This window comes from Dinoroseobacter sp. S375 (genome assembly GCF_049800775.1).
Lineage (GTDB): Bacteria > Pseudomonadota > Alphaproteobacteria > Rhodobacterales > Rhodobacteraceae > Dinoroseobacter.
The window spans coordinates 1-57,234 of record NZ_JBNAFR010000007.1; the positions used below are offsets into that span (position 1 = coordinate 1).

General features: G+C 65.4%; 49 protein-coding genes and 4 tRNA genes. 28 read left to right on the plus strand and 25 right to left on the minus strand.

Annotation, left to right across the window (positions count from 1 at the left end; genetic code table 11):
* Positions 1–39: 39 nt before the first annotated feature.
* The 4 genes from ACP150_RS15115 to ACP150_RS15130 form a co-directional block, all read right to left on the minus strand.
* Positions 40–1,193 (minus strand): IS3 family transposase gene (locus ACP150_RS15115; protein WP_424964469.1). Its coding sequence is split into 2 segments (ribosomal slippage): positions 40–932 and positions 932–1,193, totalling 1,155 coding nucleotides; the frame shifts between segments, so codons are not numbered across the junction.
* Positions 1,194–1,581: 388 nt separating this feature from the next.
* The gene (arsB, locus tag ACP150_RS15120) at positions 1,582–2,748 is read right to left on the minus strand and encodes an ACR3 family arsenite efflux transporter (protein WP_424967729.1); all 1,167 of its coding nucleotides are present in this window, start codon (positions 2,746–2,748) and stop codon (positions 1,582–1,584) included.
* Between the two features lie 29 nt (positions 2,749–2,777).
* Positions 2,778–4,004: a glycosyl transferase gene (locus ACP150_RS15125; protein WP_424967501.1), complete on the minus strand. Its 1,227-nt coding sequence runs from the start codon at positions 4,002–4,004 to the stop codon at positions 2,778–2,780.
* Positions 4,005–4,030: 26 nt separating this feature from the next.
* Positions 4,031–4,819 (minus strand): HAD-IIB family hydrolase, encoded by a 789-nt coding sequence (locus tag ACP150_RS15130; protein WP_424967502.1) that lies wholly within the window; start codon positions 4,817–4,819, stop codon positions 4,031–4,033.
* 163 nt (positions 4,820–4,982) lie between these two features.
* Between ACP150_RS15130 and ACP150_RS15135 the strand changes: the two genes are divergently transcribed.
* The 6 genes from ACP150_RS15135 (at position 4,983) to ACP150_RS15160 (ending at position 9,179) form a co-directional block, all read left to right on the plus strand.
* Positions 4,983–5,058: transfer RNA gene (locus ACP150_RS15135), tRNA-Val, on the plus strand.
* A 156-nt stretch (positions 5,059–5,214) separates the two neighbouring features.
* The gene (locus ACP150_RS15140; protein ID WP_424967503.1) at positions 5,215–5,943 is read left to right on the plus strand and encodes a helix-turn-helix transcriptional regulator; all 729 of its coding nucleotides are present in this window, start codon (positions 5,215–5,217) and stop codon (positions 5,941–5,943) included.
* A gap of 109 nt (positions 5,944–6,052) precedes the next feature.
* Positions 6,053–6,316: a hypothetical protein gene (locus ACP150_RS15145; RefSeq protein ID WP_424967504.1), complete on the plus strand. Its 264-nt coding sequence runs from the start codon at positions 6,053–6,055 to the stop codon at positions 6,314–6,316.
* Positions 6,317–6,491: 175 nt separating this feature from the next.
* Positions 6,492–7,430, plus strand: coding sequence for a pirin family protein (locus ACP150_RS15150; RefSeq protein ID WP_424967505.1), 939 nt, complete (start codon positions 6,492–6,494; stop codon positions 7,428–7,430).
* 169 nt (positions 7,431–7,599) lie between these two features.
* Positions 7,600–7,908, plus strand: coding sequence for an ArsR/SmtB family transcription factor (locus ACP150_RS15155; RefSeq protein WP_424967506.1), 309 nt, complete (start codon positions 7,600–7,602; stop codon positions 7,906–7,908).
* 68 nt (positions 7,909–7,976) lie between these two features.
* On the plus strand, positions 7,977–9,179 hold the full coding sequence (locus ACP150_RS15160; RefSeq protein ID WP_424967507.1) for an oxidoreductase: 1,203 nt from the start codon (positions 7,977–7,979) through the stop codon (positions 9,177–9,179).
* Positions 9,180–9,217: 38 nt separating this feature from the next.
* Here the strand turns inward: ACP150_RS15160 and ACP150_RS15165 are convergent, their stop codons facing one another.
* On the minus strand, positions 9,218–10,024 hold the full coding sequence (locus tag ACP150_RS15165; protein WP_424967508.1) for a LuxR C-terminal-related transcriptional regulator: 807 nt from the start codon (positions 10,022–10,024) through the stop codon (positions 9,218–9,220).
* 188 nt (positions 10,025–10,212) lie between these two features.
* Here ACP150_RS15165 and ACP150_RS15170 point away from each other — a divergent pair, with 188 nt between their 5' ends.
* The 9 genes from ACP150_RS15170 (at position 10,213) to ACP150_RS15210 (ending at position 20,418) form a co-directional block, all read left to right on the plus strand.
* Positions 10,213–10,395: a hypothetical protein gene (locus ACP150_RS15170; RefSeq protein ID WP_424967509.1), complete on the plus strand. Its 183-nt coding sequence runs from the start codon at positions 10,213–10,215 to the stop codon at positions 10,393–10,395.
* Positions 10,395–11,579 carry a CynX/NimT family MFS transporter gene (locus tag ACP150_RS15175; RefSeq protein WP_424967510.1) on the plus strand — a complete coding sequence of 395 codons (1,185 nt, stop codon included), beginning with the start codon at positions 10,395–10,397 and terminating at the stop codon, positions 11,577–11,579. Before ACP150_RS15170 ends, ACP150_RS15175 begins: the two co-directional genes overlap by 1 nt.
* 83 nt (positions 11,580–11,662) lie before the next feature.
* Positions 11,663–12,550 carry a LysR family transcriptional regulator gene (locus tag ACP150_RS15180; protein WP_424967511.1) on the plus strand — a complete coding sequence of 296 codons (888 nt, stop codon included), beginning with the start codon at positions 11,663–11,665 and terminating at the stop codon, positions 12,548–12,550.
* A gap of 87 nt (positions 12,551–12,637) precedes the next feature.
* Positions 12,638–13,450, plus strand: a complete 813-nt coding sequence (locus tag ACP150_RS15185) for a putative hydro-lyase (RefSeq protein WP_424967512.1) — start codon at positions 12,638–12,640, stop codon at positions 13,448–13,450.
* A gap of 37 nt (positions 13,451–13,487) precedes the next feature.
* Entirely contained in the window at positions 13,488–14,525 is a 1,038-nt protein-coding gene (locus ACP150_RS15190; protein WP_424967513.1) for a TRAP transporter substrate-binding protein, read from the plus strand.
* A 56-nt stretch (positions 14,526–14,581) separates the two neighbouring features.
* Positions 14,582–15,145: a TRAP transporter small permease subunit gene (locus ACP150_RS15195; RefSeq protein ID WP_424967514.1), complete on the plus strand. Its 564-nt coding sequence runs from the start codon at positions 14,582–14,584 to the stop codon at positions 15,143–15,145.
* Positions 15,146–15,148: 3 nt separating this feature from the next.
* Positions 15,149–16,432 carry a TRAP transporter large permease gene (locus ACP150_RS15200; RefSeq protein WP_424967515.1) on the plus strand — a complete coding sequence of 428 codons (1,284 nt, stop codon included), beginning with the start codon at positions 15,149–15,151 and terminating at the stop codon, positions 16,430–16,432.
* 72 nt (positions 16,433–16,504) lie between these two features.
* Positions 16,505–20,080, plus strand: coding sequence for a hydantoinase B/oxoprolinase family protein (locus ACP150_RS15205; protein WP_424967516.1), 3,576 nt, complete (start codon positions 16,505–16,507; stop codon positions 20,078–20,080).
* 261 nt (positions 20,081–20,341) lie between these two features.
* Positions 20,342–20,418 (plus strand) — tRNA-Asp (locus ACP150_RS15210).
* 62 nt (positions 20,419–20,480) lie between these two features.
* Here ACP150_RS15210 and ACP150_RS15215 read toward each other — a convergent pair.
* On the minus strand, positions 20,481–22,106 hold the full coding sequence (locus ACP150_RS15215; RefSeq protein WP_424967517.1) for a leucine-rich repeat domain-containing protein: 1,626 nt from the start codon (positions 22,104–22,106) through the stop codon (positions 20,481–20,483).
* A 240-nt stretch (positions 22,107–22,346) separates the two neighbouring features.
* Between ACP150_RS15215 and ACP150_RS15220 the strand changes: the two genes are divergently transcribed.
* The 7 genes from ACP150_RS15220 to uvrA all read left to right on the plus strand — a co-directional run bounded on the left by ACP150_RS15220 (position 22,347) and on the right by uvrA (position 31,080).
* Positions 22,347–22,423 (plus strand) — tRNA-Asp (locus ACP150_RS15220).
* A 171-nt stretch (positions 22,424–22,594) separates the two neighbouring features.
* The gene (locus ACP150_RS15225) at positions 22,595–23,878 is read left to right on the plus strand and encodes an MFS transporter (RefSeq protein ID WP_424967518.1); all 1,284 of its coding nucleotides are present in this window, start codon (positions 22,595–22,597) and stop codon (positions 23,876–23,878) included.
* 94 nt (positions 23,879–23,972) lie between these two features.
* Complete coding sequence (locus ACP150_RS15230; RefSeq protein ID WP_424967519.1) at positions 23,973–24,566, plus strand: DUF924 family protein; 594 nt, start codon at positions 23,973–23,975, stop codon at positions 24,564–24,566.
* A gap of 65 nt (positions 24,567–24,631) precedes the next feature.
* Complete coding sequence (gene lpdA / locus ACP150_RS15235; RefSeq protein WP_424967520.1) at positions 24,632–26,029, plus strand: dihydrolipoyl dehydrogenase; 1,398 nt, start codon at positions 24,632–24,634, stop codon at positions 26,027–26,029.
* A 147-nt stretch (positions 26,030–26,176) separates the two neighbouring features.
* On the plus strand, positions 26,177–26,806 hold the full coding sequence (locus ACP150_RS15240) for a DUF642 domain-containing protein (RefSeq protein ID WP_424967521.1): 630 nt from the start codon (positions 26,177–26,179) through the stop codon (positions 26,804–26,806).
* 118 nt (positions 26,807–26,924) lie between these two features.
* A complete protein-coding gene (locus ACP150_RS15245) occupies positions 26,925–28,103 on the plus strand; it encodes an MFS transporter (RefSeq protein WP_424967522.1) in 1,179 nt (392 codons plus the stop codon).
* A 100-nt stretch (positions 28,104–28,203) separates the two neighbouring features.
* On the plus strand, positions 28,204–31,080 hold the full coding sequence (uvrA, locus tag ACP150_RS15250; protein ID WP_424967523.1) for an excinuclease ABC subunit UvrA: 2,877 nt from the start codon (positions 28,204–28,206) through the stop codon (positions 31,078–31,080).
* 161 nt (positions 31,081–31,241) lie between these two features.
* On the opposite strand, the gene ACP150_RS15255 is transcribed toward uvrA, so the two are convergent.
* From ACP150_RS15255 to gltX, 4 genes are all read right to left on the minus strand, one after another.
* Positions 31,242–32,780, minus strand: a complete 1,539-nt coding sequence (locus ACP150_RS15255; RefSeq protein ID WP_424967524.1) for an alanine/glycine:cation symporter family protein — start codon at positions 32,778–32,780, stop codon at positions 31,242–31,244.
* Positions 32,781–32,791: 11 nt separating this feature from the next.
* Entirely contained in the window at positions 32,792–33,229 is a 438-nt protein-coding gene (locus ACP150_RS15260) for a universal stress protein (protein WP_424967525.1), read from the minus strand.
* 276 nt (positions 33,230–33,505) lie between these two features.
* Positions 33,506–34,798 (minus strand): citrate synthase, encoded by a 1,293-nt coding sequence (gene gltA, locus ACP150_RS15265; RefSeq protein WP_424967526.1) that lies wholly within the window; start codon positions 34,796–34,798, stop codon positions 33,506–33,508.
* Between the two features lie 114 nt (positions 34,799–34,912).
* On the minus strand, positions 34,913–36,325 hold the full coding sequence (gene gltX, locus ACP150_RS15270; protein WP_424967527.1) for a glutamate--tRNA ligase: 1,413 nt from the start codon (positions 36,323–36,325) through the stop codon (positions 34,913–34,915).
* Between the two features lie 115 nt (positions 36,326–36,440).
* Here gltX and ACP150_RS15275 point away from each other — a divergent pair, with 115 nt between their 5' ends.
* Positions 36,441–38,510, plus strand: a complete 2,070-nt coding sequence (locus ACP150_RS15275; RefSeq protein WP_424967528.1) for a ComEC/Rec2 family competence protein — start codon at positions 36,441–36,443, stop codon at positions 38,508–38,510.
* 72 nt (positions 38,511–38,582) lie between these two features.
* Here ACP150_RS15275 and lexA read toward each other — a convergent pair whose 3' ends face one another.
* The 6 genes from lexA to ACP150_RS15305 form a co-directional block, all read right to left on the minus strand.
* On the minus strand, positions 38,583–39,275 hold the full coding sequence (gene lexA / locus ACP150_RS15280) for a transcriptional repressor LexA (RefSeq protein ID WP_424967529.1): 693 nt from the start codon (positions 39,273–39,275) through the stop codon (positions 38,583–38,585).
* Between the two features lie 158 nt (positions 39,276–39,433).
* Positions 39,434–40,627 (minus strand): gephyrin-like molybdotransferase Glp, encoded by a 1,194-nt coding sequence (gene glp, locus ACP150_RS15285; RefSeq protein ID WP_424967530.1) that lies wholly within the window; start codon positions 40,625–40,627, stop codon positions 39,434–39,436.
* Positions 40,620–41,099: a cyclic pyranopterin monophosphate synthase MoaC gene (gene moaC / locus ACP150_RS15290; RefSeq protein ID WP_424967531.1), complete on the minus strand. Its 480-nt coding sequence runs from the start codon at positions 41,097–41,099 to the stop codon at positions 40,620–40,622. Before moaC ends, glp begins: the two co-directional genes overlap by 8 nt.
* Positions 41,096–41,911 carry an indole-3-glycerol phosphate synthase TrpC gene (gene trpC / locus ACP150_RS15295; protein WP_424967532.1) on the minus strand — a complete coding sequence of 272 codons (816 nt, stop codon included), beginning with the start codon at positions 41,909–41,911 and terminating at the stop codon, positions 41,096–41,098. The genes moaC and trpC overlap by 4 nt, the downstream gene beginning before the upstream one ends.
* The gene (trpD, locus tag ACP150_RS15300; protein ID WP_424967533.1) at positions 41,908–42,927 is read right to left on the minus strand and encodes an anthranilate phosphoribosyltransferase; all 1,020 of its coding nucleotides are present in this window, start codon (positions 42,925–42,927) and stop codon (positions 41,908–41,910) included. The genes trpC and trpD overlap by 4 nt, the downstream gene beginning before the upstream one ends.
* Positions 42,924–43,505 (minus strand): anthranilate synthase component II, encoded by a 582-nt coding sequence (locus ACP150_RS15305; protein ID WP_424967534.1) that lies wholly within the window; start codon positions 43,503–43,505, stop codon positions 42,924–42,926. Before ACP150_RS15305 ends, trpD begins: the two co-directional genes overlap by 4 nt.
* A 268-nt stretch (positions 43,506–43,773) precedes the next feature.
* On the opposite strand from ACP150_RS15305, the gene ACP150_RS15310 reads away from it, so the two are divergent.
* Positions 43,774–45,561 (plus strand): divergent polysaccharide deacetylase family protein, encoded by a 1,788-nt coding sequence (locus tag ACP150_RS15310; protein ID WP_424967535.1) that lies wholly within the window; start codon positions 43,774–43,776, stop codon positions 45,559–45,561.
* A 22-nt stretch (positions 45,562–45,583) separates the two neighbouring features.
* Here ACP150_RS15310 and trpE read toward each other — a convergent pair whose 3' ends face one another.
* From trpE to fabI, 8 genes are all read right to left on the minus strand, one after another.
* On the minus strand, positions 45,584–47,101 hold the full coding sequence (gene trpE, locus ACP150_RS15315; RefSeq protein WP_424967536.1) for an anthranilate synthase component I: 1,518 nt from the start codon (positions 47,099–47,101) through the stop codon (positions 45,584–45,586).
* 61 nt (positions 47,102–47,162) lie between these two features.
* Positions 47,163–49,007 carry a SurA N-terminal domain-containing protein gene (locus tag ACP150_RS15320; protein WP_424967537.1) on the minus strand — a complete coding sequence of 615 codons (1,845 nt, stop codon included), beginning with the start codon at positions 49,005–49,007 and terminating at the stop codon, positions 47,163–47,165.
* Positions 49,008–49,192: 185 nt separating this feature from the next.
* Positions 49,193–50,386, minus strand: coding sequence for an aminotransferase (locus ACP150_RS15325; protein ID WP_424967538.1), 1,194 nt, complete (start codon positions 50,384–50,386; stop codon positions 49,193–49,195).
* Positions 50,383–51,375, minus strand: a complete 993-nt coding sequence (locus tag ACP150_RS15330; protein ID WP_424967539.1) for a hypothetical protein — start codon at positions 51,373–51,375, stop codon at positions 50,383–50,385. The genes ACP150_RS15325 and ACP150_RS15330 overlap by 4 nt, the downstream gene beginning before the upstream one ends.
* A gap of 54 nt (positions 51,376–51,429) precedes the next feature.
* Positions 51,430–51,933 (minus strand): xanthine phosphoribosyltransferase, encoded by a 504-nt coding sequence (gpt, locus tag ACP150_RS15335; protein ID WP_424967540.1) that lies wholly within the window; start codon positions 51,931–51,933, stop codon positions 51,430–51,432.
* Positions 51,934–52,015: 82 nt separating this feature from the next.
* Positions 52,016–52,627, minus strand: coding sequence for a LysE family translocator (locus ACP150_RS15340; RefSeq protein WP_424967541.1), 612 nt, complete (start codon positions 52,625–52,627; stop codon positions 52,016–52,018).
* Positions 52,624–53,235 (minus strand): LysE family translocator, encoded by a 612-nt coding sequence (locus ACP150_RS15345; RefSeq protein ID WP_424967542.1) that lies wholly within the window; start codon positions 53,233–53,235, stop codon positions 52,624–52,626. Before ACP150_RS15345 ends, ACP150_RS15340 begins: the two co-directional genes overlap by 4 nt.
* A 3-nt stretch (positions 53,236–53,238) precedes the next feature.
* On the minus strand, positions 53,239–54,057 hold the full coding sequence (fabI, locus tag ACP150_RS15350; protein ID WP_424967543.1) for an enoyl-ACP reductase FabI: 819 nt from the start codon (positions 54,055–54,057) through the stop codon (positions 53,239–53,241).
* Between the two features lie 119 nt (positions 54,058–54,176).
* Between fabI and pdxH the strand changes: the two genes are divergently transcribed.
* From pdxH to ACP150_RS15370, 4 genes are all read left to right on the plus strand, one after another.
* Positions 54,177–54,782, plus strand: coding sequence for a pyridoxamine 5'-phosphate oxidase (gene pdxH, locus ACP150_RS15355; RefSeq protein ID WP_424967544.1), 606 nt, complete (start codon positions 54,177–54,179; stop codon positions 54,780–54,782).
* 140 nt (positions 54,783–54,922) lie between these two features.
* Positions 54,923–55,429, plus strand: coding sequence for a cold-shock protein (locus ACP150_RS15360; protein ID WP_424967545.1), 507 nt, complete (start codon positions 54,923–54,925; stop codon positions 55,427–55,429).
* Between the two features lie 14 nt (positions 55,430–55,443).
* Positions 55,444–55,941, plus strand: coding sequence for a DUF192 domain-containing protein (locus ACP150_RS15365; protein ID WP_424967546.1), 498 nt, complete (start codon positions 55,444–55,446; stop codon positions 55,939–55,941).
* A 65-nt stretch (positions 55,942–56,006) separates the two neighbouring features.
* Positions 56,007–56,083 (plus strand) — tRNA-Pro (locus ACP150_RS15370).
* A 150-nt stretch (positions 56,084–56,233) separates the two neighbouring features.
* On the opposite strand, the gene ACP150_RS15375 is transcribed toward ACP150_RS15370, so the two are convergent.
* Entirely contained in the window at positions 56,234–56,707 is a 474-nt protein-coding gene (locus ACP150_RS15375) for a hypothetical protein (RefSeq protein ID WP_424967547.1), read from the minus strand.
* Positions 56,708–57,234: the final 527 nt, after the last annotated feature.

Consider the following 57,234-nt stretch of genomic DNA (forward strand, 5'->3'; position numbering starts at 1 on the left):
TGAGCTACTCCCCAATGTTTGGACAGTTTCCGGCGTGATCTAAGCTACTCTCTGCTCCTGCTGATCGGGTTGGGTTTCGTCTTTTCTCAGCCAATAGACCATGGCTGGCGGTTGGCCGCCAAGGGCGGAATGGGGGCGCTTGCGGTTGTAGAACTCGATCCATTTTCCGACACCCGCCGTCGCCTCTGATCCGGTTTCCCAAGCGTGCAGGTAGACGCATTCGTATTTGAGGCTTCGCCAGAGCCGTTCCACGAAGATGTTGTCGAGGAAGCGTCCCTTGCCATCCATCGAGATGCGCACGCCGGATCGCCGCAGCCGGTCGGTCCAGGCAAACGACGTGAACTGGCTGCCCTGGTCGGTGTTCATGATCTCGGGCGGGCCGAAGCGGTGGATCGCCTCGTTCAGCGCCTCGACGCAGAAGTCTGCTTCCAGCGTGTTGGATATGCGCCAGGCCAGCACCTTGCGGGTGTACCAGTCCATGACCGCCACCAGATACAGGAACCCACGCCGCATCGGCAGATAGGTGATATCTGCGGCCCAGACCTGGTTGGGCCGGGTCACCCGCAAACCGCGCAACAGATAGGGATACGTCTTGTGCCCCTTCGCCGCCTTGCTGGTGTTGGGCTTCTGGTAGATCGGCATGAGCCCCATCAGCCGCATCAATCGGCGGATACGCTTCTCGTTGACCAGATGTCCCTCGTTGCGCAGGTGCCAAGTCATCTGCCGGACACCGAAGAACGGTGTTTCCAGGAACTGCTCGTCGATCTGACGCATCAGCATCAGGTTCATCGCCGTCTCGCCCTTGGGCGTGTAGTAGAATGATGACCGCGAGATCGACAGCAGCCTGCACTGTTTGCCAATCGACAGATCGGTATTGGCTGGTTCAACCATCTTCCGCCTCACTTGCCGGTCCACGGTTTGAGCTTTCGTGACAGAAAATCATTGGCCACAGCCAGCTCCCCGATCTTGGCGTGCAGGTCCTTGACCTGTTCTTCGTCCACTTCCGGCGTCTTTCGGCCACCACGCTCGAGCACGCCAGACGCGCCTTCAAGCAGCGCACGCTTCCAGCTGTGGATCATCGTCGGGTGAACGCCAAACTGGCTTGCCAACTCAGCAACCGTCCGCTCGCCCTTCAATGCCTCAAGCGCAACTTTGGCCTTGAACTCAGGCGAATGGTTCTTCCGTTTCGACATCTCTGATCTCCTCTTCGTCGAAGATCAGCAGACAGCAATTCGTAGCTTACGTCAGTGTCCGAATTTCGGGGGGTAGCTCATCCTACCGATCCAGCATGGGCCGATGGAACGCTGCAGATCTAAACAATATATGCCCTGAGGCGGACACTAAACTACGATCACTGCAGCCTTTTTCAGCTAGGAAAAATGAGATCTACGCTCGAATTAGAGATTTGTCTGCAAAGAAACACACTTCACTTGAACCTCAAGTAAGGCAGGAACAGAGGAGAGTGAGCGTTACTCGTGCAGGCTCAGGGAGTGTTTCATGGGGTGCTGGGGTGAGGTTTGGTGAAGGGGTGCGTGTATTGGGTGTTCCAATTAACCCAAGAACGCAGTTGCCTGCTCACAATCAGAGTATCGACGTGTCAGAAGAAGTCTGGGTAAGATTTAATTTAAAAGAAAGCGGTGAAGACGCTTGGGCACTTTGCAAACAAGCTCCGCCCGCTACAAGTCGAGTTTTAGAGGTGCTCTTTGGCTGAAAGTCCTGAACCCAGGACGTCTCCGGAAACCTGTCTCGTGTGTGGTTGGCGAAGGCGACCAGGGACAGCATCACTGGCACTTCCACCAGCACGCCGACCACTGTGGCGAGGGCGGCGCCTGAGCCGAGGCCGAAGACGCTGATCGCGACGGCGACGGCCAATTCGAAGAAGTTTGAGGTTCCGATCAGGGCGCAGGGGGCGGCGACCTTGTGGGGCACGCGCCAGGCCTTGGCGGCGTAATAGGCGATGAAGAAGACGCCATAGCTCTGGATCAGAAGCGGTGCGGCGATCATGGCGATGACCAGCGGGGTTTCGAGGATGACGCGCCCCTGAAACCCGAAGAGCAGCACCACGGTCAGCAGCAGACCTGCGACGGAGGCGGGCTTGATCCGCGCCTGAAACGCGGCGAGCGCGGGTTCTCCGCCTTGATCCAGCATCCGCTTGCGCACCAACACGCCCGCAGCCAGCGGGATCACCACATAGAGCGCGACCGACAGGAGCAGCGTCTCCCACGGCACGACGATATCCGTCATCCCCAGCAAAAGTGCGACGATAGGGGCGAAGGCAAAAACCAGCACCACGTCATTCACGCTCACTTGCACCAGCGTATAGGTCGGATCGCCCCGGGTCATGGTCGACCAGACAAAGACCATCGCCGTGCAGGGCGCAGCGCCCAGAAGGATCACGCCCGCCAGATAGGCCTGTGCATCCTCTGGCGGGATGAAGGGCGCGAAGATCACGTTGAAAAACAGCACCCCGAGGGCCGCCATGGAGAAGGGCTTGATCAGCCAGTTCACCACCAGCGTGATCACCAGCCCCTTGGGCCGCGTCGCCACGCCGCCCAGCGCGCTGAAATCCACGCCCAGCATCATGGGAAACACCATGGCCCAGATCAGCACCGCCACGGGCAGGTTGACCGAGGCCACCTCCAGCGCGGCAAGCGTGGCGAAGACACCGGGCATCACGCTGCCCAGCAGCAGTCCCGCCCCGATGGCCAGCGCGACCCAGACCGACAGGAACCGCTCGAACCGGCCCATGGGGTTGGGCGCCGCCGCGGCGGTCTCGCTCATGTCTCGCCGAATTCCGCCACATCCGCGGCCGCGGCCTTGCGGAAATCCTGCAGGAAGGCGGGGTCGGCGGCATGGACCCGGTTCCAGGTCGGGATGAAGGGCGTCTCCGAAGGGTTGTCCAGAAACGCCTGACCCGCCCGCATGATGTTCTCGGCAAAGAGCTCGATCGACTGCTCCTCCCGGTGGCGGTCGATGGTCAGCCCGTTCATCTTGGCGTCCGAGTAATAGGCCTCCAGCAGGTCGAGGGCCGAACGGTAATAGGTCGCCTTCAGGGTGCGGAAGACATGGGTCGTGAAGACCGTGCCATCGGCGGCCAGCTTGCGGAAGATCGACTTGCAGATATCCGTCGACATGCGGCTGAGCCCGGTGGAGGCGTCTTCTTCGCTCAGATCCTGATGCTTGTGGTCATAGGCATCCGAGATCTCGACCTGACAGACCGCCTTGGGCGCGAGGTTGCGCCAGGCCTCCGAGAGCACACCGATCTCGAGCCCCCAATCCGACGGGATCCGCAGGTCCGGCAGGATGCCCGTGCGCATGGCGAACTCCCCCGAGAGCGGGTAGCGGAAGCTGCGCAGGTAATCGAGGTAATCACGATCCCCGATCACCCGTTTCAGCGCGATCAGCAGGGGCGAGACCAGCAGGCGCGTGACCCGCCCGTTCATCTTGTCCTCGCCGATCCGCGGGTAATAGCCTTTGGCCACCTGATAGGGGAAGTTCGGGTTCACCACCGGATAGACCAGTCGGGCCAGCATATCGCGGTCATAAGTCAGGATATCGCAATCATGGATCGCCATGACCGCACTGTCCTGACAGGCCATGAGGTAGCCGAGGCAGGACCAGACATTCTTGCCCTTGCCGGCCTCCTGCGGATAAAGGCCCATGGCCTCCAGCCGCGCGCCCAGCTCCAGCATCCGCGGGCTGTCATTCCAGATGACGATATGTTCCTGGGGCAGGCGGCTGAAGAACTCGCGCGCATGCCGGTACTGGGCCTCATCGGCGCGGTCGAGCCCGATGATGATCCGGTGCAGATAGGGCACCTCCGCCAGCTCGTTGAGGATATGAGGCAGGGCGGGGCCCTCAAGCTCGGAATAGAGCGAGGGCAGGATCAGGCTGATCTTGCGCGTCTGGGCGTAAACCGAGAGCTCATAGGTGATCTCATCAACCGACCGCGTGCGCAGATTGTGCAGCGTTGCGATGTTTCCGTTCTGGTGAAAGTCTGCCACGCCTCTAGCCCTTTTATCTTTGTCGTTTACGCGCCCAGGGAAGAGACTACGGCGCGCACCGCCATGTTCCAACCGGAAGGGCCAGGTTTTTTCGTGCGGCGGATGGGCCCATCGGGGCCCGCCTCTCCGCGCAGGGGGGGCAGGGGGCGGCTATGGGGATTGGCCACCACGATGCCGATATCCGCTGTCTCCAGCATTTCCACGTCATTCGGCGCATCCCCGAGCGCGAGCGTCAGGCCCGGGCGGTAGGTCGCGATGATCTCGGCCATGCGGTCCGCCTTGGTGCCGCCAAAGGACAGGGTGAGGAACCGCCCGCCGCGCCGGGCCTGCAACCCCTGATCCGCAAGGGCCGCCACGAAGGCGGCCTCGCTGGCCGCGTCCCCGTCCCAGAGCCCGGGTTCCGAAAAAGCGCGCTGCCGTGCCATGGCGGCCTCCGACATGCGGAGGCCGGTGACCCGCGCAACCTCGCCGTCAGTCATATCTCCGAAGCCCCGGAATTGTGCGCGCAGATCCGCGGGCAGCGCGTCGAGCGCGCCTCTGAGGCGCGCATAGGTTCGGGCATCAGGATCAGGGGCCGCATGGGGCGCCAGCAGCCCCGCGCCATTTTCGACAATGGCCGGACAGTCCTCGCGCCCGAGGGCGGCGCGCAGAGGCGCGATCTCGGCGGCGGTCTTGGAACTGGCCAACACCAGCGGTGCGCCGATCTCGGCCAGCGCATCCAGCGCGGGCTGCGCCGCAGCATAGCTGTAGCTGTCATGGTCCAGAAGGGTGCCGTCGAGATCGGTGAAGACAAGCAAGGGGACGGGCGTGGTCATGGGGCTTGGTTATCGGCTGCGCGTCGCGCTGCCAACCGGCCCCGATGACGCGCGCCCGGGATGTGGCGAAAGGGGCGCGGCCCCTTGTGGGGACAGCAGGATCGGGCGCTGTCCACACGGCCTCTTGCCATCGGGTCGGGAACTGCGCTAGGACGCGGCCCATGGGTGATTAGCTCAGTTGGTAGAGCGCTTCGTTTACACCGAAGATGTCGGGAGTTCGAGTCTCTCATCACCCACCATCCCTCTGATTTTCAAATGAATTCTGCGCGGTTGCGTCCGCGGGTGTGACGGCTTTTCTGCCGCTTTCGATCGCGAGAGGCGCCTTCCCCCTTGCCCGCACTGGTTGTGCCGGGCTAGCGTGGGGATGACAGATTGCCCTTGGGGAAGCCGGCATCATGACCCGACTGGAAACCTATATGAAGGGCGTGGCCGAGGCAGAGATCCCGGAACGGATCTGGGATGCGGTGCTGCCCTTTTCGCAATCTTTTGGCATCGACAAGGTGAGCTATCACCACAATCGCGGGTTCGGCACGGCCCAGCAGCCCGATACGGCGGTGTTCACCCGGGGCTTTCCCAATGAATGGGTCTGCACCTATGTAGATGAAAAGCTCTACGAGGTGGACCCGATCCCGGCCTATGCCGCCCATGCCACCCAGCCCTTCCGCTGGAGCGATATCGGCAAGCTCACCCCGCTCAAGCAGCCGGAGACCGAGTTTCTCAAGCGACTGATGGCCGAAGGGCTGGGCGACGGGCTCGCGCTGCAGGTGTTCGGGCCGAATATGCGCAACGGCTATGTGGGCGTGGGGTTCGCCAAGCCCAACCCGGATCTCAGCGCTGCCGATATTCGCGAGTTGCAGGCCGCCGCGCAGGTCGCCCATCTGCGCTACTGCACATTGGTGCCCGATGGCGCGCCCGCCGCGCTGACCCCGCGCGAGGCGGAGGTGCTGACCTGGATCGCCCGCGGCAAGAGCAATTCGGTCATCGCCGACATCCTCGGCGTCTCGCCCCATACGGTCGATACACTGGTGCGCCGGATCTACGGCAAGCTCGAAGTGGCCGACCGCACCACCGCCGCGATCCACGGGATCGGGGCGGGCCTGATCCAGCCCTCACGCTCCGCCTGATCCAGCCCGCTTTTGTCACGTAACCCCGTGACAGCCACGGCCTGCACTCTGTGGCACCACCGCGCCTTTCAAGAAACGTCCTGTGGTGCCATTGAAAGGAGTTCAACCGATGCAACCACCTACGACAAGTCACTTTGTACGGTTTCATATTGATGCCTCTCTGGATGCGCTCGCCCTGCTGAGCGAAAGCGAACGGGCCGAGCTGTCTTTTGATCTGGCCGCGTCCCTGACAGAGCTCGCCCATGCGAGTGTCGAGACCAGCCTGCCGCCCAGCACCAGCCTGCGCATGCTCTCGGCGGCGTCCGAGCTGCGCGCGGCGAGCCTCTCCGAGCGCAACCGCCGCGAAAGCCAGGAGCTGCGCCAGGAGCTCTGACCGGGCGGCTGCGACCCGGCATGTGCCAGGGCCAGCGCCCGGATCCCCATCCCCGTCCCCTCGATCCCCATCTCCGGTTCTGTGCATTCTTGCGCAGAATCTGCTTGTCTGCGCGGGCTGCATTGCGCAGCCGCACGCGCTACGCTCCTCGTGAACCGCAACACAGGAGACCGCCATGAGCTGGAACCCCGCGCTTGATCCCCATTGCCCCCTCGGAGACGAGGTGGATGCCATCGAAACCCTGATCATTCCCCGCGCCCGGGATCTCGGTGCGCTGGAGGTCCGTCGCGCCTTGCCGGCGCCCAAACGGCAGATGGTGGGCCCCTTCATCTTCTTCGATCAGATGGGCCCGGCGGAGTTCCTGCCGACCAAGGGGCTCGACGTGCGGCCCCATCCTCATATCGGTCTCGCGACAATCAGCTATCTCTATCGCGGACGGATGCATCATCGCGACAGCCTTGGCACCGACGCCTGGATCGAGCCAGGAGCGGTGAACTGGATGGTCGCGGGCCATGGCATCACCCATTCCGAACGCACCGACGACGCGACCCAGACCGAGCCCATGCCGTTTTTCGGCATCCAGACCTGGGTGGCGCTGCCCAAGGATCACGAGGACCGCGCGCCGGAATTCGAGCACGCCCCGGTGGACGCGCTGCCCTTCATGGAAGGGGAGGGCAAGGAGGTCCGCCTGATCCTCGGCCACGCCTATGGCGAGCGCGCGCCGGTGAAGACCGCCTCTGAGATGTTCTATGCCGATGCGGTGCTGCAGCCCGGGGCCAAGCTGCCCCTGCCGGATGATCACGAGGATCGCGGGATCTATGTGGTCGAAGGGGCCATCACTGTGGCCGGAGACACCTATGAAGCAGGCCAGATGATGGTCTTTCGTCCCGGAGACCGGATTTCCGTGACCGCAGGCGGGCAGGGCGCCCGTCTCATGCTGCTGGGGGGCGAGACGCTGGAGGGTTCGCGCTACATCTGGTGGAATTTCGTCGCCTCCTCGCAGGAGCGGATCGATGAGGCCAAGGAGGCCTGGCGCGCTGGCGACTGGCAGCATGGCCGCTTCCAACTGCCCCCCGGGGACGATCAGGAGTTCATCCCGGCCCCGGATCGCTAGGCGCAGGCCGGACCAAAAACCGCGCACCCGGTTGTCCCGGGTGCGCTGAAAAATTAAAAAGCACAATCAAGACAGCCAGATAGTGGCGGATCTGCATGTAGCGCGCCAAGTCATCTCACGAGGCGGTCGACCCTTGACAAGTTCGAGGTAAATCGAGATATCTCGATATATGGACATTGATGCCGCCCTTGCCGCCCTGAACAACCCGACCCGTCGGAAGATCCTCGAATGGCTCAAGGATCGCGACAACTTCCCGCCCGCGCTGCCGGAACATGCAGAGCTTGAAGGCGTCTGCGTGGCCTATATTCAGGACAAGGCGCAGCTGTCGCAATCCACGATCTCGACCTATATGGCCGCGCTCAGAAAGGCGGGTTTCGTCACATCCGAGCGCCACGGGCAGTGGACCTTCTACCGCCGGGACGAGGCGGCCATCGCGGCCTTCCTGTCGGCCTTCGACGGCGAGTTGCGCAACACCTAGCTTTCCCCCTCCGTCATTTTCAAAATTTGCACCGATATATCGAAATATCGCGATGAAAGGATGCCACCATGTCCCATACCCCCGCCGAGAAACTGGCCACCCCGCTGGACCTGCCCGGCGGGGGGCGGCTCAAGAACCGTCTGATCAAGTCGCCCATGTCCGACAGTCTTGGAAACGGGGCGGGCGACCCGACGCCCGACCAGATCCGGCTCTATGAACGCTGGGCCGAGGGTGGTGCGGCCCTGTCCCTGATCGGCGAGGTGCAGATCGGCCCCCATGCCCCGGAAAGCCCCGGCAATCTCGTGCTGACCCCGGGCGGGGCCGAGACGCTCTGGCGGGCGCTGGCGCAGGTCGGCGCAGCGCAGGGCGCGCAGATCTGGCCGCAGCTCGGCCATGCCGGGGCACTGGCCCATGGCGCGCTGGCCCGGGCGAAAGGGCCATCAGCATTGACACTTAAGGGCCGCGAGGTCGCGGCGCTGACAGAGGATGAGATTGCAGCTCTGCCCGGGGCCTATGCGACCGCGGCGGCGCGGGCCAAAGCGCTCGGCTTCCGCGGGGTGCAGATCCATGCGGGGCACGGGTTTCTGCTGAGCCAATTCCTGTCGCCCTTCTTCAATCACCGCCGGGACGGCTATGGCGGCTCGGTGGCGGCGCGGTTCCGCCTGATCGGCGAGATCATCGCGGCCACGCGCCGGGCCGTCGGGCCCCAATTCGCCCTCGGCCTGCGGATCAACGCCACGGATCAGCTCAGGGGCGGGGTGACCGAGGCCGACGCGCTGGAGACGATCCGGCTGCTCTCGGCAACCTCCATAGACCTGATTGATATCAGCGGCGGCAGCTATGTGCCCGGCGCGCCCGCAAGCTCCGACGGCACGGCGCAGAACGGCCCCTATTTCGCGGAGTTCGCGGCAAAGGCGCAAGCGATCACGCGGATCCCGCTGGTGGTGACCGGCGGGGTCAAGACCCGCACCGAAGCGCTCGCGCTGCGCGCTGGCGGGGCGGCGGCGGTGGGGCTTGCCCGGGCCATGGTGCTCGACCCGGCGCTGCCCATCAAATGGCTGAGCCCCGAGGGCGGGGATCCGGCCTTTCCGCGCTTCGCCACGCGGCCACCGGGCGGGATCACCGCATGGTATACCGGGCGTTTGGCCGCGCTGGCGACGGATCGCGAAGACAGCTTCGCCGCTGACTTGCCCGCTGCACTCGCGGCGGTGGCAGCACGGGATGCGGCGCGTGTACCCCATTGGCAGGCGCGGTTCGGCCCCCCGGCCTGAAACGCGCGGCATGACCCCCCCGGGAGGCGGCCTCGGAATTACCCGTCGCGGGCCCGGGCCGCGCTGACCAGCCGGGCGTTTTCCAGCGCGATCACGCTCTGATCCGCAAAGATCCGCGCCAGTTGCAGGCTGTGCTGGGAAAACGGGCGCACGGTCTGGCGATAGATGGTGAACGCGCCGACCAGCCGGTCCGCCGCCAGCATCGGGATCGCCACGAAACTGCGCGCGCCCCCCAGATCAGCCGTGGCAAAGCGCAGGGGGTCATCGCTCTGGTAGAGCGGCTCGCTTTTGACGTCGATGATGTTGACCACATCGCGCTGATACACCATGCGCCCCAGCCCGGTCTCGGGCCCGGCGGCAAAGACCCCGCGCGCCTCCATCCAGGCCTTGAACGGCTCGGGGATGCCCTTGGAGAACCGCGCGCCGAAGCGCCGGTCGCCATGGTACTCGAACAGGATCCCGAACTCCGCATCGCACAGGTCCAGCGCGTAATTCAGGATCCGGGGCACCACCTGATCCAGATCGCCCTGAGCGTCGGAGATGATGCGCAACACTTCGCTGAGCGCTTTCTCCCGGGCCAGCGCCTCTTCGAGGCTCAGGGCCAGCTCCGACAGGGCCGAGCTCAGCTCTGGTTGGGTTCTGGGCTCGGGCGCAGGCCCGTCGAGCCGCGCCATCAGCTCGAGCTTGGACGACACTTCGAGCTTGCGATAGATCGCCGCCAGATGGGTCCGGACCGTGGAGGGGGCCAGACACAGGCTCTCGGCGATCTGCTGATAGGTCGCGCCCCCGGCATAGGCCTCGGCGATCTGTCGTTCCCGGGGGCTGAGAGGGGGATGAGACTGCACGCGGTCCTGCCTTGTGTCGCGCGCCGCCGGGCGCGGGTGAATGTCACGAATGCTGTTGGGCCAGTTTATCCTACAAATGCAGTAGGGAAATACAGCAAAAGTGCCACGCATTTACAGCATCTGCCCGATGGTTCCGGTCCGCCGGGTCGCCTAGCCTGAGCCCCCACCACCACGGAGACGCGCCCAGTATGACCCTCGCCCCACATGACAGCACCGGACACACGGTGCGAAAGAGCGAGCGGCAATGGGCGCGCGGCCTGCGCGGGGGCGCCGTCACGCCCGGTCCGACCCTTCTGGGCGCGGTGCCGAGCGACGGTGCCACGCGGCAGGCCACCGGGTGCGGAGGCGCGGGGATGCGCGCATCCCTGTGATGCGCTGGCGGATCCTCGCGCTTCTTTTTCTGGCCCGGATCGGGCTCGGCCTGCAATTTCAGACCATGGCATCGGTGGGGGATGATCTCTCGGTTGCCTTCGGCTTCGACTGGGCGGGGATCGGCGTTCTGATCGGTCTCTTCATGGCGCCGGGCCTCGTGCTGGCCCTGCCGGCGGGCTATTGGGGGCGGTTTGTGACGGACCGGATCATGGTGGCCGCGGGGCTCGGCGTGCTCGCACTGGGCGGGGGCCTCTGCGCGCTGGCCGCAGGACCATGGAGCCTCGGTCTCGGCCGGGTGCTGGGCGGGGTCGGGTTCCTCTTCACCACGCTCTATTTCACCAAGATGGTGGCCGACTGGTTCGACGGGCGCGAGATCGCCACGGCCATGAGCATTCTAGTGATGTCCTGGCCGCTGGGCATTGCCATGGGGCAGCTCGGTCACGCCTGGCTGGCGGCGCAGTGGGGCTGGCGCGTCCCGTTCCTCGCGGCCTCAAGCTACACCCTGTTGGCCGGGCTCGCGGTGTTCTGGCTCTACCGCCCGCCCGCGGGGCTCCCGGCGGCGCAGGGCGGCGCAGCGCCGAGCCTGTCGCCGATGGAATGGCGGCTGATCCTCTGCGCGGCAGGGGCCTGGGCCGCCTTCAACGCGGCCTATGTGGTCTACCTCTCTTTTGGTCCGCAAATGCTGAGCCACCACGGGCATTCCGATCTGGCCGCCGCCGGGGTGATCAGCCTCGCCAGCTGGCTGATGATCTTTTCCGGGGCCGCCTGCGGCCAGCTCGTGGACCGGTTCGGGCGGCGCAGCCTCGTGCTGACCAGTTGCATGGTCGCGGCGATCGCCGCCGTGCTCCTGCTCGGCGCGCCGGCGGGCGGGCCGGGCGGAGGGCTGGCCGCAAGCCTGCTCTTCGGGCTGGTAGGCATGGCCCCGGCGGGGGTGATCATGGCGCTGGCCGGACAGGCCCTGCGCCCCGAGACCCGCGCCTTCGGCATGGGCGTGTTCTTTACGATCTACTACGCGCTGATGATGGTCACGCCGCCGGTGGCGGGGCTCCTGCTGGACAAGACCGGCGCGCCCGAGGCCCCGCTCTGGCTGGCCGCCGGGCTCTTTGCGCTGGTCGTGCCGCTCGGCTTCGGCTTCGAGCTCAACAAGACCGCCCGGGTCCGCCCCGCCCCGGGGCAGGCCTAGGCGCGGCTGGAACTGTGCCCGGCTTTCGGACAAGGTAGACCAACCCCACAGCCCCGCTCACGCCAGACCCTCCGGATCCGCCCATGCGCCGCCTGAAGCTCGACCATCTCCAGACCTTCCTCGCGGTCGCCCAGTACCGCACGGTCAGCAAGGCCGCCGACGCGCTGAACCTCACCCAGCCCGCGGTCACCTCGCGCATCAAAGCGCTGGAGGAAACTCTCGGTACCGCGCTCTTCGAGCGCAACGCCAAGGGCATGCGCCTGACCCAGCGCGGCGACCTGCTGGTGCATTACGCCCAGCAGTTCCAGCATCTCAGCAATCTGGTCGAAGAACGCGTGGTGGATGCCCATGCGGTCGAGCAGCTCCTGCGCCTCGGTGTCTCCGAGACCATCGCGCAAAGCTGGCTGCCGGATTTCGTCGGGGCGCTGCGGGCCACCTATCCGAGGCTGAAGATCGAGATTTCCGTGGATATCTCGCTCAACCTGCGTCAGCAGCTCATGGGGCGCGAGATCGATCTCGCGATCCTGCTCGGCCCGATCTCGGAATACACGGTGGACAACACGGTCCTGCCGGATGTGCCACTGGCCTGGTTCCGCGCTCCGGGGGAGGATCCGGACCCTGCCGCCCCGGTGGACCTGTCCCGGATCCCGATCGCCACCTATGCCAAAAACACCCGCCCCTACAGGGAGTTGCGTGCCGCGATGTTCGAACGCTTCGGCCCCGAGGTCTCGCTCTTTCCCTCCTCTTCGCTGTCATCCTGCTTTCGTCTGGTAGAGGCGGGGCTCTGTGTCGGGGCACTGCCCATGTCGCTCGCGGACCGGTCGGTGGCGGCGGGGCGTCTGGTGCAGTTCGACCCGGGCTGGGTGCCTGCGCCCCTGCAGTTTTCTGCCTCCTATCTGAGCGAGCCGCGCAACCATCTGGTCGAATCCGCGGCGACGATCGCACGGGAGATCTCGCTCCAAGAGGCATAAGAAAAATCTATGGATTGAGCCAAAAATTTTGGATTTGATTTTATGGAGGCCTGCGCGGATCGTAGCCGGAACCAAAAGGATTCGACCGTGCCCCAAGATTTTGAGCCCCTGAAATCGGTGACAACTGCCCAGATGCGGGCCCAGATCCGGGCCTGTGCCTATCGCGGACATACGGCGGGGCTGGGGGGCAAGACGCTGCAGGCGAACCTCGCGATCCTGCCCGAGGCGCTGGCGCTGGACTTCATGCGGTTCTGCCAGCGCAATCCGAAACCCTGCCCGCTGGTGGGGGTGTCGGACACAGGCAATCCGATGCTCACCACGCTGGGGGCGGATATCGATGTGCGCACGGATGTGCCCGCCTATTACGTCTATCGCGAGGGCACGCTGAGCGAGACGGTCCATGATCTGGGGGCGCTCTGGCGCGACGATTTCGTGACCTTCGCCCTGGGCTGTTCCTTCACCTTCGAGCATGCGCTGCAGGAGGCGGGGTTCGATCTGTGGCACATCGCGCAGAACACCACCGTGCCCATGTATGCCAGCAATATCGCGACCGTCCCGGCGGGCCCGTTCCAAGGCCCCATGGTGGTCAGCATGCGCCGGATCCCGAATGACCGGCTGGACGAGGTCGTGGCGATCTCGCGGCGCTTCCCGCTGGCCCATGGCGGCCCGGTGCATATGGGCGATCCGGCCGAGATCGGCATCGCCGATCTGGGACGTCCCGACTGGGGGGATCCCGCCCCGGAGGCCCCCGGCACCACGCCGGTCTTCTGGGCCTGCGGGGTCACGCCTCAGGCCGCGATCATGCATGCCCGCCCCGAGATCTGCATCACCCACAAGCCCGGGCATATGCTCATCACCGATATCGCCGATGATGCGGAAACCCCGATTTTCACCCTTTGACCCAAACAAAAAACCGATCCAACAGGAGACAGACCCCATGAAAAGACTTGCAACAACGCTGGGCGCGCTCGCCCTGACGGCGACCTCCGCCATGGCCGACAGCCCCGTGGTGCTGAACGCCGTGGGCACATGGTCCAGCCTGACGAATTTCCAGAAACACGAAGAGCCCTTCTTCAACCAGCGTCTCAACGAGGCCTCAGGCGGCAACATCGTCGGCAAGATCCAGTCGCAATCCGGTCTGGGCCTAAAGGGGTTCGAGATCATGCGACTGGTCAAGAACGGCGTCTTCGACTTCGCCTTTGGTCTGCCGGGCTATGTGGCCGCCGAGAACGCGATCTTCGAGGGCGCGGACCTGTCCTCGTTGACCCAAGACATCGAGACCCAGCGCAAGGTGTCGGACGCCTACTTCCCGACGCTTGAGGCGGCTTTCGCAGATATCTATAACGCCAAGCTGCTGATGCTCTACCCGTTCCCGAGCCAGACGCTCTGGTGCAATGGCGAGGTGAACGGCATTGCCGATCTCGATGGCAAGAAGATCCGCGTCTATTCCACCACGCTGGGCGATTTCGTCGAGGGTGTCGGCGGGACCTCCGTGACCGTGGCCTTCTCCGAGGTGATCCCGGCGCTGGAAAAGGGCGTCGTGGATTGCGCGATCACCGGCACCATGTCCGCCTATACGGCCAAGTGGAACCAGGTCGCGACCCACGCCTATACCCTGCGTGTGGGCTGGGGCCTCGCCTTCGGGGCGATGAACATGGACAAGTGGAACAGCCTCTCGGCGGATCAGCAGTCCCTGCTGCAGACCGAGATCGCCACCCTGACCGAGGCCATGTGGGCCGAGACCGCCACCGAGGATGACGTGGCCATCTCCTGCATCACCGGCGGGGCCTGCGAGGTGGGCGAGCCGGGTTCCATGACCCTGGTCGAGCCCTCGGCCGAGGATCTTGCCCTGCGCGACACGATCGCCACGGAAGTGGTTCTGGCCCGCTGGGCCGAGCGCTGCGGCGAAGACTGTGCCGCCAACTGGAACGAGACCGTGGGTCCGATCCTCGGCCTGACCGCCGCGGCCAAGTAAGCCCATCACCCGGGGCGGGTCGCACCGCCCCGGGACGGATCCGAAGGAGACCCCCCATGCTTGATACGCTCCTCAATGGCACACGCAGGCTCAGCCTCGTGCTGACCTGGATCGGCGGGACGCTGATCGTGCTCTCGGCCTTTCTGGTCACGCTGGAGGTCTTCCTGCGCAAGATCTTCAATGTCTCGCTGGGCGGCGCGGACGAGATCTCGGGCTATGCCTTCGGCGTCGCCACGGCCCTCGCCCTGTCCTTTGCCCTGTTCGAGCGCGCCCATATCCGCGTCGATGCCCTGCTGGGAGTGATCCCCAAGGTGCTGCATCCGCTGATCAACCTGCTGGGGCTTCTCCTGCTGACGGGCTTCGCGCTCGTGGTGGTGGTGATGGTCTGGAGCATGGTGGGCGACACGCTCGAGAACGGCTCCCGCTCGATCACGCCCATGCGCGTACCACTCGCGATCCCGCAGATCCCCTGGATGCTCGGCTGGATGTTCTTTGTCTTCTCCGGCCTGCTGATCGCCATCGTCGCCATCCGGCAGCACATCATGGGCGACGAGGCCGGGGTGCAGGAACTGATCGGCGTGAAATCCCTCGACGAACAAATCGAAGACGAAACGGTCTGATCCATGCTCCTCAAAACGCTTCTTATCCTGCTGGCCCTCATCGGGTTGGCCGTCCCCATTGCGGCCTCTCTGGGCTGGCTCGGCCTGATCCTGCAATGGACCGACAGTCCCATGCCGCTCCACCGGGCGATCTCGGATATGGCCTGGCAGACCTCGACCGACTTCCTGCTCGTGGCGATCCCAATGTTCGTGATGATGGGGGAGATCCTGCTCCGCGCCGGCATCACCGAACGGATGTATGACGGCATCGTCAAATGGTTGGGCTGGCTGCCCGGGGGGCTGATGCACTCCAATATCGGCAGCTCCGCACTCTTTGCCGCGACCTCCGGCTCCTCGGTGGCCACGGCGGCCACGATCGGCACGGTCGCCGTCCCGCAGATCAAGAAGCGCGGCTATAACGAGAGCCTGTTTCTCGGCACCGTCGCCGCCGGAGGCACACTGGGCATCCTGATCCCGCCCTCGATCAACCTGATCCTCTATGGCCTCTTGACCAACACCTCGGTGCCCGAGCTCTACCTTGCCGGGTTCCTGCCGGGCTTCCTGCTGGCGCTCTTGTTCATGGCGACCGTTGTGGTGGCCTGCATGATCAAGCCCGAATGGGGCGGCGAAACCCTGCGCCATACATGGGCCGAGCGGCTCCGGGCGCTCCCGGCACTGATCCCGCCGCTGGGCATCTTCATGGTGGTGGTCGGCTCGATCTATGCCGGGCTCGCCACCCCGACCGAGGCGGCGGCGCTGGGCGTGGTGGCGGCCATGGTGCTCGCGGCCTTCAACCGCAAGCTCAGCATCGACATGATGCGCCAGGCCATCGAGGGGACCATGCGGACCACGGCCATGATCATGCTGATCATCATCGCGGCGGTGTTTCTCAACTTCGTGCTGTCGATCATCGGGCTGACACAGGCGCTGACGGATTTCGTCACCGGCCTCGGCTGGACGCCCATGCAGACCATGCTGATGATCGTCGCGGTGCTGATCCTGATCGGCTGCTTCATGGAAACACTGTCCATGCTGCTGACCATGGCGCCGCTGATCACGCCCATCGTGGTGGCGCTGGGCTTTGACCCGGTCTGGTTCGGGATCCTGCTCATGGTGCTGCTGGAGACCGCGCTGATCACGCCACCCATCGGGATCAACCTCTATGTGGTGCAGGGCATCCGCAAGGCCGGGCCGATGATCGATGTGATCCGGGGGGCGCTGCCCTTCGTGGTGACCATGTTCGTCATGCTGGCCCTCTTGCTGCTCTTCCCGCAACTGGCCCTGTGGTTGCCGTCACTCGTCTACTGACGCGCGGCAACCCTTTTCACACGTCAACACGGAATGACTGCCGGCGCTGCCGGCACATAAAGGAGCTTTGCCATGTGGCAGTTTTGGGTGGACCGGGGGGGAACCTTCACCGACATCGTGGCGCGCCGCCCGGATGGGACACTGCGCACGCATAAGCTGCTCTCCGAGAACCCGGAGCGCTACGCGGATGCCGCCGTCCAAGGGGTGCGCGAGCTGATGGGGCTGGAGGGGGACGCCCCGATCCCCGAGGGCGCCATTCAGGCGGTGAAGATGGGCACGACCGTGGCCACCAACGCCCTGTTGGAGCGCAAGGGCGAGCGCACGCTGCTGCTGATCACCAAGGGGCTGCGCGACCTCTTGCGGATCGGGTATCAGAACCGGCCCCGGCTCTTTGATCTGCAGATCACGCTGCCCGAGCTGCTCTATGATGACGTGATCGAGGTCGACGAGCGCATTGGCGCCGAGGGGGAGGTGATTACCCCGCTGGATACGGACGCCACCCGCGCCGCGCTGGCCCAGGCCCATGCCGAAGGCTACCGCTCCGTCGCGGTGGCGCTGATGCACAGCTATCGCCATCCGGACCATGAGCGCGCCATCGGCGAGATCGCCCGCGAGATCGGCTTCCCGCAGGTCTCCCTCAGCCATGAGGTCAGCCCCCTGATCAAACTTGTCGGGCGTGGCGATACGGCGGTGGTCGATGCCTATCTCTCGCCGATCCTGCGCCGCTATGTGGATCAGGTCGCCGGCGCGCTGGGCGCGGGGCAGGGCGGGGCGGCCAAGCTGATGTTCATGCAGTCCAATGGAGGTCTGACCGATGCGGCGCTCTTTCAGGGGCGCGACGCGATCCTGTCCGGGCCTGCCGGGGGCGTGGTGGGCATGGTGCGCACGGCGGCGGCCTGCGGCTATGACAAGCTGATCGGGTTCGACATGGGCGGGACCTCCACGGATGTCTGCCATTATGCGGGGGCCTATGAACGCTCGTTCGAGACCGAGGTCGCGGGCGTGCGGATGCGCGCGCCGATGATGTCGATCCATACGGTCGCCGCCGGGGGTGGGTCCATCCTCAGCTACCGGGATGGAAGGATGCAGGTCGGCCCGGAAAGCGCGGGCGCCAATCCCGGACCCGCCGCCTATCGCCGAGGCGGGCCGCTTACCGTGACCGATTGCAACGTGCTGCTCGGCAAGCTGCAGCCCGATCATTTCCCCCCGGTCTTTGGCCCGAATGGCGATCAACCCCTCGACCGGGAGGTGGTCCGCGAGAAATTTGCGGCTCTCGCCGCCGAGATCGGCAGCGACAAGAGCATCGAGGAGCTTGCCGAAGGCTTCCTGCGCATCGCGGTCGAAAACATGGCCAATGCGATCAAGAAGATCAGCGTGCAGCGCGGCTATGACGTCACCACCTATACGATGAACTGCTTTGGCGGGGCCGGGGGGCAGCATGCCTGCCTCGTGGCCGACGCGCTGGGGATGGAGCGGATCTTCATTCACCCCTACGCCGGGGTGCTTTCGGCCTTCGGGATGGGGCTGGCGGATATCTCCGCCATTCGCGAGCATCAGTTTCAGGGCGCGCTGGGCGATCCCGAGGCGGTGACCCGGCTTGACGCGCTGGCCCGGGCTGCGCAGGCCGAGGTTGCGGCGCAGGGCGTCTCCGAGGCCGAGATCGAGGTGATCGCCACGGCCCATATCCGCCCCGCCGACGCGCAGCAGAGCCTCTCCGTGCCCTTCGGCACGCCGGAGGAGATGCGCGCGGGCTTTGTTGCGGCCCACCAGCAGCGGTTCGGCTTTGCCCCGGACGTCTCGGCCCTGATCATCGAGATGCTGGTGGCCGAGGCCGTGGGCAAGACCGGTGAGGAGGTGACCCTGCCCGAAGCCGCCCCCATGCCCCTGAACGAGACGCAAGTGCGGCTCTATACGGACGGGGCGCAGCGGCCGGTGCCGCTGGTGGACCGTACGCGCCTGCAGGCCGGGCAAAGCGTGACCGGTCCCGCGATCCTCACCGAGCCCACGGGCACCAACATGGTCGAGCCCGGCTGGACCGCGACCTGTCTTGCCGGGGGCAATCTGGTGCTGACCCGCGAGGTGCCGCTCGCGCGGGCCGAGGCGATCGGCACCTCCGTCGATCCCGTGATGCTCGAGGTCTTCAACAACCTTTTCATGTCCATCGCCGAGCAGATGGGCGCGACCCTCGCCAACACCGCCTATTCCGTGAACATCAAGGAGCGGTTCGATTTCTCCTGCGCGATCTTCGATCAGAACGGCGATCTCGTGGCCAATGCCCCCCATGTGCCCGTGCATCTCGGCTCCATGTCCGAAAGCGTCCGCACGATCCTGCGCCAGAATGCAGGGCGGATCCGGCCCGGGGACGTGTTCATGATGAACAACCCCTATAATGGCGGGACGCATCTGCCGGACGTGACCGTGATCACCCCGGTCTTTGACGCGGACGGGGCCGAGATCCTCTATACGGTCGCCTCGCGTGGGCATCACGCGGATATCGGCGGCATGACCCCGGGCTCCGCCCCGCCCGACAGCCGCCATATCTCTGAAGAGGGCGTGCTGATCGACAATGTCCGCCTCGTGGATCAGGGCGTGCTGCAGGAAGACGCCGTGCGTGCCCTGCTGGCCTCGGGCCCCTATCCCTGCCGCAACGTGGATCAGAACATGGCCGACCTCGCCGCGCAAATCGCCGCGAACGAGACCGGCGCGACCGAGCTGCGCAAGATCACCGCGCAGTTCGGGCTGAAGACCGTGCAGGCCTATATGGGCCATGTGCAGGACAACGCCGAGGAAAGCGTGCGCCGGGTGCTCGACGTGCTCCATGACTGCCGCTTCTCCTATCCGCTGGATGGCGGGGCGCGGATCGAGGTGGCGATCTCGGTGGACCGGGCGGCGCGCACGGCGGTGATCGACTTCACCGGCACCTCCGGGCAATCGCCCCTCAACTACAACGCCCCGCGTGCGATCTGCGCGGCCGTGGTGCTCTATGTCTTCCGAACCCTTGTCGGCAGCGACATCCCGATGAACGAGGGCTGCCTCAAGCCGCTGAAGCTCATCGTGCCCGAAGGCTCCATGATCAATCCGCGCGCCCCCGCGGCCGTGATCTCCGGCAATACCGAGGTCAGCCAGGCCATTGCCGACGCGCTCTACGGCGCGCTGGGCGTGGTGGCAGGCAGTCAGGGGACGATGAACAATTTCGTCTACGGCAATGCGCGCTTCCAGAATTACGAGACGATCTGCGGCGGCACCGGCGCCGGGGCGGGCTTTGACGGCACGAGTGCGGTGCACAGCCACATGACCAACACGCGGATGACGGATCCGGAGGTGCTCGAAACCCGCTTCCCGGTCCGGCTGGAGGAGTTCTCGATCCGCCGCGGCTCCGGCGGGGCAGGAGCCCATCGGGGCGGGGACGGGATCTGCCGTCAGCTGCGGTTTCTCGAGGAGGCGACGGTCACCGTCCTCTCCTCCCATCGCGAGACGCCGCCCCACGGGGCCGGGGGCGGCGCACCGGGGCAGGTGGGGCGCAACGCGGTCCTGCGCGGCGATGGCACCCGCGAGCCCCTGGCGGGCAATGATCAGGCCGTGCTGCTGCCCGGCGACCTCTTCACCATGTGCACCCCGGGCGGTGGCGGCTTCGGCACACCCGGCTGAGCGGTGGCGCCCCTCGGGGAGGGGCGCCTGTCCCGCGGGCGGGCCATCAGACCGCCTCGGGCCCATGCCCCGGAGCCCTGCTGGCCAGCGAGGCGCTGCCAACCCCGCCGCGAAGCCCGAAGGGCAGGGCCCACGGCCCTGCCTGCCGGATCCGCGCAGGCGGCATGGCAAGGCCCGGCGCAGGAAAATGCGTGATCTGCAATTATCCGCCCGAGATCCGCTTGACGTCCCCGACGCGCCTGCCTAAACACAGCGCCACGCGCGGTTGTAGCTCAGATGGTTAGAGTACCGGCCTGTCACGCCGGGGGTCGCGGGTTCGAGCCCCGTCAACCGCGCCACTTTCCCCCTCCGACCCATGACCGGACAAAGCGGCGCGACCGCTATGCCCTGCCTGCCCTCGCTAGAGCAACGTCCCGCCCGGCCCTTTGGGCCCCAACACCGTCGTCAGAAGATCCCGAACCCAGGACGTGAATGCACTGCCCCAGCCTTGCGCCGCGGTCCAGATCGCATCCCTGTTCGCGCTGATCCAATCGGCCGCCCATTGATACCCGTCCGCGCCCGCTTGGTTCAGGCCTCCCTGCACCAGAGCTCCGGCGCCCAAAACCAATCCCGTTACAAACACTGTCCGCGCCTGCGACAGCCGCCCTTTTGTCTGCGAGGTCGCTAGAGCCTGAGCTACCTGTTTCGCAGCTTCCGTCGCTGGAACCTGCGCATCGGCAACCGTCCGGGCCAAACGGCGTTCACTTTCCGCCTCCACCTCCGGCACAGGCTTGCCGGCAAACTCGGCATTGCGGGCCTCCATCAAAACGACTGTCGGATGCCCCATGGTGATCCCCGGCCCATGGCGCAGCACCTGTCCGATGGCCAAGCGGCAATCGGGATCCATCTGCTCCGCCTTGGGGCGGTTGGCATCTTCTGCGCGAATATCCTCCAGCGCGGAGAGTTGCAGGTGGATGCCGAGAATATTCGCCGTCTCGAAAGGACCAGAGGTCAATTCCCGCAATGCCCGCGCCGGGTGCGAGAGTTCTGGATACCGGTTGCCCTTTTGTAACAACGCCTCCGCAAAGCCGCCCAACTGCGCATAAAGCTGCGCCTTGATCGGATCCGACAGATCCGCTTCGGTCGCCGTGCCCGGCGCGACATCGATACCCTCCGGACTGACCCGGACCTCGGGAACGCCCGGCACATCCGGCGGATCGGGCAGCGGTGACGGAGCGGCTTTCTCCGTCGCCCGCCATGGCAACGGCTCCGGCAGTGGCGGCAAGCTGCGGAGATAGGCCAAGGTCTCCGCCGTCCGTTCCCGCACATTTTCCACGGCCGCAAGACGTCGCAGCTCCGGGTCCATCTCTGTCGCGGGCGTGTTCATAAAACGCAGGTCTAAAATCGGCGATGGTTTCCGTCTGCTAGCCGAGGGCTGCAATTTTGCAAGACTGCGCAGGTCTGCGATCTGAGAATTGTTCAGATCGAGGATTTGCAGTCTAGTCATCCCGGCAAGGGGCGCAATATCCGTGACCTGCGTGTTGTTTAGGGAGAGGTTCTGAAGCCCGTTGGTCCCTGCGAGGGGCGCGATGTCGGCGACCTGCGTGGTGTTGAGGGAAAGGCTCTGAAGCCCGGCGATTCCGGCGAGCGGATTTGTGTCCGCGACCCGCGTGTTGCCAAGCTGCAGGACCCGTAGCTCTGAGATACCTGCGAGGGGCTCTATGTCGGCGACCTGCGTGTTTTTGAGGGAGAGGCTCTGAAGCCCGGTGATCTCGGCAAGGGGGGCAAGATTCGTGACCTGCGAGGCACTGAGATCTAGAGTCCGCAGTCCGGAAACTGCGGCGAGGGGTGCGATGTCTACGACCTGCGTGTTACTAAGATTCACGTAATGCAGGCCAACCACCTCGGAGATCTGAGCAGGGATGTCTCGCAAAGCTCGGAAGGGTTTTCTGTTAAAATTGAACTCCGTCAACTTGGCTGCGATGACGCGTTCGATCTCCGCTTCGGCTGCAGCGAAGGCGCGGGCGGCGGCGTCTGTTACGCTCATGGACTGCGGTTCCTTGGAGAGGCTTGGGGGCAGTGTGCTCGTAAAACCGCGTGGATGCCAAGGGTCTTCTGGCTGTGCAAAGCGCGCCAAAGCTTAACGGACCGTGCGCAGGTGCCCGACACTTGCCCGACAGATGTCCGACGACATGCCGACAGGGGGCAGACCGGGGAAAGACGGGGGCAGATCGGTGTTTTTTGCCATTGACGCCCCGCGCCAAACCCCCTAGATCCGCCGCTACGCGCGGTTGTAGCTCAGTTGGTTAGAGTACCGGCCTGTCACGCCGGGGGTCGCGGGTTCGAGCCCCGTCAACCGCGCCACTTTTCCCCTTTCCCTGTCTGCCTCGATCCCCGATATCCGCTTGGATTGGGCCGTCTTTTTGCGCGCTGGTTCTTGCCGAGGACTGGCTGCGACATGGCCAAGTCGGTGACGGACATGCGTCGTTTCGGGATATTCGCTACGTGATGAGAAACACGCTCTAAGGCTCAGTTATGATACAGGTTTTCCGCTCTTCATGGGCGCTCTTGTTCGGGATCTTCCTCCTGATGGGGGGCAACGGGATCATTGCGACCGTGCTTGGTCTGCGCGGCGCGCTGGAGGGTTTTTCCGCCCTGCAGATGTCCGTGGTCATGACCGGCTATTTCGCCGGGTTTCTGGGCGGGTCCTACATGACCCCGGCGATGATCCGGCGCGTGGGCCATGTGCGGGTCTTCGCGGCGCTTGGATCGTTCATCTCGGCGGCACTGATCCTGTTTCCGGTCTTCACCGACCCCTGGATCTGGACCGCGCTGCGGGTGCTCGTCGGGTTCTGCTTCGCCGGCGTCTACGTGACCGCCGAGAGCTGGCTGAACAACGCCTCGAGCAACGAGAACCGGGGCAGTGCCATGGCGATCTACGGGGTCATCCTGACCGCGGGGATCGTGGCGGCCCAATGGTTCGTGAGCATCGGCGATCCCTCGGGCTTCCTGCTCTTCATCCTGCCCTCGATCCTCGTCTCGATCTCCTTCGCGCCGATCCTGCTGACGGTGACGCCGGCGCCGGCCTTCGAGACCGCCAAGCCCATGAGCTTCGTCGAGGTCTTCCGGGCCTCGCCGCTGGGGCTGGTGGGCATGGTGATGATGGGCGGGATCTATTCGGCGTTGTTCGGCATGGCCTCGGTCTATGGCACCGAAGCCGGGTTGAGCATCGGGCAGATCTCGACCTTCGTGGCGGCGGTCTATCTCGGCGGGATGATCCTGCAATTCCCGATCGGCTGGATCTCGGACCGGGCGGATCGGCGTCTGCTGATCCTGCTGGTCTCGGGCTTCGGGGCCGGGGGGGCCGTGCTCGCGGTGCTGGGGATCGGCGGCTATTACGGGCTGCTGGCGGCGAGTTTTGTGATCGGAGGCACGGCGAACCCGCTCTATGCGCTGCTCATCGCTTACACGAACGATTATCTCGACGCGGCGGACATGCCCGCGGCGGCCGGGCGGCTGGTCTTTGCCAACGGGCTCGGGGCCGTGGCCGGGCCGCTCTTTACCGGCTGGCTCATGGGGCAGGTGGGGCCCGAGGGCTTCTTCCTGTTCATCTTCGGCCTCATGGCGGCGCTCGCGGTCTATGCGGGCTGGCGGATGACGCGGCGCCCGGCGGGCTCGGTCGAGGATTCCGGTGTCTACCTGGCAGCGGTCCCGGCGGCATCCCCGGTTTCGGTGGCGGTCTTCCAGGAGGCCGCTGCCGAAGCGGCCGAAGAGGCAGCGGAGGAGGCCGCCGAGGAGGCGGCTGCCGCGGCCTCCTAGGGCGCAAACTCACCCCCGATCCGCGCATGTGGATTGAATCCGTTGGAGTTTCCCCCCACTAATAGGGGGCGCAGTCCGGTCGGGGGAGGGATCGATGCAGACACCGAAGGCGGTATTGGATTTCTGGCTGACAACCGTGGGCGAGGCCGGGTGGTACAAGGTCGACCCGGAACTGGACGCGCAGATCGCAACGAAGTTCCAAACGACCTGGGAAGCGGCCCTCGCGGGCGGTCTGACGGATTGGTGCGTCACCCCGCGTGGCACGCTGGCCTACCTGTTTCTGACGGACCAGTTTCCGCGCAACATGTTTCGCAACGACGCGCGGGCCTTTGCGACAGACCAGATCGCGGTCATGGCCGCCAAGAAGGCGGTGGAGCGCTCCTGGGATCTGCGCATTCCGGAGCCCGAGCGGCAATTCTTCTATCTGCCGATGATGCACGCGGAAAGCCTGCCGGATCAGGAGCGGAGCGTGCGGCTGATTTCAGAGCGGATGCCCGAATGCGGCGCGTCCAACCTGCTTCATGCGCGGGCCCATCGCCGGGTGATCCGCCAGTTTGGCCGCTTTCCCTATCGCAACGAGGCGCTCGGGCGTGAAACCACGCGGCGCGAGGCCAAGTATCTCGACGAGGGCGGCTATGGCAGCACCGTGCGCGCGATCGAGGCCGAGGATGCGGCGGCGGCCCAGTAACAGCCAAGACATAATGACTAACACAGCGCCGTCGCAGAACAGCGGCAAGGCGCTTGGGGGATAACATGGCAGATGATGCATTCGACCTAGTGGTGATCGGCGCCGGACCGGGCGGCTATGTGGCCGCGATCCGCGCGGCCCAGCTTGGCCTGCGCACGGCGATTGTCGAGCGGGAGCATATGGGCGGGATCTGCCTCAACTGGGGCTGCATCCCGACCAAGGCCATGCTGCGCTCCTCCGAGGTCTTTCACCTGATGCACCGGGCCAAGGAGTTCGGGCTCAAGGCAGACGGGATCGGCTACGACCTCGCCGCCGTGGTCAAGCGGAGCCGGGGCATCGCGAAACAGCTCAATTCCGGTGTCAGCCACCTGATGAAGAAGAACAAGATCACCGTGGTGATGGGCGCGGCCAAGCTGGCCGGGAAGGGCCGGGTCGAGGTGACGGGTGAGGGCGGCTCGCGCATCCTCAACGCCCCGAATATCGTGCTGGCGACCGGAGCGCGGGCGCGCGAGTTGCCGGGGCTGGAGGCCGATGGCGATCTCGTCTGGACCTACAAGCACGCGCTCACCCCGCCGCGCATGCCCAAGAAGCTGCTGGTGATCGGATCCGGCGCGATCGGGATCGAATTTGCGAGCTTTTACAACACGCTCGGCTGCGAGACGACCGTGGTCGAGGTGATGGACCGGATCCTGCCGGTCGAGGATGCCGAGATCAGCGCCTTTGCGAAAAAGCAGTTCAAGGCCCAGGGCATGACCATTCTCGAGAAGGCCAAGGTCGCCAAGCTCGACCGGGCCAAGGGCAGCGTCACCGCGCATATCGAGCAGGGCGGCAAGACCAGCCAGAGCCAGTTCGACACGGTGATCTCTGCCGTGGGCATCGTCGGCAATACCGAGGATCTGGGGCTCGAGGCGCTCGGCGTGCAGATCGACCGCAGCCATGTGGTGACCGATGCCTATTGCCGGACCGGGGTCGAGGGCGTCTATGCCATCGGCGATCTGGCGGGCGCGCCTTGGCTGGCCCATAAGGCCAGCCATGAAGGCGTGATGGTGGCCGAGCTCATCGCGGGGGAGGCAGAGGTCCATCCGGTCAGCCCCGAGAGCATCGCCGGCTGCACCTATTGCCATCCGCAGATCGCCAGTGTGGGCCTGACCGAGGCCAAGGCCCGCGAGGCCGGGCATGACATCAAGGTCGGGCGCTTCCCTTTCATCGGCAACGGTAAGGCCATCGCGCTTGGCGAGCCGGAGGGCATGATCAAGACCGTGTTCGATGCCAAGACCGGCGAGCTTCTGGGGGCGCATATGGTCGGGGCAGAGGTCACCGAGCTCATCCAGGGCTACGTGGTCGGGCGACAGCTGGAGACGACCGAGGCGGACCTGATGGCGACGGTCTTTCCCCATCCGACGCTCAGCGAAATGATGCACGAATCGGTGCTCGACGCTTATGGGCGCGCCGTGCATTTCTGAGGATTGGTTCCGCGGCGTGATCGCTGGGGCGCGGAGACGGACACTGTTTTCACGCGGGCGCGTCCCGGCGGGCTGTGCCTGCTTTACTTGACGAAATCCGACACTTGTTCAAAAATTAATCAGTTTTTGAATTATGGAGGTTGTCACGTGTCCCTTTCCAAATACGCTTTCGCTGCGCTGCTTTTGCCGCTCACCGCGCTTCAGGCGCAGGCCATTACGGTCGTAAATGGAGGGTTTGAGGACCCCAAGACGAACACCAATGTTTATTCGGTTCCCGCCAATCCAATGCCGGGATGGACCGTTGCAGCAGGGAATGTCGAGATCATTCGCCTGCCGACCTGGGCCCCGTCGGAAGGGGAGCAGAGCCTCGACCTCAACGGCGTCCTGCCCGGCACGATCCAGCAAACCGTGAGCGGGTTCACGATCGGCAGCGATTACGAGCTGCTCTTCGATATGGGCGGCAACTTCTTCTCTGGCCTCCCAAGCACCACGGCAGTGGTCTCTGTCGGGCAGACCACGGAGACATTCGGATACACTCCAGTGCCCGGCGATACCGCGAGCAATTTCACGTGGGAAGAAAAGTCCCTGACATTCACGGCGGAGGCTGAAAGCCTGCTTCTGTCGTTTTCCGACGCATCGGGTGGCCGGGCCGCCGGGGCGGCGCTGGACAACATCCGGATCGTGGATCTGGGCGGCATGACGCCGATCCCGCTGCCGGCCGGGGGGCTGCTGCTTTTGACAGGGCTCGTCGCCCTTGGTTTCAAGCGCAGGTCGTAAACCGACGGCAATTCGGATCGGAATGGGCGCGAACCACTCGCGCCCTTTTCTTTGGGCGCGCCCGAACCAGGGGGCATTGAGGCTTGCGATGGCCGTCACCGCGCGGTAGCGCGCAGGCATGACACAGGCCCCCTCACATACCCCCTGGCCACTGGTCTTTCTGCTCTGGGGCGCCGGGCTGGGCGCTGCGGCGCAATATGGCAAGGTCAGCGTGGTCTTCGACCAACTGCCGCAGCTCTTCCCCGAGGCGGGCACGCTTCTGGGCTGGGTGGTCTCGCTTGTGGGCGGGGTCGGTATCCTGCTCGGAGTCACCGCAGGGGTCGTGGTCGCGCGGCTGACCGTGCGGCGCGCGCTGGTCTGGGGGCTGTGGCTGGGGGCGGCGGTGTCGCTCCTGCAGGGGCTGGCCCCGCCGCTCTGGCTGTTCCTGCTCTCCCGTCTGCTCGAAGGTTTGTCCCATCTGGCGATCGTCGTGGCGGCGCCAACCCTGATCGCGAGCCTTAGTGCGACCCGGGACCGGGGCGTGACCCTGACCCTGTGGGGCACGTTCTTCGGTGTGGCCTTCGCGATCCTGACTTGGCTCGGTCTGCCCCTTGCGGCTTGGCTCGGGGTGCCCGCCCTGTTCGGGGCGCACGGGGTCTTCATGGCCGCTGCGGCCCTGGCCATCGGGGCTGCCCTGCCGAAGGAGCCCGCGCCGACCGGTCCGCTCTGGACAAAACCGGATCTGGGCGCGCTCTGGGCGAAACATGTCGAGATCTACCGCTCGCCCCGGCTCGGGGCCCCTGCGGCGGGCTGGCTTTTCTACACCTTCTGCTTTGTCAGCCTCCTGACCTTGCTGCCGCCATATCTCGACCCGGCGCAGCAGACCTTCCTGATCGGCGCGATGCCCCTGGTGAGCATCACGGCCTCCCTGACCCTCGGCGTCTGGCTGCTGCGCAGGGTCTCGTCGGTGACCGTGATCCAGGTCGGGTTTCTCAGCTCGGCGGTCTGCGCAGTCGCGCTGATCATCTGGCCCGGGGACGCCGTGCTCTGCCTGATTTTTGCGGCCTGTCTCGGGCTGGTGCAGGGGGCCAGTTTTGCCTCGGTGCCCGACCTGAACCCGACCGCCGAGGGGCGGATCCTGTCCAACGGGGCCATGGCGCAGACCGGCAATATCGGCAACACGCTGGGCACGCCGGTCCTCTTTGCGATCTCGGTCGGGCTGGGCTATTCGGCGATGCTGATCACGCTCGGTTTCGTGCTCTGTCTCGGGGCAATGGCCCACGGGGTGCTCGCTCTGCGACGGCGCGCAGAGGGCTGATCGCCCGCGCATCTGCCTGTTCCCGCTTCGTTCGCTTTTTTCGGTTGGAGACTCGGTCCCGACCGCCTATCTCTTACGGAGCGGTTAACAAGAGGCCCCCATGCCCGAGCTGAAGAAGATCGAGGTGCGCGGCGCGCGCGAGCACAATCTGAAATCCATCGATGTGGATATCCCCCGGGATGAGCTGGTGGTGATCACCGGCCTGTCGGGCTCGGGCAAGTCGAGCCTGGCCTTTGACACGATCTATGCCGAGGGGCAGCGCCGCTATGTGGAGAGCCTGAGCGCCTATGCCCGCCAGTTCCTCGACATGATGGAAAAGCCGGATGTGGATCATATCTCGGGGCTCTCCCCGGCGATCTCGATCGAGCAGAAGACGACCTCGAAGAACCCGCGTTCGACCGTCGGCACCGTGACCGAGATCTACGACTACATGCGTCTGCTCTTTGCGCGGGTTGGCACGCCCTATAGCCCCGCGACCGGACTGCCCATCGAAGCGCAGCAGGTGCAGGATATGGTCGACCGGGTCATGACGCTGGAGGCGGGGACGCGCGCCTATCTGCTGGCCCCCATCGTGCGCGACCGCAAGGGCGAGTACCGCAAGGAATTTCTCGAGCTGCGCAAGCAGGGGTTTCAACGCGTGAAGGTGGACGGGGACTTCCACGAACTCGACACGCCGCCCACATTGGACAAGAAGTTCCGCCATGACATCGATGTGGTCGTCGACCGCATCGTGGTGCGCGAAGGGATGGAAACCCGTCTCGCCGACAGTCTGCGCACGGCGCTGGATCTGGCGGATGGCATCGCGATCCTCGAGACCGCGCCGTCTGCCTCGGCAGACGGCGCCACGCCTGAGCCCGAGCGCTATACCTTCTCGGAAAAGTTCGCCTGTCCGGTCTCTGGCTTCACGATCCCCGAGATCGAGCCGCGCCTGTTCTCGTTCAACGCGCCCTTCGGGGCCTGCCCGTCCTGTGACGGTCTCGGGGTCGAGCTGTTCTTTGACGAACGCCTCGTGGTGCCCGATGCCACCCTCAAGCTCGCCGATGGGGCGCTGGCGCCCTGGCGCAAGGGCAAGTCGCCCTATTTCCTGCAGACCATCGATTCTATCGCCAAGCATTACGGCTTTGACCCGAAAACCCCGTGGAAGGATCTGCCCGCCAAGGTGCAGTCGGTCTTCCTGCGGGGCTCCGGCGATGAGGAAATCGCGTTCCGCTATGACGAGGGCGGGCGCGTCTATCAGGTCTCGCGCGCGTTTGAGGGCGTGATCCCCAACATGGAGCGGCGCTACCGCGAGACGGATTCGAGCTGGATCCGCGAGGAATTCGAGCGCTACCAGAACAACCGCTCCTGCGGGGATTGCGGCGGCTACCGCCTGCGGCCCGAAGCGCTGGCGGTCAAGATCGCCGGGCTCCATGTGGGGCAGGTGGTGCAGATGTCGATCCGCGAGGCCTATGAGTGGTGCCAGACGGTGCCCGAGAGCCTGACGGATCAGAAGAACGAGATCGCCCGCGCCATCCTCAAGGAGATCCGCGAGCGGCTTGGGTTCCTGAACAATGTCGGGCTCGAATACCTGACCCTCAGCCGCAATGCGGGCACCCTGTCGGGCGGCGAAAGCCAGCGGATCCGTCTGGCCAGCCAGATCGGCTCGGGCCTGACAGGCGTGCTCTACGTGCTCGACGAACCCTCCATCGGGCTGCACCAACGCGACAATGACCGGTTGCTGACCACGCTCAAGAACCTGCGCGATCAGGGCAATACGGTGATCGTGGTCGAGCATGACGAGGAAGCCGTGCGCGAGGCCGATTACGTCTTCGATATCGGTCCCGGGGCAGGGGTGCACGGGGGGCAGGTCGTAGCCCATGGCACCCCGGCCGAGATCATGGCGAACCCCAATTCCGTGACCGGCGACTACCTCGCCGGGCGGCGCGAGATCGCCGTCCCGGCGACCCGTCGCAAGGGCAACAAGAAGAAGGTCACGGTCCGCCAGGCCACGGGCAACAACCTGCAGAACATCACCGTGGACTTCCCGTTGGGCAAGTTTGTCTGTGTGACGGGCGTGTCCGGCGGGGGCAAATCGACCCTGACCATCGAGACTCTGTTCAAGACCGCCTCCATGCGCCTGAACGGGGCGCGCCAGACACCAGCGCCCTGCGAGACGATCAAGGGGTTGGAGCATCTGGACAAGGTCATCGATATCGACCAACGGCCCATCGGGCGCACACCACGCTCGAACCCGGCGACCTATACCGGGGCCTTCACCCCGATCCGCGACTGGTTCGCGGGCCTGCCCGAGGCCAAGACCCGGGGCTACAAGCCCGGGCGGTTCTCGTTCAACGTCAAGGGCGGGCGTTGTGAGGCATGCCAGGGCGACGGGGTCATCAAGATCGAGATGCACTTCCTGCCGGATGTCTATGTGGAATGCGAGACCTGCAAGGGCGCGCGGTACAACCGCGAGACGCTGGAGGTGCTGTTCAAGGGCAAGTCCATCGCCGATGTGCTCGACATGACGGTCGAGGACGCGCAGGAGTTCTTCAAGGCGGTGCCGAGCATTCGCGAGAAGATGGATGCCCTGATGCGGGTCGGGCTCGGCTATATCAAGGTGGGCCAGCAGGCGACCACGCTTTCGGGCGGAGAAGCGCAACGGGTCAAGCTCAGCAAGGAGCTGGCCAAGCGGTCCACGGGCCGCACGCTCTATATTCTGGACGAGCCGACCACGGGTCTGCATTTCGAGGATGTGCGCAAACTGCTCGAAGTGCTCCACGAGCTGGTGGAGCAGGGCAATACCGTGGTGGTGATCGAGCATAATCTCGATGTGGTGAAGACCGCCGACTGGATCATCGACATCGGTCCCGAAGGCGGGGATGGCGGCGGGACAGTCGTGGCCACCGGCACGCCCGAGAAGGTGGCCGAGGTGGCCGAGAGCCATACGGGTCATTACCTCAAGCCGATGCTCAACCCCAAACGGGTCGCGGCGGAGTAACCGGGCGCGCGGGGATCCGATTGCGCGCCTGCGGCGCATGCGATTTTCACGAAAAAGGGGGCTCTGCCCCCGTCGCCCATGGCGACTCCCCGGAGTATTGTCGGAACAATGAAGGGGGAAGGGGGCCGATCCGGAGACCGGCCCTCTGATCTGTTCTGGGCTCAGCCCTTGTGCTCTTTGATCTCGCCGGAGGCGAGGCGCGCGAGGTAGGAGGCCAGCTCCGCTTTCACAATCGGCATCAGCACATAGAGCGCGGCGATATTGACCACCGCCATGGCGAAGATCGCCGCGTCGGAGAAGTCGATCACCGGGCCAAGGCTGGCGGCCGCACCGATCACCACGAAGACGCAGAAGATGATCTTGAAGACCAGTTCCTTGGTTTCGCCCTCGCCGAAGAGGTAGGTCCAGGCCTTGAGGCCGTAATAGGACCAGGAGATCATGGTCGAGAAGGCAAAGAGGATCACCGCAATCGCGAGGATATAGGGGAACCAGGAGAAGCCCGTGGCGAAGGCCGCCGAGGTCAGGGCGACACCGGAATTGCCGTCCACGGTCATGATCGTGCCGTTCTCGACCATGTAGAGGCCGGTTTCGGGGTTGATCATCAGCTGACCGGAGATGGTGATGACGAGCGCTGTCATGGTGCAGATCACCACCGTGTCGATGAAGGGCTCAAGCAGGGAGACATAGCCCTCGGTGATCGGCTCTTTGGTTTTCACCGCCGAGTGTGCGATCGCTGCGGAGCCCACGCCCGCCTCGTTCGAGAAGGCGGCGCGCTTGAAGCCCTGGATCAGGGCGCCGACCATGCCGCCGGCCACGCCGAGCCCGGTAAAGGCACCTTCGAAGATCTGGCCGAAGGCCCAGCCGATCTGGTCAAAATTCACCAGCAGGATGATCAGAGCCACGGCCACATACATGATGCCCATGAAGGGCACGACCTTCTCGGTCACCTTGGCGATGGATTTGATCCCGCCCACGATCACCGCGAAGACGACGCCCGCGAAGATTATGCCGGTGATCCAGCCCGGATAATCGCCGACGATGCCGGAGATCTGCGCATGGGCCTGGTTGGCCTGGAACATGTTGCCGCCGCCCAGGGCGCCGAGGATACAGAAGATCGAGAACAGCACGGCCATGAACTTGCCGCCTGGCACGCCCTTTTCCGCAAAGCCCTTGGAGATGTAGTACATCGGACCGCCGGAGACCGTGCCGTCCGGATACTCGTTCCGGTACTTCACGCCGAGCGTACATTCGGTGAATTTCGAGGCCATGCCCAGAAGGCCTGCCATGATCATCCAGAAGGTGGCACCTGGGCCGCCGATGCCCACGGCGACCGCCACACCGGCGATGTTGCCGAGGCCCACGGTGCCCGAGAGGGCCGTGGCCAGGGCCTGGAAGTGGCTGACCTCACCCGCGTCATCGGGGTCCGAGTAGTCGCCTTTGACCAGCTTGATCGAGTGCACGAAGCCGCGCAGCTGGATGAAGCCGAAATAGACAGTGAAGATTGTGGCGGCGACCACCAGCCACATCACGATCCAGGGGAAACTGGTGCCCGGGAAGGGCGCGAAGATCAAGCTGACAAAGGGACCGGTGACGGCGGCGAAGGCCTCGTTCACCGTCTGGTCAATGGATTTTGCGTCTTGCGCAAGGGCGGCTGTCGAGCAGAGCGCGAGGGCCAAAGTGGCAAGAATGGGTGTCTTCATGATGGGGCTCCTCACGGGACGACTGTGACAGGGACGGAGGCATGCAGGACAAGGTTCACGGTCGAGGTGCCGAACACCCGGTTGACGAACCCGCCTTCGGAGCTGCGGGCGACCACGATCTGGTCGGCGCTCTCGGTCTTTGCGATCTTGTCCAGAAGATCTGCGACATCCCCGTGTTTCACGATGCCCCGTGCGGCAAAGCCCGCATCGCAGAGCGTAGAGACGGCCGGGTCCACGACCCGGGTCTGTGCTGTCGTGATTTCTTCTTCGCGGCGCTTATGGCGCTGCGCGTTCTCTTCTGCGGTCTGGAAGGTGTAAGGTGACCATTCGATGATGAAGGCGACGATAATTTCGCAGCTTTCCAAACGGCTCGCCAGACTCTGGGCATACGCGAGTGCGCGCTCCCCAGAGCTGCTGCCGTCCAATCCGACGACGATTTTACTGGTCATGGTAAGTCCCTGTGACTCCGTTTTTGTTATTGGGGGCCGAAAACAAGCGCGCTTGTCTCCACGAGCAATCCCGTCCTTGGAATTGCGTCGGGTCAAGTCTTTGGGTTTGGAGTTGACTTTTGATCCCGACTCCCTAAGCCGTAGCACCAAATTCGATCTCTGTGGCCCATTTTTTAACCGTTTTTTTACGTTTCCGCCGCCGAGGCTGGGCTGCGGTCACAAAAAACAAGGGCCGCCCCGAAGGACGGCCCTGAAAACAGTCGATTTGTGGAGGGATCAGCGGTTTTCCACATCCACATAGTCGCGCATCGTTTCCCCTTTGTAGAGCTGACGCGGGCGGCCGATCTTGAAGGCTGGGTCGGTGATCATCTCTTTCCACTGGGCGATCCAGCCCACGGTCCGCGACAGGGCGAAGATCGGCGTGAACATCGATGTCGGGAAGCCCATCGCCTCGAGGATGATGCCGGAGTAGAAGTCCACATTCGGGAAGAGCTTCTTGTCGGCGAAATACGGATCGGCCAGCGCGGCGGCCTCGAGCTCCTTGGCGACCTGCAGAACCGGGTTGTTCTCGACGCCCAGCAGTTCCAGCACCTCGTCGGCGGATTGCTTCATCACCTTCGCGCGCGGGTCGAAGTTCTTGTATACCCGGTGGCCGAAGCCCATCAGACGGAAGGGATCGTCCTTGTCCTTGGCGCGGGCGATAAATTCGGGGATCCGGTCAACGGAGCCGATCTCGCGCAGCATTTCGAGGCAGGCCTGGTTCGCTCCGCCATGGGCCGGGCCCCAGAGGCAGGCAATGCCGGCTGCGATACAGGCGAAGGGGTTGGCCCCCGAGGACGAGGCCAGACGCACGGTCGAGGTCGAGGCGTTCTGCTCGTGATCCGCATGCAGGGTGAAGATCCGGTCCATGGCGCGGCTGAGCACCGGGTCGACCACGTAATCCTCGGTGGGCACGGCAAAGCACATGCGCAGGAAGTTCGACGCGTAGTCCAGATCGTTACGCGGATACACGAAGGGCTGGCCGATCGAATACTTGTACGCCCAGGCGGCAATCGTCGGCATCTTGGCGATCAGGCGGATCGAGGCCACCTCGCGCTGCCACGGGTCCGAGATATCCGTGCTGTCATGGTAGAAGGCAGACATCGCGCCCACGACGCCGGTCATGATCGCCATCGGATGAGCGTCACGACGGAAGCCGCGGAAGAAGTTCATCATCTGCTCGTGCAGCATCGTGTGGTTGGTCACACGGCTTTCGAAATCTTCGAGCTGGGCTGCGGTCGGCAGCTCCCCGTAAAGCAGCAGGTAGCACACCTCGAGGTAATGCGACTGGGAGGCCAGCTGATCGATCGGATAGCCGCGGTGCAGCAGCTCGCCCTTGGCGCCGTCGATGAAGGTAATGGTGCTGTCACAGGCAGCGGTGGACGTGAAGCCCGGGTCGTAGGTGAACACGTCGCCCTGAGCATAGAGCTTGCGGATATCGAGCACATCCGGGCCCGCCGTCGGTGAGTAGATCGGCAGCTCGATGGTCTTGTCATCAAAGCTCAGGGTCGCGGTTTTCTGTTCAGCCATGTCTGTCCCTCTTTATAACGTCCGTGTCCGGGGTCCGGCGCGGTCGTGGCATGGTCGGTCTTGCGACCGGCGTGTCGGGTGCGCGAGCAGAACGACCTTACGGCTTGGTCCCCCTCACGCTGCTGCGTCCGACAGGCGCGCAAGGGTTTCCTCGCGGCCCAGAACGAGCATCATGTCAAAAACGCTGGGCGTTGCAGATCGCCCGGCCAGCGCGCTTCGCAAGGGGGCGGCAATTTTGCCAAGACCCAGTCCATGAGCCTCTGCCACGCCTCCCACGGCGCCCTCCAGCATGTCGCGGGTCCAGCTAACATTTTGCAGCTGCGGCGTCAATTCAGCCAGTATACCACGGGATACCGTATCGAGGTTTTTCGCAACCTTTTCATCCGGGACAATCGGCCGCGACGCCAGAATAAAATGCGCTTTATCAAGAAGATCCGGGAATTTCTTGGCCCGGTCCTTGAGGCAATACATCGCACGCGACAAACCCTCGGATTGCGCCTCGGACAGGGGGTCGGCCCCGGTTGCACTGCGGTATCCTTGTGCACCTGCGACAATCGCGTCATCCGCCATTGCGGCGATGTGCTGCCCGGATAGGTTGTCGAGCTTTTTCAGGTCCAGACGGGCCGGGGATTTGCCGATGCCGCCGAAGTCGAACCAGGCCTGCGCCTGGGCATCGTCGAAGAATTCGTCATCCCCGTGCGACCAGCCCAGACGGGCGAGATAGTTCCGCATCGCCGCCGCCGGATAGCCCATGGCCTCGTATTCCTCGACCCCGAGCGCGCCGTGACGCTTGCTCAGCTTCTTGCCGTCGGGCCCATGGATCAGCGGGATATGCGCCCAGACCGGAACGTCCCAGCCCATCGCCTCGTAGATCATCATCTGCCGCGCGGCGTTGTTGAGGTGATCATCCCCGCGGATCACATGGGTCACGCCCATATCATGGTCATCCACCACCACGGCGAGCATATAGACCGGCGTGCCATCCGAGCGCAGCAGGATCATGTCATCGAGCTGGCCGTTGCGGATGGTCACATCGCCCTGCACCTGGTCGCGGATCACCGTCTCGCCCTCTTGCGGGGCCTTGATCCGCACCACGAAGGGCGCGTCCGGGTGGGTCGCCGCATCCGCATCGCGCCAAGGCGAGCGGAAGAGGGTCGAGCGGCCTTCGGCCTTGGCGGCCTCGCGGAAGGCGGCGATCTCGTCCTGGGTCGAGAAACACTTATAGGCCTTGCCCTCGGACAGAAGCTGCCGGGCCACCTCCGCGTGGCGCGCCGCAGCTTCGAACTGGCTGGTGGCGTCACCATCCCAGTCGAGACCCAGCCAGCGCAGCCCGGCAAAGATCGCGTCCGTCGCCTCCTGGGTCGAGCGTGCCCGGTCCGTATCCTCGATCCGCAGCAGGAACTTGCCGCCGCGCCCCCGGGCATAGAGCCAGTTGAACAGCGCCGTGCGCGCCCCGCCGATATGGAGGAACCCGGTGGGCGAGGGGGCAAAGCGGGTGACGACGGGGGCGGTCGGGGTCGAGGTCATGAGGGTGGTCTCCTGTGCCAGGCCTCCGGCGCGGGATCCCGCGGGATTAACCAATTGGCAACCAAGGTTTCGATAAGGTTGCGCAGGACTTACCCAACGCGGCAAGGCAGGACAAGTGACCGACTTCGCAGAGGCACGCCACGCCCTCTTTCCCTGGGCCCCGGTCGTGTTCGGCTGCGGGGCACTTGCCTATTTTCTGGCGGATCAGGAACCGTCGGAACAGGTGCTGTTTGCGGTCTGGGCGCTGACGGGGCTGGGGCTCGTGGGCGGGCTCTGTGCGCCTTGGGCCTGGCGCCCGTTGGGTTGGCTGCTGGCCTTCGCCGCAGGGGGCTATGCGCTGGCGGCGTTTCGCACGGCGGATGTGGCCGCGCCGGTCCTGTCCTTTCGCTACTACGGCCCCATCGAGGGGCGGGTGGTTGCGATCGATGCTTCCTATGCGGGGGCAACACGGCTGACGCTGGATCAGGTGAGGTTGCGGGGCATTGCGCCCGAAAAGCGGCCCGAGCGCGTGCGCCTTTCGCTCCATGGCCCGCCCCCTGAGATCGCGCCGACCCCGGGCCAGATCGTCATGACCACCGGACATCTGTCGCCACCATCCTCGCCGACCGAGCCGGGCGGCTTCGATTTCCGCCGCCACGCCTGGTTCAAGGGGCTCGGGGCGGTGGGCTATACGCGGGTGCCGGTGCTGTTGTGGTCCGAACCTCAGGCGCTGACATGGCGCGAACGGGTCTACAGCCTGCGCCTTGACCTGTCCCAGGCCATCCGTGACCGCATCCCGGGTCAGCCCGGAGCCTTTGCGGCGGCGATCATCACCGGCGACCGCGCGGCCATCGACCGGGCCTATGTCGAGGATCTGCGCGGCTCCAACCTCGCCCATCTCCTCGCCATTTCCGGCCTGCATATGGGGCTTCTGACCGGGACGGTGTTTCTCGGGTTGCGCTCGCTCTTTGCGCTCTGGCCGTGGCTGGCGCTGCGGGTGCCGGTCAAGAAGGTCGCGGCCGTCGCGGCCCTTATCGCGGCGGCGGTGTATCTGGTGATCTCGGGCATGAGCGTGGCCACCGAACGCGCCTTCATCATGGTTGCGATGATCCTGCTCGGGGTCTGTTTCGACAGGCGGGCCTTGTCCCTGCGCTCTGTGGCCTGGGCTGCGCTGATCGTGCTGGCGCTCAGGCCCGAGGCGGTGATGGGCCCGGGCTTCCAGATGTCCTTTGCGGCGACGACCGCGTTGGTGATCACCTATGCCGCGCTCCGCGACGTCAAATGGTGGTACGCCCTGCCGCGCTGGTCCAAGGGGCCGGCCTCGCTCTTGCTGTCTTCGTTCGTGGCAGGGGCGGCGACCGCGCCCATCGCGGCGGCCCATTTCAACATCATCGCCCATTACGGGCTGATCGCGAACCTTGCCTCGGTGCCGGTTATGGGCACGCTCGTGATGCCCGGTGCGCTGGTGGCGCTGGCGGGCGCGCCGCTGGGGCTCGAATGGATCGGGCTCTTCGCGATGGAGATCGGGATCCGCTGGATCCTCTGGGTCGCGGGCACGGTCTCGGGGCTCGAAGGGGCCGTGGGCCATGTGGTGCGCCCCATGCCCGTAGTGCTGCCCTTGGTGGTGGCTGGCGCGTTGATTGTAGCGCTGACACCGTTCCGGGCGCGCTGGATCGGGGTGGCTCCCTGTCTCGTGGCGCTGCTGCTCTGGACGCAGACCGAGCGGCCCGTGTTGCTGGTCTCGGGCAGTGGCGGGTTGCTGGGCGTTTTGACGCCGGAGGGTCGGAGCCTCAGCAAGTCGAGGGGCGATGGTTTCGCGGCGCGGAGCTGGCTGGAGAATGACGGGGACGGCGTGGCGCAGTACACCGCCTATGCCCGGGAGGGGATCGTCCATGGCAAGGGCCGGGTCGATGTCACGTTGGGTGCTTATGCGGTTACGCAGCTGCGTGGCAAGACCGGCGCGGCACAGTTCAACGAGGCCTGCGCGGCAGCGGATCTGATCGTGGGGAATGTGGACCTGCCGCGCAGCACCGCCTGCGAGGTCATCGATGCCCGGGCCTTTCGGCGGACCGGGGCGCTGGCAGTCACGGTGGGGGAGGGTGGTCTCGAGATCACCACCGCGCAGGAGGCTGATCCCGCGCGGCCCTGGCAGGGGGCGAAACCGCGATCCGAGCCCCGGCTTTTGGCGCGCCTGCTGGGGGAATAACCCGAGTTTGCAACGCAAAAGGCCGCGCAAGTTCTGCACGGCCCCTCGAAATCTCTGCGCCTCGGCGCGTGCTTAGTAGGAGCGGATCAGCCCGACCAGTTTGCCCTGCACCCGGACCATCTCGGCCGGGTAGACACGGGTCTCATAGGCCGGGTTCGCCGCCTCCAGCGCGATGGCGTTGCCGCGCTTGCGCAGGGTCTTGAGCGTTGCCTCATGCCCATCGACCAGCGCGACCACGATATCCCCGCTCTCGGCGGCGTTGGTCTCGCGGATCACCACGATATCGCCGCTGTTGATGCCGGCATTGATCATCGAGTCGCCCTTGACCTCCAACGCGTAATGCTCGGCATCCTGGCGCATCATCTGGCCCGGGACGGCCACCGTATGGGACACTTCGCTGATCGCCTCGATCGGCGTACCGGCGGCGATCTTGCCCATCACCGGCAGTTCGACCGCATGGATCTCGGCCACGGGCATCGCGCCTCGGGGCGGATCCGCGCGATCGCCATCGATGACTTGCGGGGCGAACCCGGTGGATTGCGACACCAGCGCCTCCGGCAATTTGACGATCTCGATGGCGCGGGCCTTGTGCGCGAGACGGCGGATGAAGCCGCGCTCCTCCAGCGCCGTGATCAAACGGTGAATCCCGGATTTCGACCGCAGGTCGAGCGCATCCTTCATCTCGTCGAACGAAGGCGGTACACCGTCGCGCTGCAGACGCTTGTGGATGAATTCCAGCAACTCGATTTGCTTCTTGGTCAGCATATCTGCTCTCCCTCTTCGGGCACCTGTCGCCCGGCACCGCTCGCAGAGTTGCTAAAACCGGTAAACAAGGTCTTAACCTGCTGCGAGTTCCTGTAGTGTTCTAAACCTGTTCCTGATTTGTGTCAATCATGCTGCGAAACAGGGGCGCGCAGAGGATGTCAGAGGGGAATATAGGCAACATCCGCGCCTTCGGTGGCGGGATCGGCATGGGGCGCGCGCACCAGCAGGCAATCGGCCGAGGCGAGCACGGACATTAGCCCGCTATCCTGACGCGGGGCCGGGTCGATCCAGGCGATGCCGTCGCGCCACGTGAGCTGCGCGCGCATATAGTGCTCGCGCGGGCCGTTCTGGCCGAGCGCGCGGGCGAGTTTGCCGGCCCGTTGGGCGCGCGCTTCGGCAGGCAGGCCCTGCAGGGCCCTCAAGGCCGGGACCACGAATAGCGTGCCGCAGACCATGGACGAGACCGGATTGCCGGGCAGCCCGATCAGCAGCGCAGCTCCGAAGCGCCCGCACATGAGCGGTTTGCCTGGGCGCATGGCGATCTTGTAGAAGGCACGCTCCAGCCCCAGATTCCCCGCGACGCGCGCCACGAGATCATGATCGCCGACAGATGCGCCGCCGATGGTCACCACCATGTCCGCATCCCCGGCGAGGTCGAGCACGGCGGCCAGCCCCTCGGATGTGTCGGGCGCAATGGGGAGAAGACGAACCTCCGCTCCGGCAGCCTCGAAGAGCGCCTTCAGGCCAAAGCTGTTGGACGCGATGATTTGGTCCGGGGCCGGGGTCTCGCCCGGCATCACAAGCTCATCACCGGTAGCGATCAGCGCCACACGGGGGCGGCGATACACGCTGAGCTTTGGCAGGTTCATCGAGGCGGCGAGGGCCACATCCGCCGGGCTCAGCACGCGGGGCGCGGACATCCGATCGCCGATCTTGAAGTCATTGCCTTCGGGTCGGATATTCGCGCCGGGCGCTGTCGTCTCGACAAGGGTGATGCGGTCGCCGCTGCGGGTCACATCCTCCTGGATCACGACGGTTCCGGCGCCCTCGGGCACCGGCGCGCCGGTAAAGATCCGCACGGCCTGACCCGGATGGACAATCCCGTCCCAGCCATGGCCCGCAGCGCTCTCGCCCACCACATCGAGTGTCAGACCCGCCGCGCCGTCCTCTGCCCGGACAGCGTAGCCATCCATGGCCGAAGCGGCGAAGGGCGGTTGGGTCCGCGCGGCCACCGCGTCATGGGCCAGCACGCGCCCGGCGGCGGCGATCAGCGGGACCTCTTCGGTCTCCAGCGGTGCAACAAGGGCGAAGAGCGCATCAAGCGCCTCCGCCACGGGCACGAGGTTACTCATCGGCTGTGAACCGCCCCGATTTGCCACCATCCTTGAAGACCAACCGCGTGTCGGTGATCTGCATGCGCTTATCCACGGCCTTGACCATGTCGTAGATCGTCAGCCCCGCGACGGAGACCGCCGTGAGCGCCTCCATCTCGACGCCGGTCTGGCCCGAGGTCTTGACCGTCGCCTCGATCCGCACGCCGGGCAGATCCGCATCGGGGGTCAGCTCCAGCGCAACCTTGGTGATTGGCAGCGGGTGGCAGAGCGGGATCAGATCGGCGGTCTTCTTGGCCCCCATGATCCCGGCGAGCCGGGCCACGGCGAGCACATCGCCCTTCTTGGCGGTGCCTTCGGTGATCATGGCCAGCGTCTCGGGCGCCATGCGGACGGCGCCCTGGGCGATCGCCATGCGGTCCGTGACCTCCTTGTCGGAGACATCGACCATATGGGCCGCGCCCTGGGCGTCGAAATGGGTCAGACCACTCATGCTGCGCCCTCCATCGGGACGGGGTTGGCGAGCAAGTCGCGCGTGGCGGCGGCAACGTTGTCCTTCCGCATCAGGCTCTCGCCGATCAGGAAGGTGCGCGCGCCATAGCCTGCGAGATCGGCCAGCTCTGCCGGGCCGCTCAGACCGGATTCCGCGACGATCAGCCGGTCCTCGGGGATGCGCGGGGCGAGGGTCCGGGTGGTGTCGAGCGTCGTCTCGAAGGTCTTGAGGTTGCGGTTGTTGATCCCCATCAGCGGGGATTTCAGCCGCAAGGCGCGGTCCAGCTCGGGCCCGTCATGGACCTCGATCAGCGCGTCCATCCCCCATCCAAAGGCGGCATCCTCCAGCTCGGCGGCTTGCGCGTCCGAGACGCTGGCCATGATGATCAGGATGCAATCTGCGCCCATGGCCCGGGCCTCGGCCACCTGGTAGGTGTCATACATGAAATCCTTGCGCAGCACTGGCAGGTCGCAGGCCGCGCGGGCGGCGACAAGGTAGTCCTCATGCCCCTGAAAGCTGGGCGCATCGGTCAACACCGACAGACAGGTCGCACCACCCTCGGCATAGGCGCGCGCAATGGCGGGCGGGTCGAAATCGGGCCGGATCAGCCCTTTGGATGGGCTGGCTTTCTTGACCTCGGCAATAAGGGCGTAGCCCGTGCGCGCGGCCTCCTGCAAGGCTCCGGCGAAGGGGCGCAGGGGGCTGGCGGCCTTGGCAGCGGCCTCGACCTCTGCAAGGGCGCGCGCGGCCTTGCGGGCGGCGACCTCTTCCAGCTTATAGGCTTTGATCTTGTCGAGAATGGTGGTGCTCATGCCGCCTCCGATGTGATCTGTGCAAGGCCCTGAACCTTGGCCAGTGCCGCCCCGCTATCGAGGCTCTCGGCTGCCAGCGCCGCGCCCTCGGGCAGGGCGGTGACCTTGCCTGCGACCTTGAGCGCCGCCGCCGCGTTCAGCAGAACCGCGTCGCGATAGGCTGAGGGCTCTCCGGCCAGCAGGGCGCGGAAGGCCACGCCGTTTTCCTCGGGCGTGCCGCCGAGAATGGCCTCGAACGGGTGGACCGGCAGGCCGGCCTCCTCGGGATGGATTTCGAACTCGGTCACCGTGCCGTTTTCCAGACCGGCCACCCAGGAGGTGCCGGTGATCGTCAGCTCATCGGTGCCGTCCGAGCCGTGGACAAGCCATGCCGCGTCACTGCCAAGCGCCGCGAGCGTCTCGGCCATGGGCCGGATCAGGTCGCGCGAGAAGGCACCGGTCAGCTGGCGCGCAACCCCGGCCGGGTTCGTCAGCGGGCCCAGAATGTTGAACATGGTGCGAGTGCCCAGCTCGGCCCGGGTCGGCATCACATGGCGGATCGCCGGGTGGTGCATCGGGGCCATCATGAAGGCGATGCCGATCTCCGACAGGGCGCGCTCGACGACCTCGGGGCCGACCATGACATTCACGCCCATCTGGCCGAGCGCATCCGCCGCGCCGGATTTCGAGCTGAGATTGCGGTTGCCGTGTTTCGCCACGGGCACGCCCGCGCCTGCCACGACAAAGGCCGTGGCAGTCGAGATGTTCAGGGTGCCTTTCCCATCGCCGCCGGTGCCGACGATGTCCATCGCCCCTTGGGGCGCGGTCACGGCATTGCACTTGGCGCGCATCACCGCGGCGGCGGCGGCATATTCCTCGACCGTTTCGCCCCGGGTGCGCAGGGCCATCAAGAGCCCACCCATCTGAGACGGGGTCGCTTCGCCCTCGAACAGGATCTCGAAGGCGGCTTCGGCCTCGGCGCGGGTCAGGGCGCGGTCGGCGGCTGCCCCGATCAGGGGTTTGAGCGCGTCACTCATGCGGGCACCGGTACGGTCTCGAGGAAGTTCTGCAGCATCTTGTGGCCATGCTCCGAGGCGATGGATTCCGGGTGGAACTGCACGCCGTGGATCGGCAGACTGCGATGCTGCAGGCCCATGATCGTGCCATCCTCAAGCCAGGCCGTCACCTCCAGCTCGGGCGGAAGGCTGTCGCGATCCACGACCAGCGAATGGTAGCGCGTCGCCTTGAACGGCGAGGGCAGCCCGGCAAAGAGCCCTGTGCCCGAATGGTGCATCACGCCCATCTTGCCATGGACGATATCCGAATGGCGCTGGACCTTGCCGCCAAAGCTCTGCCCGATGGTCTGGTGCCCCAGGCACACCCCGATGAGCGGTGTACCGGTCTCGGCGGCCGCTTCGGTCAGGGCAAGGCAGATCCCCGCCTGATCCGGATCCGCCGGGCCGGGGCTCAGCATGATCGCATCCGGGCGCAGGGCCATGGCCTCCTGCACATTCAGCGCGTCATTGCGGTGCACCTGCACATCTGCGCCCAGCTCGCCCAGATAATGGACAAGGTTATAGGTGAAACTGTCGTAGTTATCGATCAGGAGCAGCATGTCTCGAGCCTTTGTTTCCCGGCCACGGGCCGCTTCATCGGAACTGCCCCTTGATCCCCCAGCGTGGAAGGAGGGTCAAGGCCCGGTCCTGCTGCAATGATGCGCGACGGGGACCATCCGGGCGCGATCCGGGCCTGAACCGGGCTTGATCCTGGGGCAGGGCTGCGGGATCCGCTTGCAATCACGGCGGGGGGCGCGATGATCGGGACAAGACGCATCGCGCCACAGGCGGCGCAGACGTCGGTTTGGCAAAGCAAGAGCGGATGGCATGGGCAAGGGGCTTTTATCAGGGCTGTTCTGGGGCGGCGCGGCGAGCATGATCCTGCTCGTGGCGGCATCGCTCTATTTTCCGCTGCGCGACCTCAATGATGCCATGACCCGCGGGCCTGTCTCGGGGGAGCGCAGCCTGCTTGCCGACCCGCCCGAGGCGTTGCCCGGGGCCGAACTGCAGGAAACCGCACCGGATCAGGCAGCCGCCCCGGAGGCCGGGGCGGATGATGCGGGACTGTCCCAGCGCGCATCGGGATCCGTGCCGCAGAGCACCGCGCCGCAAGCCCCCGGCCTGCGGCAGGTGGTCGACGCGCCGCCCGCAGGGCTCGATCCGCTGCCGCCCGTGGCCGCTGCAGAGCGTGATGTGGCCGTGGCCAGTGCCGCCCCGGCAGAGCCGAAGGCCGTGACCGCACCGGCGCCGGGACCTGATCTGACGCTTGCGCGTCCGTCTCCGGCAACTGCCATGCCCGGCGGCGCTGCCCCGGCTCTGGCCATGCCCGACACGGGCGGCGACCGGGTTCCGACCGCGTTGCCCGCGCCGGCCACGGACGTGCCGGTGGTGGCAAGTGCCGCGCCGGTTGCCACTGCCCCCGAGGTTACGGGCGCGGCAGCGCCGCGTCTTCCGATGGCGCAGCAGGCCGAAACAGCGCCCCTGTCACCGATGGCCATGGCAACGCCCGTTGAAGACGCGGCCGCTCCGCGCGCGCCTGACGCCCCGATGCGCGCTGCGCCGGAGGTCAGTGCCGCGCCGGAGACGCCGCGCCTTGCGGCACCCGTGCAGGCAGCGCCGCAAATCGCGGAGCAGGGCATCGCCGCGCCCAGCCCGGATCTTGCCCCCGCGGATCTGCCCCTGCCGCCGGTCGCGCCGCGCGCCGTGAGCCGCCCCGCACCCCCGCCGCAACCGCCCGCGCCGGAGCCTGACCTCGCCGTCCCGGCAACGGAGGAGGTCGCGCCGCCCAGCGGGGTCTTGCCCCGGCGTCTTGTGCTGGACAGTGAGCGGTTTGCCATGGCCGGGCCGGGGATCTCCGGCCGGATCCCACGGATCGGCGATGCGGGGACCACTCCGAGCGCTCTCCCCGACACGTCTCGCGCCGAAGCGGGGGCGCCGGTCGGGGCGTTGACCCGCAATGGTCAGGACTTCGCGGCGCCGAACACTGCATCTCTTCTGTCGATTCTGGTGGAGGCGTCGTCGGATGGCGGGCTCGATCCCGATGACCTGACCGCGCGGCGCCTTCCGCTGTCTGTGGCAATCGATCCGAGCCTGCCCGAGGCGGCCCGCCTTGCCGCCGGGATGCGGGCCGCCGGGCATGATGTTCTGATCACTCTGACGGGCCTGCCAAGCCGCCCCGAGCCGCGCGATATCGACGTGGCGCTCTCGGCGCATATCGCACGTCTGCCCGAAGCGGTCGGGGTGTGGGTGCCGCGCACGAGCCCGGTCCTGTCGGACCGGGTGTTGCTGCGCCACCTTTCCGAGGTTCTGGCCGAGACAGGCCATGGCCTGATCACGCCGGGCGGCGGGCTCGATGCGGCGGTGCAGGAAGCACGGCGTGCCGGGGTCCCGGCGGCTGCCAGCTTTGCCGAAGTCGCGGCACAGGACGCGCTTGCCCTGCGCCGCACGCTGGACCGCATTGCCTTGCGGGCGCGGACGGGACAGGGCGGCGTGGTGCAGGCGCTTAGCGGCCCGGATGTGCTGCGGATGCTGGCGGGATGGAGCGCGGGCTTGCCCGCAAACGAGGTCGCGGTCGCGCCGGTCTCGGCCTTCCTTCAGCGGGCGGCCACGCCCTAGCCGCGCGGGCCGACCGGGCGGCCTAGCCGTTGCCCTGCGCCCCGTTGGCGAAGAGCCCGGCCTGTTCGGCCGCCGTTCGGATCGCCTTGGACTTGTTGACGGTTTCCTGGAACTCGGCCTCGGGGTCGCTGTCAAACACAACGCCGCCGCCAGCCTGGATATAGAGCTTGTCGTCCTTCACCACCGCTGTGCGCAGAGCGATGCACATATCCATGTCGCCATTGGCCGCGAAATACCCGCAGCCGCCGCCATAGACGCCGCGCTTTTCCGGCTCCAGCTCGTCGATGATCTCCATCGCGCGGACCTTGGGGGCGCCGGAAACGGTCCCGGCGGGCAGACCGGCCAGCAACGCCGAGAGCGCGTCGTGATCCTCGCTCAGCTCTCCGACCACGTTCGAGACGATGTGCATCACGTGGGAGTACCGCTCGATGATGAACTCTTCAGTCGGGCGCACGGTGCCGATCTTGCTGACCCGGCCCGTATCGTTGCGCCCCAGATCGAGCAGCATCAGGTGCTCGGCCAGCTCCTTGGCATCGGCCAGCAGATCCTCTTCCAGGGCCTTGTCTTCGGCGGGTGTCTTGCCACGCGGACGGGTGCCCGCGATGGGCCGGATCGTGACCTCGCGCCCAAAGACCCGGACGAGGATCTCGGGCGAGGCACCAACGATCTGGAACCCGCCGAAATTGAAGTAGAACATGAACGGCGACGGATTGGTGCGCCGCAAGCTGCGATAGAGCGCGAAGGGCGGCAGGGGGAAGTCCTGCGTCCAGCGCTGGGATGGCACGACCTGAAAAATATCGCCCGCGCGGATATAGTCTTTGGCTGTCTCGACCGCGTCCAGATAGCCCTGATGGGTGAAGTTCGACACGGGCGCGCCCAGCTCGGCGGTCTCACCCAGATCGCGGCTCTCGCTGCTGGCGGCCCGTTCGAGGTCGCGTACCGCGTCCATCACCCGCTCCGCGGCCTGGGCATAGGCGGCGCGGGCCGATTGACCGGAGCTCGCCCAGACCGGCGAGACCACGGTGACCTCACCCTTCACCCCATCCAGCACGGCGACGACCGAGGGGCGCACCAGCACCGCATCGGGCAGGCCGAGCGGGTCGGGGTTCACATTGGGCAGATGCTCCACCAGCCGGATCATGTCATAGCCGAGATAGCCAAACAGCCCGGCAGCGATCGGGGGCAGGTCATCGGGCATGTCGATCCGGCTCTCAGCGATCAGGCTGCGCAGGGCAGTCAGCGGATCGGCCTCCAGCGTCTCGAAGGCGTCGGCGTCAAACCGGGCCGAGCGGTTGATCCGCGTGGTCTCGCCCCGGCATTCCCAGATCACATCCGGCTTCAGCCCTACCACCGAGTAGCGTCCGCGCACCTCGCCGCCGGTCACGGATTCCAGCATGAAGCTGTCCTTGCGGGCCCCGGCAAGCTTGAGCATCAGCGAGACCGGCGTGTCGAGATCAGCGGCCAGCCGGGTATAGACCACCTGGTTGCGGCCCTCGGCATAGGCGGCCTCGAAGGCGTCGTAATCTGGGATCAGGGCCATGGCGCGGTCTCGTTCTGGCAGGGGCTCGGGCGGTCGGCGGGCCGGGCTCGCCGCAGCAGGGTCAGGGGAACTGGGCCTGCACCGCGTCGATGGCGGCTTGATTGATGGTGATGCCCGCCTCGATCTGAAGCGCGGTGGCATAGGCGGTGAAGATGTCCTCGACGAGGCCTCGGTTGATGCTCTGGCCGAGCACGCCTTGCAGGAACTCCGCATCGGGATCCGCGTCATCCGGGGGCAGGATGCCATCGAGCTGGGCCAGATAGACCGCGCCATTACCGGGCACGAGGGCGACCGCATCGGTAGCGTCGAGCGCGAAGACCTCGGTCACGAGGCTGGGCGGCGTCTCCTCGATGAAGGCCTCGCGGGTAAGGGCGTCCTCTACCCGGGGGGTGAGACCCAGCGCGGCAAAGCTCTCGCCCGCGCGCAACCGCTCGGCCAGGCCTTCGGCCTCGGTCATCAGGGCGGCGTCGATTTGCGCGGCGCGCCAATGCTCGGCGACGGTATCGCGGATCTCTTCAAGTGGCTGGAGTCGGGGTGCAGTGATCCCATCGAGGCGAAGGGCGAAGACACCCCCGTCATCGAGGATCGAGATCTCCGGGAAGTCGCCATCGCGCAGGGATTGAACCGCCTCCTGGACCTCCGGATAGGCGGCGATGCCTTCGGTGCTGCCCGCGGCCAGCGAGAGAGAGCCCAGCTCCGCCGGGGTATCGGCAGCAAGCTCTTCGAGGGTGGCCCCACCGGCCAGCAGATCATCGAGCGCTTCGATCTCATCGGCCACGGCGCGGCGAGCCGCATCCCCCGCAAGGGTCGCGGTCAGCTCTTCGCGGGCCTCTTCGAAGCTGGTGATCTGGGCGGCGAGCAGGGCATTGACGCGGTAGAGCGCGGGACCGAGGGGCGAGGGCAGGGGGCCGACAACGCCGGTCTGGGTCAGACCGAACACGGCCTCGGCGACCTCGTCCTCCAGATCGGCGCGGGTCACTTCGCCCTGATCCACATCATCGAGGCTCAGACCGCGCGCGGCGAGCAGGGCATCGAAATCCTGACTGCCATCGGTGATCGCGGCAAGCGCCTCGGCCGCCTCGCTGTCGGAGTTGAAAACGAGCCGGTCGATCAGGCGCCGTTCCGGGCGCTGGTAGATGCTGGCGGCCGCGTCATAGGCCTGCCGCAGGTCTGCCTCGCTGGGGGCAACCTCGTCGAGCATCATCTCGGGGCTGAGCAGCACATAGGTGATCTCGCGGGTTTCAGGCAGGGTGAACTCCGCCGCATTGGCCTCGTGATGGGCCTGCAAGTCGCTGTCGGTCGGTTCGGGAATGTCGAGCGTGGCGTCCCCGGCCGCGAGCACGGCCCAGGTGAAATCGCGCCGCGCGCCAATGAAGTCGAACAGGGTCTCGGTATAGGTTTCGGGCACGCGCAGCGCCCCCGCCACGGCATTCTGCAGCAGGTTGCGGGCGGCCTCGTTGCGGATGCGGGCCTCGAACTGTTCGGGCGTCAGGCCGCTCGATTGCAGGGTGAAGGTATAGGCCTCGCGGTCAAAGGCGCCGTTCAGCCCGGAAAAGGCCGGAATCTGCTGGATCCGTTCGGCCACCCGTTCATCCCCGACGGAGATTCCCATCTTGGCGGCTTCGTTGTCGATGGCGGCGGTGTTCACGAGCTGGGCGAGAACCTGTCGATCGAGCCCGATCTGCCGCGCCTCGGCCATGGGCACCGCGCGGCCCGACTGCTGCGCCGCCGAGCGGAGCTGGTTCTGCAGGGCGCGGCCGTAATCGGTGACGGTGATCTCCGTATCGCCCACGCTGGCCACTTGCGAGTTGGAGCCGCCGAAGCTGGAGACACCGAAGCCCGCAAGCCCGAGGATCAGAAGGCCCATCAGAATGAACATGAAGATGTTGGAGGTTTTACCCTTCATGGCGTTGGTCTCTCCTCGAGCGGATCCGGCGTTGGGTCGGCGCAGATAACGTGGTGCGATGTGTTTAGGGGGTTGCGCCGATGGCGGCAAGCGGATGGCGGGCGCGGCGCGTCAATTCCGCGGCAAAGACGCGTGGGACGGGCGGATTGGGGGCCAGCCCCCAAACCCCCGGGATATTTCCGGACTTAAGATCGGGAGACGGGCGCGTAACCGGCAAGCCGGTCGGCGAGGGCGGAAATCCCTTGGGCATCGATATTGGCGAAGGCAAAGCGCATCTCGTCCCGGCCGCGCGCGGCGCCTTGGGGGGAGAACATGGTGCCCGGCAGGGCCAGCACGCCGATATCCGAGACCATGCGTTCCGCCAGCGCATCCGAAGCGATCCCCAGCCGGTGGCGGGCATAGCCGAAATAGGCGCCGCAGCCGAGCAGGTCCCAATCCGGCAAGTCCCGGAAGGCGGCTTCCATCGCGGTGCGGCGGGCCAGGATTTCCGCCCGTTCCCCGGCGAGCCAATCATCGAGATGCTGCAGCCCCCAGAGGGCGGCGCGCTGTCCCAACTGCGGGGCGCAGATCTGCACCGTATCCAGGAATTTCTCGACCTGGGCGAGGCGCGCGGGGGAGGTGGCGATGGCCCCGACGCGGTGGCCGGTCAGCCGGTAGGCCTTGGAGAAGGAGTAGAGCGAGATCACCGTCTCGTCCCAGTCGGGATCCTGCAACAGGCTATGGGGCGCGCCCGCGCGGCTGTCGAAGTCGCGATAGGTTTCGTCCACGATCAGGGCCAGCCCATGGGCGGCGGCGAGGTCGCGGAAGGCTGCGAGCAGGATGTCGGGATATTCGGTGCCGCAGGGATTGTTCGGGCTGACGAGCACGATGGCCCGGGTGCGCGCATCGATGAGCGCGGCAGCGGCCTTGGGGTCCGGCAGAAGGCTCGGCCCGGTATCGAGCGCCCGAGGCTCCAACCCGGTCATCTGCAGCCACATCTGATGGTTGAAATACCATGGCACCGGCAGGATCACGTTATCACCTGGCCCGGCCAGGGTGGAGATCACGGCGGCGAAAGCCTGATTGCAGCCCGAGGTGATGCCGATCTGCTGGTCCGAGACGGGGCCGCCATAGCGCCGTGTCATCGACGCGGCGAGGGTGTCGCGCAGCGCGGGCAGACCGAGGACGGGGCCGTAGAGGTGGCTGCCATCATCGTCCTCGATGGCCGCGATCATGGCGGCGCGCAGGGGGGCGGGCGGCGGTGCCACCGGGGCGGCCTGGCTGACATTGAGCAGTGCCAGACCTGCAGGCAGGCTGGCAGCGGCGAGCCAGCGCCGCGCCTCCATCACAGGCGGGGACTGGGTGGCGGTCATGCTGGGGGCGAGATGCGCGTGGGTCATGGCAGTGACCCGGGGGGTGGGGGCGGCGCGATGCGGAAGAGGCGGCAGAGACATGAGAAGCCCGCCAGATAGTAGAGCCCGGCACCGCGATAGAGGCGCGCGGCCACGAGCAGGGCTGTGGGCCAGACGATCAGCGCGTAGAATATCAGGATGGCGCTGCGCAGCGCGACGCCCTGACCGCGCGCCAGAAGATCGTTGGAGGCATGGATATAGGCCTCGACCACATCCGAACGCTCCGGAAAGCGCGCGCGCAGTTCGCGCATCTGGCTCAGCTCGAAGCAGTCATCCGGGCGCCCGAGCAGGTCCACAGCGGCCGAGGTCATCACGCAGGCGGGCTTGCAGCCCCCGGCGGTTGCGGCCTGCACCGCGTGGGCATTGGCCTTCTGGCGGGCGATGGGAATGGTCGGTGACAGGTGGCGCGTGTCGAACAGAGCAGTCATCTCGAAGCCCATGGCCGCGATCCGCACCTCAAGCTTTCGGCCATCCATCAGGTGCGTCCCGTCGCGAGGCAGGGGAATGTGGCTCCTCCCGCTCCGGGTGGCCGCCGTGATCGTCTGCACCGCTCCGTCATCGACCCTGACTGTCACGGGGAATTCTCCCCGCAGCGCGGCCCGTTTTTTAGACAGCGCCTCGGATCCTGCGGAGGGCCAGCCGATCACCATCATCTCGGGCGTTGCGGCATCGGGCTGAAACTCGTAGGACAGCGAGGCCTGCGAGACATCGACATTCGGGCGTTGCCCCTCAAACAGCAGGTCGCGCGAGACACTGCTCCGGCGCAGGGTGTAATGGGACAGGCGCGTGTTGCGCAGGATATCCTCGTCATCCTTGTCCCCAGTGACCGAGAACTCGGCAATCGTATCCGGAGTGTCCGCAGGCAGGCTGGGGTGCAGCCGCGCCATGATCACGTAAAGATCGCTGCAATCCGGATAGACCGTCTCGGCCCCCATGGCGGGCCCCGCCACGGAGGCAGCCGCAGTGGCCTGGATCATCTGGCGTCGCGTATAGGGGGCCATGGGTGTTGCAAGCTCCTCTGGTCTGCGGCGCTATGCGCCGCGATAGGGCTCAACATATTGCAGGGCCATGTCCCAGGGAAAGAAAATCCACGTATCCTGGCTCACGCCTGTAATGAAGGTGTCCACCATGGGCTCGCCCTTGGGCTTGGCGTAGACGGTGGCAAAATGCGCCTTGGGATACTTGGCGCGCACCACTTCGAGGGTGCGGCCGCTATCGACCAGATCATCGATGACCAGCACGCCGGTGCCATCGCCCATGAGCCCGGCATCGGGCTCGTTGAGTACGGTGGTCTGGCCCTGGGTCTGGTGGTGATAGGACTGCACCGAGATCGTGCCGACCTGCCGGATGTCCAACTCACGCGCCACGATCATCGCCGGAGCCATGCCGCCACGGGTGATCGCGAGAATCATGCGCCAGGCGCCATCCTCGCCCGGGCCGCGCTTGTCCAGCCGCCAGGCCAGCGCCCGGCTGTCCCGGTGGATCTGGTCCCAGCTGACGTGAAACCCTTTTTCATGCGGCAGTTGGTCGGTCATATCCCTCTCCGTCCCCAGTGCTCTTGTTGTGTCTCTATGACAGGTTGCGTGAAGTTGCCACTGCTCTTGGCGCGGTCCGGCCTCAGGTCAGGGCGATGCGCGCGCCCACCGTGGCCAGCGCCACGCTCAGCACCCGGTCCGAGACGCATTTCATTCGCAGATAGAGCGCCCGGGGCGCAGGCAAGGAAAAGAGCCGCGCCACGATGACGTACCAGCCGGTTTCGACCACGAAGACCGAGGCCAAGACGATGGCCATCTCGAGCCCGGTCGCATCGGCAGGCAGGATGCCGATGAACACGGCGCCGAAGAAAACCGGCACCTTGGGGTTCGACAACTGGGTCACGAGCCCGAAGCGAAACACCGACCAGAGGGAGCGGGTGCGCCCGCTCGACAGCGTCGGCAGCGGGTCGGGCGCGTGGCGCCACATCATGAAGGCCACAAAAAGGAGGAACCCCGCGCCGGCGAGTTTCAGAACAGTCAGGAGGACGGGCATGACCTGAAACACGAGTGCCAGACCGAAGAGCGCGGTACCCGCCCAAATCATCGCACCCGCACCAAAGGCGACAGCAAGGGCAAGGGCAGACTTCAAACCCTCGGCGGCGGCCACGCGTGTGATCACCACGAAAGAGAGGCCGGGACTGATTGCGGCCATCAGATGGATCAATGCGATGGAGGCAAAGGCCGCCAGTGTCATGGCGTCCGGTCCAGCAAGAGGCGCAGACCAAGCCCGCCCAGCACAGCCGCCGTCAGCCGGTCGAGATGGGTTTTCGCCGCCTGATAGGCGCGGCGCGCCCGCGGTCGGCTGAGCGCGACCGCCAGCAGGCTATAGACCGCGATCTCCATCATGAGGTGGTTGAGCGCGACAAAGGCGATCTGGGCTGCGCCGAGGTCGGGCGGGAAGATCACCACCAGAACGCCTGCCGCAAAGAGCACGGATTTCGGATTGGCGAAATTCACCGTAACCCCCCGGCGAAAGGCCCGGCGCGGCGTCACGCGGGGCACGGCGCCGAGTGGGGCCTTGGCGGTCTTCCAGGTCCCCCAGGCGATCCAGATCAGGTAGAGCGCCCCGAGGGTCTTCATTACCAGATAGGAGGCCGGAAAGAGCGCAAAGAGAAGGTCGAGCCCCAGAAGCGCCGCCAGCGTCCAGAGCGCTGCCATGCTGCCCAGCCCGATGCCTGTCCAGATCGCGCTGCGCCGGTCCACCGAGATGGCGGTCTGCGTCAGCACCAGAAGGGCCGGCCCCGGGCTCGCCATCGCCACCAGCAAAGCGGCGTTGAAAGCGAGGATCTGGGACAGCTCCATCGCTTACTTCCGGCCTGTCACCGCGTCGATATCCGGGGCGTCCACCGCCTTCATGCCGACGACGTGATAGCCTGCATCCACGTGATGCACCTCGCCGGTCACCGCGCTCGACAGATCCGACAGGAAATAGAGCGCCGATTTGCCGACCTCATCCTGTGTCACCGTCCGGCGCAGGGGGGCGTTGAGCTCGTTCCACTTCATGATGTAGCGGAAATCGCCGATGCCCGAGGCGGCCAGGGTCTTGATCGTGCCCGCGCTGATGGCGTTGACGCGGATGTTCTGCTTGCCGAGATCCTCGGCCAGATACTGCACGCTGGTCTCCAGTGCGGATTTCGCAATGCCCATCACATTATAATGCGGCATCACCTTCTCGGCGCCGTAATAGGTCAGCGTCAGGAGCGAGCCCCCATCGGTCATCAGCTTCTCGGCGCGCTGGCACACGGCGGTGAAGGAATAGACCGAGATATCCATGGTCATGCGGAAATTGTCCGCGCTGGTGTCGACATAGCGCCCGCGCAGCTCGGACTTGTCCGAGAACCCGATGGCATGGACCACGAAGTCCAGCTTGCCCCAACGCTCGGCCAGACCGTCGAACACCGCGTCCAGCGAGGCCGGATCGCTCACATCGCAGTCAAAGAGCTCGGTCACCCCCAGCTCGGCCGCCAAAGGCTCGGCCCGCTTACGAAACGCTTCGCCCTGATAGGTGAAGGCCATTTCGGCGCCCTGGTCGGCCAGGGCCTTTGCGATGCCCCAGGCGATCGACTTGTCGTTGGCGAGCCCCATGATCAGGCCGCGTTTTCCGTGCATCAATCCCGTTGACATCTGTCGTCCCTTGTCCGCCGCATGCAATTCGGCACCGTTTAGGCGATCAAGTTCTTTGCTTCAAGGGAACGCTGTGCCACATACCAGCGGAACACTGCAGCAAGGCAACAGAGGCTGAGATGGCGGAACGCACCGGGATATTTGCAGGAGAGGATCCGTTTGCTCTGGCGCGCGCCTGGCTGACCGAGGCCGAGGCGAGCGAGCCCAACGATCCCAACGCCATCGCGCTGGCCACGGTCGACGCCGCCGGTCTGCCCAATGTGCGCATGGTTCTTCTGAAAGAGATCGAGGCGGATGCCTTCGTGTTCTACACCAATTACGGCTCGGCCAAGGCGCAGGAGATCGATAGCGCGGGGCAGGCGGCCTTTGTCATGCATTGGAAGTCCCTGCACCGGCAGATCCGCGTCCGCGGACCGATCACCCGCGAGGACGGGCCTAAGGCCGACGCCTATTATAACAGTCGTTCGCTGCAGAGCCGCATCGGCGCCTGGGCCTCCGAGCAATCCAAGCCCCTCGAGAGCCGCGGCAGTCTGATGGCGAAGGTTGCGAAAATCGGTCTGGAAAAGGGGCTTTCGCCGGAACGGCCTCCCTTCTGGGGCGGGTATCGGTTGCGCCCGGTCGAAATGGAGTTTTGGGCCGATGGCGATTTCCGGTTACATGATCGTTTTCGGTGGGTCCGCGAGAATGATGAAAAAACTTGGAAAATCAACCGGTTGAACCCGTGACCTGGCGGCGCACCCCGCGCAACCCCTTTGAAAGACAAAGTTTTTGTTGCACGCACCGTTAACACATGTGACCATTAACAAATCAGGACCACTCCCTGACTTAACCTTGCGTAACCCGGATCACTGCCGTGCAGAAGCCTATGACTAGCAGTCCAGTTGTTTACGGGACCGTCAAATGGTTTGACCCTAAAAAGGGCTTCGGCTTTGTGGTTGGCGAGGCGGATGGCCCCGATATTTTGCTGCATGCCAATGTCTTGCGGAATTTCGGGCAAAGCTCGGTCGCCGATGGTGCGCAGATCCAGATCCGTGTGCAGGAGACCCCCCGCGGCGTTCAGGCCGTGGAAGTGGTTGCAATCACCCCGCCGGAACTCGACGAGGATGTCTCGGGCCCGCTGGGCGCTGCGCAGAACTTCGATGATGTTCCCATGGTGCCGGGCCGGGTGAAATGGTTCGACAAGGTCAAGGGCTTCGGCTTTCTGAACGTCTTTGGCGGGGATGAAGACATCTTCGTGCATATGGACGTGCTGCGCCGGTGCGGTTTCTCGGACCTGCAGGCGGGCGAAGCCGTGGCCGTGCGCATCGGCGAAAGCGAGCGCGGGAGCCTCGCGCTCGAGGTGCTGAGCTGGGACGCCGCGCAATCCGAATGAACTCGTATCTGACAATGCCGGACCTGGGTGCCTTTGGCGCGCGGGCTTTGCGGTATGTGGCGATCTGTGCCGCGCTGTGTCTGGGCGGGGCTGCCCATGCGGCCTGTGCGCCGGACCGTGTGACCCTGCAGGGGCCTTGGGGGCAGGCGCAGTTCACGATCGAGCTGGCCGATGACGATGCGGAACGGGGCCGGGGCCTGATGTTCCGCGAAAGTATGCCTCAGCGCGCTGGCATGCTCTTTGTCTATGAGCGGCCGCAATCGGTGTCTTTCTGGATGCGCAACACTCTGATCCCGCTCGACATGATCTTTGTCGACAAAACCGGGATCGTGCAGCGGGTGCATTCCAACGCCGTGCCGCTGGATGAAACCCCGATCTTTGGTGGCGACAATATCCTTGCGGTGCTTGAGATCAATGGCGGGCTCGCGCTGCAATACGGCATCGCGGCGGGCACGCTCCTGCAGCATCCGTCCTTTGACCAGAGCACGGCCGCCTGGCCATGCGACGACTGATCCCGCTGCATCCCGGCGAAATCGCGCTTTTCAATCCCGGTCAAGGAAGCTAAGCACTGCCTCGTCGGGGCGTAGCGCAGCCTGGTAGCGCGACGGTTTTGGGTACCGTAGGTCGCAAGTTCGAATCTTGCCGTCCCGACCATCAGCAAAACCCACCGCAACGGCCTTTCTAACGGCACATCCGGTAATATGGATGGACCGGGCCTCGGCACGTGCGCCTCTCACGCGATGGTGGTCCTTCGACGTTTTGTGCGACGGCCTGATCCGAGGCGGCATATGCCACCCCGCGGGATCAGGCGGACAAGCGTTTGCGCAAGGCCAAGCCGCCAAGTGCCGAGAGCAGCAGCAGCAGCGCAGGCGGCAGCGGCACCGGGGGCACGTCGGGCGTCGGGCGTTCTTCCTGGCTCGGGGGCGTGGGGGGCTCTTCGAAGGGCGGAAAAAAGGGCGGCTCCTCGGCGGGCGGCGTCGGATCGGGCATGATCGTGTCGGCCACGCTGGTGGAGCCATCGTCATCCCCACCATTCAGCACGAGAATGGCGATCAGGATGCCGGCCAGAACGGCCACGACCACGGGGTCGATGGCCGGCACAGCGGGCGCGGGTGTCAATGGCGTTGCCACGGGGACAGGGGCCGGAGCCCGCGCCGCAACCGGAAAGGCATACTTGCCCCCGATATAGGCGTCCTTGGTCACCGCGAGATAAGCCCCCTGCGCGTCATGGGCGACCACCACGGCAGAGGCTGGACTTGTCAGGGCGCACATCGCCATGACCGCCAGGGGGCGGAGAGGGTTAAGAGTCATCAAACAGTCTCACTCGTTACAAAACTGAGACCGTGCGAACCAATACACGGCGCTCTGGATACAGGATTTAGTAAAACTTTGTGTTTTTTTTAAGGTACTAGTTCACACAACTCCCGTGACGTTGCGTTTTTTTTGGGCGTTTCGTTAACAAGCGTGGTTAAGCCGCTGGATCTTGGATCTCAGGGCGCTTGCGCCATCGGCACACGAATCGAGCGCGGCACGGGCGAGTCGCCCCCAGGATTCGGTCTCAACCTGTGGATAAACCGGGTGTTTTGGTTAACCTGTGTGAAGAATATATGAATATTCTCCCTGTGTTCCGGTTAACGGTTTTTGCCCCCTCAAACACAGCCCCAAACGAATCTAGGTTAATCCACCGTCAATAGTGTTTTGTCGTGGAAACGTCACAAAATGTAGTTGACCGGCCCCCTCCACCTACGCCAGTTTGTGTATGCGGAGGGGGCGAACACCACATCTGGTGTCACTTCCAAGACAGA

What these genes read in the sequence shown, in the direction of transcription:
- arsB (WP_424967729.1), bottom strand. Translation starts at nt 2,748, where the DNA reads ATGGGCCGGTTCGAGCGGTTCCTGTCGGTCTGGGTCGCGCTGGCCATC.
- ACP150_RS15130 (WP_424967502.1), bottom strand. Translation starts at nt 4,819, where the DNA reads ATGACCACGCCCGTCCCCTTGCTTGTCTTCACCGATCTCGACGGCACC.
- ACP150_RS15140 (WP_424967503.1), top strand. Translation starts at nt 5,215, where the DNA reads ATGACCCGACTGGAAACCTATATGAAGGGCGTGGCCGAGGCAGAGATC.
- ACP150_RS15145 (WP_424967504.1), top strand. Translation starts at nt 6,053, where the DNA reads ATGCAACCACCTACGACAAGTCACTTTGTACGGTTTCATATTGATGCC.
- ACP150_RS15150 (WP_424967505.1), top strand. Translation starts at nt 6,492, where the DNA reads ATGAGCTGGAACCCCGCGCTTGATCCCCATTGCCCCCTCGGAGACGAG.
- ACP150_RS15155 (WP_424967506.1), top strand. Translation starts at nt 7,600, where the DNA reads ATGGACATTGATGCCGCCCTTGCCGCCCTGAACAACCCGACCCGTCGG.
- ACP150_RS15160 (WP_424967507.1), top strand. Translation starts at nt 7,977, where the DNA reads ATGTCCCATACCCCCGCCGAGAAACTGGCCACCCCGCTGGACCTGCCC.
- ACP150_RS15170 (WP_424967509.1), top strand. Translation starts at nt 10,213, where the DNA reads ATGACCCTCGCCCCACATGACAGCACCGGACACACGGTGCGAAAGAGC.
- ACP150_RS15175 (WP_424967510.1), top strand. Translation starts at nt 10,395, where the DNA reads ATGCGCTGGCGGATCCTCGCGCTTCTTTTTCTGGCCCGGATCGGGCTC.
- ACP150_RS15180 (WP_424967511.1), top strand. Translation starts at nt 11,663, where the DNA reads ATGCGCCGCCTGAAGCTCGACCATCTCCAGACCTTCCTCGCGGTCGCC.
- ACP150_RS15190 (WP_424967513.1), top strand. Translation starts at nt 13,488, where the DNA reads ATGAAAAGACTTGCAACAACGCTGGGCGCGCTCGCCCTGACGGCGACC.
- ACP150_RS15195 (WP_424967514.1), top strand. Translation starts at nt 14,582, where the DNA reads ATGCTTGATACGCTCCTCAATGGCACACGCAGGCTCAGCCTCGTGCTG.
- ACP150_RS15200 (WP_424967515.1), top strand. Translation starts at nt 15,149, where the DNA reads ATGCTCCTCAAAACGCTTCTTATCCTGCTGGCCCTCATCGGGTTGGCC.
- ACP150_RS15205 (WP_424967516.1), top strand. Translation starts at nt 16,505, where the DNA reads ATGTGGCAGTTTTGGGTGGACCGGGGGGGAACCTTCACCGACATCGTG.
- ACP150_RS15215 (WP_424967517.1), bottom strand. Translation starts at nt 22,106, where the DNA reads ATGAGCGTAACAGACGCCGCCGCCCGCGCCTTCGCTGCAGCCGAAGCG.
- ACP150_RS15225 (WP_424967518.1), top strand. Translation starts at nt 22,595, where the DNA reads ATGATACAGGTTTTCCGCTCTTCATGGGCGCTCTTGTTCGGGATCTTC.
- ACP150_RS15230 (WP_424967519.1), top strand. Translation starts at nt 23,973, where the DNA reads ATGCAGACACCGAAGGCGGTATTGGATTTCTGGCTGACAACCGTGGGC.
- lpdA (WP_424967520.1), top strand. Translation starts at nt 24,632, where the DNA reads ATGGCAGATGATGCATTCGACCTAGTGGTGATCGGCGCCGGACCGGGC.
- ACP150_RS15245 (WP_424967522.1), top strand. Translation starts at nt 26,925, where the DNA reads ATGACACAGGCCCCCTCACATACCCCCTGGCCACTGGTCTTTCTGCTC.
- uvrA (WP_424967523.1), top strand. Translation starts at nt 28,204, where the DNA reads ATGCCCGAGCTGAAGAAGATCGAGGTGCGCGGCGCGCGCGAGCACAAT.
- ACP150_RS15255 (WP_424967524.1), bottom strand. Translation starts at nt 32,780, where the DNA reads ATGAAGACACCCATTCTTGCCACTTTGGCCCTCGCGCTCTGCTCGACA.
- ACP150_RS15260 (WP_424967525.1), bottom strand. Translation starts at nt 33,229, where the DNA reads ATGACCAGTAAAATCGTCGTCGGATTGGACGGCAGCAGCTCTGGGGAG.
- gltA (WP_424967526.1), bottom strand. Translation starts at nt 34,798, where the DNA reads ATGGCTGAACAGAAAACCGCGACCCTGAGCTTTGATGACAAGACCATC.
- gltX (WP_424967527.1), bottom strand. Translation starts at nt 36,325, where the DNA reads ATGACCTCGACCCCGACCGCCCCCGTCGTCACCCGCTTTGCCCCCTCG.
- lexA (WP_424967529.1), bottom strand. Translation starts at nt 39,275, where the DNA reads ATGCTGACCAAGAAGCAAATCGAGTTGCTGGAATTCATCCACAAGCGT.
- glp (WP_424967530.1), bottom strand. Translation starts at nt 40,627, where the DNA reads ATGAGTAACCTCGTGCCCGTGGCGGAGGCGCTTGATGCGCTCTTCGCC.
- moaC (WP_424967531.1), bottom strand. Translation starts at nt 41,099, where the DNA reads ATGAGTGGTCTGACCCATTTCGACGCCCAGGGCGCGGCCCATATGGTC.
- trpC (WP_424967532.1), bottom strand. Translation starts at nt 41,911, where the DNA reads ATGAGCACCACCATTCTCGACAAGATCAAAGCCTATAAGCTGGAAGAG.
- trpD (WP_424967533.1), bottom strand. Translation starts at nt 42,927, where the DNA reads ATGAGTGACGCGCTCAAACCCCTGATCGGGGCAGCCGCCGACCGCGCC.
- ACP150_RS15305 (WP_424967534.1), bottom strand. Translation starts at nt 43,505, where the DNA reads ATGCTGCTCCTGATCGATAACTACGACAGTTTCACCTATAACCTTGTC.
- ACP150_RS15310 (WP_424967535.1), top strand. Translation starts at nt 43,774, where the DNA reads ATGGGCAAGGGGCTTTTATCAGGGCTGTTCTGGGGCGGCGCGGCGAGC.
- trpE (WP_424967536.1), bottom strand. Translation starts at nt 47,101, where the DNA reads ATGGCCCTGATCCCAGATTACGACGCCTTCGAGGCCGCCTATGCCGAG.
- ACP150_RS15320 (WP_424967537.1), bottom strand. Translation starts at nt 49,007, where the DNA reads ATGAAGGGTAAAACCTCCAACATCTTCATGTTCATTCTGATGGGCCTT.
- ACP150_RS15325 (WP_424967538.1), bottom strand. Translation starts at nt 50,386, where the DNA reads ATGACCCACGCGCATCTCGCCCCCAGCATGACCGCCACCCAGTCCCCG.
- ACP150_RS15330 (WP_424967539.1), bottom strand. Translation starts at nt 51,375, where the DNA reads ATGATCCAGGCCACTGCGGCTGCCTCCGTGGCGGGGCCCGCCATGGGG.
- gpt (WP_424967540.1), bottom strand. Translation starts at nt 51,933, where the DNA reads ATGACCGACCAACTGCCGCATGAAAAAGGGTTTCACGTCAGCTGGGAC.
- ACP150_RS15340 (WP_424967541.1), bottom strand. Translation starts at nt 52,627, where the DNA reads ATGACACTGGCGGCCTTTGCCTCCATCGCATTGATCCATCTGATGGCC.
- ACP150_RS15345 (WP_424967542.1), bottom strand. Translation starts at nt 53,235, where the DNA reads ATGGAGCTGTCCCAGATCCTCGCTTTCAACGCCGCTTTGCTGGTGGCG.
- fabI (WP_424967543.1), bottom strand. Translation starts at nt 54,057, where the DNA reads ATGTCAACGGGATTGATGCACGGAAAACGCGGCCTGATCATGGGGCTC.
- pdxH (WP_424967544.1), top strand. Translation starts at nt 54,177, where the DNA reads ATGGCGGAACGCACCGGGATATTTGCAGGAGAGGATCCGTTTGCTCTG.
- ACP150_RS15360 (WP_424967545.1), top strand. Translation starts at nt 54,923, where the DNA reads ATGACTAGCAGTCCAGTTGTTTACGGGACCGTCAAATGGTTTGACCCT.
- ACP150_RS15365 (WP_424967546.1), top strand. Translation starts at nt 55,444, where the DNA reads ATGCCGGACCTGGGTGCCTTTGGCGCGCGGGCTTTGCGGTATGTGGCG.
- ACP150_RS15375 (WP_424967547.1), bottom strand. Translation starts at nt 56,707, where the DNA reads ATGGCGATGTGCGCCCTGACAAGTCCAGCCTCTGCCGTGGTGGTCGCC.